The 56,717-nt window shown below is 71.2% G+C and carries 52 protein-coding genes (1 of these 52 running past the window's edge); 17 read left to right on the top strand and 35 right to left on the bottom strand.

The genetic code is table 11. The annotated features are described in order from the left end of the window. From IE257_RS34705 to IE257_RS34675, 7 genes are all read right to left on the bottom strand, one after another. Positions 1 to 70 carry the beginning of a DsbA family oxidoreductase gene (locus IE257_RS34705; protein WP_189973823.1) on the bottom strand. The gene continues 638 nt to the left of window position 1, outside the view, so the window shows 70 of its 708 coding nt (coding positions 1-70); the start codon lies at positions 68 to 70; its stop codon lies off the left edge, out of view. Between the two features lie 68 nt (positions 71 to 138). Continuing rightward, positions 139 to 639, bottom strand: a complete 501-nt coding sequence (locus IE257_RS34700) for a GNAT family N-acetyltransferase (protein WP_189973822.1) — start codon at positions 637 to 639, stop codon at positions 139 to 141. Between the two features lie 63 nt (positions 640 to 702). Beyond that, entirely contained in the window at positions 703 to 2,151 is a 1,449-nt protein-coding gene (locus tag IE257_RS34695) for a peptidoglycan D,D-transpeptidase FtsI family protein (RefSeq protein WP_189973821.1), read from the bottom strand. A 62-nt stretch (positions 2,152 to 2,213) separates the two neighbouring features. Next, positions 2,214 to 2,834: a response regulator gene (locus tag IE257_RS34690; protein ID WP_229920845.1), complete on the bottom strand. Its 621-nt coding sequence runs from the start codon at positions 2,832 to 2,834 to the stop codon at positions 2,214 to 2,216. Positions 2,835 to 2,941: 107 nt separating this feature from the next. Continuing rightward, a complete protein-coding gene (locus IE257_RS34685; RefSeq protein ID WP_189973820.1) occupies positions 2,942 to 4,261 on the bottom strand; it encodes a sensor histidine kinase in 1,320 nt (439 codons plus the stop codon). Beyond that, on the bottom strand, positions 4,258 to 5,247 hold the full coding sequence (locus IE257_RS34680; RefSeq protein ID WP_229920840.1) for a hypothetical protein: 990 nt from the start codon (positions 5,245 to 5,247) through the stop codon (positions 4,258 to 4,260). The genes IE257_RS34685 and IE257_RS34680 overlap by 4 nt, the downstream gene beginning before the upstream one ends. A gap of 153 nt (positions 5,248 to 5,400) precedes the next feature. Beyond that, positions 5,401 to 6,183, bottom strand: coding sequence for an IclR family transcriptional regulator (locus IE257_RS34675; protein ID WP_189973819.1), 783 nt, complete (start codon positions 6,181 to 6,183; stop codon positions 5,401 to 5,403). A 127-nt stretch (positions 6,184 to 6,310) separates the two neighbouring features. Between IE257_RS34675 and IE257_RS34670 the strand changes: the two genes are divergently transcribed. From IE257_RS34670 to IE257_RS34660, 3 genes are all read left to right on the top strand, one after another. Next, positions 6,311 to 7,834: an aldehyde dehydrogenase (NADP(+)) gene (locus IE257_RS34670; protein ID WP_189973818.1), complete on the top strand. Its 1,524-nt coding sequence runs from the start codon at positions 6,311 to 6,313 to the stop codon at positions 7,832 to 7,834. A 267-nt stretch (positions 7,835 to 8,101) separates the two neighbouring features. Then, on the top strand, positions 8,102 to 9,364 hold the full coding sequence (locus IE257_RS34665; protein ID WP_189973817.1) for a TerD family protein: 1,263 nt from the start codon (positions 8,102 to 8,104) through the stop codon (positions 9,362 to 9,364). A 102-nt stretch (positions 9,365 to 9,466) separates the two neighbouring features. Beyond that, on the top strand, positions 9,467 to 9,643 hold the full coding sequence (locus IE257_RS34660; protein ID WP_189973816.1) for a hypothetical protein: 177 nt from the start codon (positions 9,467 to 9,469) through the stop codon (positions 9,641 to 9,643). An 82-nt stretch (positions 9,644 to 9,725) separates the two neighbouring features. Here the strand turns inward: IE257_RS34660 and IE257_RS34655 are convergent, their stop codons facing one another. Further along, a complete protein-coding gene (locus IE257_RS34655; protein ID WP_189973815.1) occupies positions 9,726 to 11,165 on the bottom strand; it encodes an alkaline phosphatase PhoX in 1,440 nt (479 codons plus the stop codon). Between the two features lie 215 nt (positions 11,166 to 11,380). Next, positions 11,381 to 12,937 (bottom strand): hypothetical protein, encoded by a 1,557-nt coding sequence (locus IE257_RS34650; RefSeq protein WP_189973814.1) that lies wholly within the window; start codon positions 12,935 to 12,937, stop codon positions 11,381 to 11,383. Positions 12,938 to 13,327: 390 nt separating this feature from the next. Between IE257_RS34650 and IE257_RS34645 the strand changes: the two genes are divergently transcribed. From IE257_RS34645 to IE257_RS34635, 3 genes are all read left to right on the top strand, one after another. Further along, positions 13,328 to 15,169 (top strand): DUF8508 domain-containing protein, encoded by a 1,842-nt coding sequence (locus tag IE257_RS34645; RefSeq protein WP_189973813.1) that lies wholly within the window; start codon positions 13,328 to 13,330, stop codon positions 15,167 to 15,169. Between the two features lie 69 nt (positions 15,170 to 15,238). Continuing rightward, the gene (locus IE257_RS34640) at positions 15,239 to 15,730 is read left to right on the top strand and encodes a GNAT family N-acetyltransferase (protein WP_189973812.1); all 492 of its coding nucleotides are present in this window, start codon (positions 15,239 to 15,241) and stop codon (positions 15,728 to 15,730) included. Positions 15,731 to 15,874: 144 nt separating this feature from the next. Further along, complete coding sequence (locus tag IE257_RS34635; RefSeq protein ID WP_189973811.1) at positions 15,875 to 16,129, top strand: hypothetical protein; 255 nt, start codon at positions 15,875 to 15,877, stop codon at positions 16,127 to 16,129. Between the two features lie 108 nt (positions 16,130 to 16,237). Here IE257_RS34635 and dapD read toward each other — a convergent pair whose 3' ends face one another. Further along, positions 16,238 to 17,218 carry a 2,3,4,5-tetrahydropyridine-2,6-dicarboxylate N-succinyltransferase gene (dapD, locus tag IE257_RS34630; protein WP_189973810.1) on the bottom strand — a complete coding sequence of 327 codons (981 nt, stop codon included), beginning with the start codon at positions 17,216 to 17,218 and terminating at the stop codon, positions 16,238 to 16,240. 9 nt (positions 17,219 to 17,227) lie between these two features. Then, on the bottom strand, positions 17,228 to 18,499 hold the full coding sequence (locus IE257_RS34625; protein WP_189973809.1) for an MFS transporter: 1,272 nt from the start codon (positions 18,497 to 18,499) through the stop codon (positions 17,228 to 17,230). A gap of 70 nt (positions 18,500 to 18,569) precedes the next feature. On the opposite strand from IE257_RS34625, the gene IE257_RS34620 reads away from it, so the two are divergent. Then, complete coding sequence (locus tag IE257_RS34620; protein WP_189973808.1) at positions 18,570 to 19,514, top strand: winged helix-turn-helix transcriptional regulator; 945 nt, start codon at positions 18,570 to 18,572, stop codon at positions 19,512 to 19,514. On the opposite strand, the gene IE257_RS34615 is transcribed toward IE257_RS34620, so the two are convergent. Next, positions 19,505 to 20,056, bottom strand: a complete 552-nt coding sequence (locus IE257_RS34615; protein ID WP_189973807.1) for a TetR/AcrR family transcriptional regulator — start codon at positions 20,054 to 20,056, stop codon at positions 19,505 to 19,507. The genes IE257_RS34620 and IE257_RS34615 overlap by 10 nt on opposite strands. Further along, positions 20,056 to 20,376, bottom strand: coding sequence for a DMT family transporter (locus IE257_RS34610; protein WP_189973806.1), 321 nt, complete (start codon positions 20,374 to 20,376; stop codon positions 20,056 to 20,058). Before IE257_RS34610 ends, IE257_RS34615 begins: the two co-directional genes overlap by 1 nt. Before the next feature lie 122 nt (positions 20,377 to 20,498). Here IE257_RS34610 and IE257_RS34605 point away from each other — a divergent pair, with 122 nt between their 5' ends. Further along, on the top strand, positions 20,499 to 21,755 hold the full coding sequence (locus IE257_RS34605; protein ID WP_189973805.1) for a DUF8558 domain-containing protein: 1,257 nt from the start codon (positions 20,499 to 20,501) through the stop codon (positions 21,753 to 21,755). Positions 21,756 to 21,834: 79 nt separating this feature from the next. Here IE257_RS34605 and IE257_RS34600 read toward each other — a convergent pair whose 3' ends face one another. The 8 genes from IE257_RS34600 to IE257_RS34565 all read right to left on the bottom strand — a co-directional run bounded on the left by IE257_RS34600 (position 21,835) and on the right by IE257_RS34565 (position 28,415). Next, on the bottom strand, positions 21,835 to 22,179 hold the full coding sequence (locus tag IE257_RS34600; RefSeq protein WP_030009139.1) for a metal-sulfur cluster assembly factor: 345 nt from the start codon (positions 22,177 to 22,179) through the stop codon (positions 21,835 to 21,837). Next, on the bottom strand, positions 22,176 to 22,637 hold the full coding sequence (gene sufU, locus IE257_RS34595; protein ID WP_030009138.1) for a Fe-S cluster assembly sulfur transfer protein SufU: 462 nt from the start codon (positions 22,635 to 22,637) through the stop codon (positions 22,176 to 22,178). The genes IE257_RS34600 and sufU overlap by 4 nt, the downstream gene beginning before the upstream one ends. 22 nt (positions 22,638 to 22,659) lie before the next feature. Further along, positions 22,660 to 23,916, bottom strand: coding sequence for a cysteine desulfurase (locus tag IE257_RS34590; protein WP_189973804.1), 1,257 nt, complete (start codon positions 23,914 to 23,916; stop codon positions 22,660 to 22,662). Continuing rightward, positions 23,913 to 24,677 (bottom strand): Fe-S cluster assembly ATPase SufC, encoded by a 765-nt coding sequence (gene sufC, locus IE257_RS34585; protein WP_189973803.1) that lies wholly within the window; start codon positions 24,675 to 24,677, stop codon positions 23,913 to 23,915. The genes IE257_RS34590 and sufC overlap by 4 nt, the downstream gene beginning before the upstream one ends. Before the next feature lie 7 nt (positions 24,678 to 24,684). Continuing rightward, positions 24,685 to 25,002, bottom strand: a complete 318-nt coding sequence (locus tag IE257_RS34580; RefSeq protein ID WP_030009135.1) for a bifunctional 3-phenylpropionate/cinnamic acid dioxygenase ferredoxin subunit — start codon at positions 25,000 to 25,002, stop codon at positions 24,685 to 24,687. Then, positions 25,002 to 26,180 (bottom strand): Fe-S cluster assembly protein SufD, encoded by a 1,179-nt coding sequence (gene sufD, locus IE257_RS34575; protein ID WP_189973802.1) that lies wholly within the window; start codon positions 26,178 to 26,180, stop codon positions 25,002 to 25,004. The genes IE257_RS34580 and sufD overlap by 1 nt, the downstream gene beginning before the upstream one ends. A 61-nt stretch (positions 26,181 to 26,241) precedes the next feature. Beyond that, positions 26,242 to 27,657: a Fe-S cluster assembly protein SufB gene (gene sufB, locus IE257_RS34570; protein WP_189973801.1), complete on the bottom strand. Its 1,416-nt coding sequence runs from the start codon at positions 27,655 to 27,657 to the stop codon at positions 26,242 to 26,244. Next, positions 27,654 to 28,415: a helix-turn-helix transcriptional regulator gene (locus IE257_RS34565; RefSeq protein WP_189973800.1), complete on the bottom strand. Its 762-nt coding sequence runs from the start codon at positions 28,413 to 28,415 to the stop codon at positions 27,654 to 27,656. The genes sufB and IE257_RS34565 overlap by 4 nt, the downstream gene beginning before the upstream one ends. Positions 28,416 to 28,804: 389 nt before the next feature. Here IE257_RS34565 and IE257_RS34560 point away from each other — a divergent pair, with 389 nt between their 5' ends. From IE257_RS34560 to IE257_RS34545, 4 genes are all read left to right on the top strand, one after another. Further along, entirely contained in the window at positions 28,805 to 29,731 is a 927-nt protein-coding gene (locus tag IE257_RS34560) for an ABC transporter ATP-binding protein (protein ID WP_189973799.1), read from the top strand. After that, on the top strand, positions 29,728 to 30,510 hold the full coding sequence (locus tag IE257_RS34555) for an ABC transporter permease (protein ID WP_189973798.1): 783 nt from the start codon (positions 29,728 to 29,730) through the stop codon (positions 30,508 to 30,510). The genes IE257_RS34560 and IE257_RS34555 overlap by 4 nt, the downstream gene beginning before the upstream one ends. Positions 30,511 to 30,577: 67 nt before the next feature. Continuing rightward, positions 30,578 to 31,711: a hypothetical protein gene (locus tag IE257_RS34550; RefSeq protein ID WP_189973797.1), complete on the top strand. Its 1,134-nt coding sequence runs from the start codon at positions 30,578 to 30,580 to the stop codon at positions 31,709 to 31,711. A gap of 4 nt (positions 31,712 to 31,715) precedes the next feature. Continuing rightward, positions 31,716 to 32,705, top strand: coding sequence for a COX15/CtaA family protein (locus IE257_RS34545; RefSeq protein WP_189973796.1), 990 nt, complete (start codon positions 31,716 to 31,718; stop codon positions 32,703 to 32,705). Between the two features lie 34 nt (positions 32,706 to 32,739). On the opposite strand, the gene IE257_RS34540 is transcribed toward IE257_RS34545, so the two are convergent. The 3 genes from IE257_RS34540 to IE257_RS34530 form a co-directional block, all read right to left on the bottom strand. Continuing rightward, entirely contained in the window at positions 32,740 to 33,831 is a 1,092-nt protein-coding gene (locus IE257_RS34540) for an amidohydrolase family protein (RefSeq protein ID WP_189973795.1), read from the bottom strand. Positions 33,832 to 33,958: 127 nt separating this feature from the next. Then, positions 33,959 to 34,336 carry a hypothetical protein gene (locus IE257_RS34535; RefSeq protein WP_372453160.1) on the bottom strand — a complete coding sequence of 126 codons (378 nt, stop codon included), beginning with the start codon at positions 34,334 to 34,336 and terminating at the stop codon, positions 33,959 to 33,961. Positions 34,337 to 34,351: 15 nt separating this feature from the next. After that, entirely contained in the window at positions 34,352 to 35,299 is a 948-nt protein-coding gene (locus IE257_RS34530; RefSeq protein ID WP_189973885.1) for a heme o synthase, read from the bottom strand. A gap of 327 nt (positions 35,300 to 35,626) precedes the next feature. On the opposite strand from IE257_RS34530, the gene tkt reads away from it, so the two are divergent. From tkt to pgl, 5 genes are all read left to right on the top strand, one after another. After that, the gene (gene tkt / locus IE257_RS34525) at positions 35,627 to 37,714 is read left to right on the top strand and encodes a transketolase (protein ID WP_189973793.1); all 2,088 of its coding nucleotides are present in this window, start codon (positions 35,627 to 35,629) and stop codon (positions 37,712 to 37,714) included. Between the two features lie 34 nt (positions 37,715 to 37,748). Beyond that, positions 37,749 to 38,867, top strand: a complete 1,119-nt coding sequence (tal, locus tag IE257_RS34520; RefSeq protein WP_189973792.1) for a transaldolase — start codon at positions 37,749 to 37,751, stop codon at positions 38,865 to 38,867. 5 nt (positions 38,868 to 38,872) lie between these two features. Next, positions 38,873 to 40,399, top strand: a complete 1,527-nt coding sequence (gene zwf, locus IE257_RS34515) for a glucose-6-phosphate dehydrogenase (protein ID WP_189973791.1) — start codon at positions 38,873 to 38,875, stop codon at positions 40,397 to 40,399. After that, positions 40,396 to 41,412: a glucose-6-phosphate dehydrogenase assembly protein OpcA gene (opcA, locus tag IE257_RS34510; protein WP_189973790.1), complete on the top strand. Its 1,017-nt coding sequence runs from the start codon at positions 40,396 to 40,398 to the stop codon at positions 41,410 to 41,412. The genes zwf and opcA overlap by 4 nt, the downstream gene beginning before the upstream one ends. Positions 41,413 to 41,560: 148 nt before the next feature. Continuing rightward, positions 41,561 to 42,343 (top strand): 6-phosphogluconolactonase, encoded by a 783-nt coding sequence (pgl, locus tag IE257_RS34505; protein WP_052874934.1) that lies wholly within the window; start codon positions 41,561 to 41,563, stop codon positions 42,341 to 42,343. Positions 42,344 to 42,412: 69 nt separating this feature from the next. Here pgl and pgi read toward each other — a convergent pair whose 3' ends face one another. From pgi to uvrC, 11 genes are all read right to left on the bottom strand, one after another. Further along, positions 42,413 to 44,119 (bottom strand): glucose-6-phosphate isomerase, encoded by a 1,707-nt coding sequence (gene pgi, locus IE257_RS34500; RefSeq protein WP_189973884.1) that lies wholly within the window; start codon positions 44,117 to 44,119, stop codon positions 42,413 to 42,415. 163 nt (positions 44,120 to 44,282) lie between these two features. Continuing rightward, on the bottom strand, positions 44,283 to 44,618 hold the full coding sequence (locus IE257_RS34495) for an RNA polymerase-binding protein RbpA (protein WP_010352468.1): 336 nt from the start codon (positions 44,616 to 44,618) through the stop codon (positions 44,283 to 44,285). A gap of 181 nt (positions 44,619 to 44,799) precedes the next feature. After that, positions 44,800 to 45,030, bottom strand: a complete 231-nt coding sequence (secG, locus tag IE257_RS34490) for a preprotein translocase subunit SecG (protein WP_189973883.1) — start codon at positions 45,028 to 45,030, stop codon at positions 44,800 to 44,802. 129 nt (positions 45,031 to 45,159) lie between these two features. Then, positions 45,160 to 45,936 (bottom strand): triose-phosphate isomerase, encoded by a 777-nt coding sequence (tpiA, locus tag IE257_RS34485; protein WP_189973789.1) that lies wholly within the window; start codon positions 45,934 to 45,936, stop codon positions 45,160 to 45,162. A 6-nt stretch (positions 45,937 to 45,942) separates the two neighbouring features. Next, a complete protein-coding gene (locus IE257_RS34480) occupies positions 45,943 to 47,157 on the bottom strand; it encodes a phosphoglycerate kinase (protein WP_189973788.1) in 1,215 nt (404 codons plus the stop codon). Between the two features lie 131 nt (positions 47,158 to 47,288). After that, positions 47,289 to 48,296 (bottom strand): type I glyceraldehyde-3-phosphate dehydrogenase, encoded by a 1,008-nt coding sequence (gene gap / locus IE257_RS34475; protein ID WP_189973787.1) that lies wholly within the window; start codon positions 48,294 to 48,296, stop codon positions 47,289 to 47,291. 207 nt (positions 48,297 to 48,503) lie between these two features. Further along, on the bottom strand, positions 48,504 to 51,464 hold the full coding sequence (locus tag IE257_RS34470; protein WP_189973786.1) for a M14 family metallopeptidase: 2,961 nt from the start codon (positions 51,462 to 51,464) through the stop codon (positions 48,504 to 48,506). A gap of 152 nt (positions 51,465 to 51,616) precedes the next feature. After that, a complete protein-coding gene (whiA, locus tag IE257_RS34465; RefSeq protein WP_030009075.1) occupies positions 51,617 to 52,612 on the bottom strand; it encodes a DNA-binding protein WhiA in 996 nt (331 codons plus the stop codon). Continuing rightward, complete coding sequence (locus tag IE257_RS34460) at positions 52,603 to 53,667, bottom strand: gluconeogenesis factor YvcK family protein (RefSeq protein ID WP_189973785.1); 1,065 nt, start codon at positions 53,665 to 53,667, stop codon at positions 52,603 to 52,605. The genes whiA and IE257_RS34460 overlap by 10 nt, the downstream gene beginning before the upstream one ends. After that, positions 53,664 to 54,611: an RNase adapter RapZ gene (gene rapZ, locus IE257_RS34455; protein ID WP_030009073.1), complete on the bottom strand. Its 948-nt coding sequence runs from the start codon at positions 54,609 to 54,611 to the stop codon at positions 53,664 to 53,666. Before rapZ ends, IE257_RS34460 begins: the two co-directional genes overlap by 4 nt. Further along, positions 54,608 to 56,626, bottom strand: coding sequence for an excinuclease ABC subunit UvrC (uvrC, locus tag IE257_RS34450; RefSeq protein ID WP_189973784.1), 2,019 nt, complete (start codon positions 56,624 to 56,626; stop codon positions 54,608 to 54,610). Before uvrC ends, rapZ begins: the two co-directional genes overlap by 4 nt. Positions 56,627 to 56,717 lie beyond the last annotated feature (91 nt).

Here is a 56,717-nt window from a genome sequence, read left to right as displayed (position 1 = left end):
CCTTGGTGAAGCGGGCCTTTCCGATGTAGCACCAGGGGCAGGCGATGTCGCTCCAGATCTCGACGCGCATGATCCTTCTTCTCTCCGGGTTCGCAGGGGGATGAAACGGTTTGTGGTTCAACCACCCATCCGCCCGTCTCATTCCCCGGACGCGGCCGGTACCCGGTCCACCTCCAGCCAGAGGGTGCGGTGGCTGCCAGAGCGGGCGGCAGCGGGATCCGCGAGCCAGCCCTGGGTGGCGTAGAACGCCTGGGCGCGCAGGTTGTGCTCGTAGACCTCGAGGCGGACCTGGCCGATTCCGGCCCGGCGCCAGACCTCCACGCAGGCGGCGTGCAGCGCCGCCCCCGTGCCGCGGCGCCAGTGGACCGGGTCGACGTGGAGCTGGGTGAGGGTGGTCTCGCCGTTCTCCGTGCGGTACGCGGCGACCCCGGTGAGCTCGCCGTCCTGCTCGGCGCAGAGCACTCCGCCCTCGGCGGCGTCCCGGGCTATGGCCCGGGACCAGCCCTCCCGGGTCCGCTGGATCTCGGCGTCCCCCAGATAGGCCTCCTCGGGGATGTGGCCCTCGTAGTAGGTGGCGCGGGCCCTGGTGTGCAGGGCGGCGATCGCGGCGAGGTCGGCGGTGCGCGCTGTTCTGATCATGGGAATGAAAACGCGCCGGGACCCTCGGCGGTTCCCGGCGCGTCGGCCCAGCGGCCCGCGTGGCTACTTCTTCAGCCACGCCTCCATCATCTTCTGGGCGATGGGGGCGGCCAGTTTGCCGCCGCCGATCTCGGAGCGGTCGGTGTCGGAGTTCTCGATCACCACGGCCACCGCGATCTGCTTGCCGTTCAGCTTGCCGTACGAGGTGAACCAGGCCAGCGGCGCGAGGCTGTTGTTGACACCGCGCTGGGCGGTGCCCGTCTTGCCGCCCACCTCGGCGCCCGACACCTGGGCCGGCTTGCCGCCGCCCTCGGTCGCGACCGTACGCATGGCGTCGCGGATCATGGAGGCCGTCCTCTCGTCCATGACCTTCTGGGACTTCGGGTCCTTGAAGCTCTCCAGCACGTTGCCGCCCGCGTCGGTGACCTCGGAGACCATGTGCGGGGCGACGAGCTTGCCGCCGTTCTCGACGGCGGCCGTCACCATCGCCATCTGGAGCGGGGTGGCCTGGACGTCGAACTGGCCGATGCCGGTCTGCGCGACCTGGTCGATCGACATCTTCTTCGAGGGGTACTTGCTCGACGGGTTGGTGCGCACCGGAGTGTCGATCTGCACGTTGAAGCCGAGCTTCTCGGCCGTCGCCCGCATCTTGTCCTGGCCCAGCTTGGAGGCGAGCTCGGCGAAGACGTTGTTGCAGGACAGCCGCAGGGCGGTGCGCACCGAGACGTTGTTGCAGGCCGCGGAGCCCGCCTCGCTGGGCAGCAGGGTGCGGGTGCCGGGGATCGTGTACGGGTCGGCGATGCCGGTCTGCCGGTCGATGTCGGTGACGAGGCCGTTCTCGATCGCCGCGGCGAGGGTGACCAGCTTGAAGGTGGAGCCGGGGGCCTGGGGCTTGCGCAGCGCCACGTTCTCCAGGGCCTTGCCCTTGTCCGCGGAGAGCTCGGTCCAGGCCTTCTCGTCGTTGGCGCCGGCGATGGTGCCCGGGTCGAAGGAGGGGTTGTTGACCACGGCGAGGATCTCGCCGCTCTTCGGGTCCATCGCGACGGCCGCGCCCTGCTTGCCCTGGAGCGCGTCGTAGGCGGCTTTCTGGACGTCCTTGTCGATGGTGGTCAGGACGTTGCCGGGGGCGGCCCGCTTGTTGGTGAGCATGTCCATCACGGTCTTCAGCCGGCTGTCGGAGCCGTTGAGGACGTTCTTGTAGATGCCCTCCAGCATGGTGGTGCCGTAGGCCTGGGAGCTGTAGCCCGTGATGGGCGCGTAGAGGGGACCGTCGACGTACGTCCGCTTGTAGCCGAAGTCCTTTCCGCCCGTCTTCACCGAGCCGGTGATCGCCTCCCCACCCACGATGATGTTGCCCAGCGGGTTCTCGTACTGCCCGATGAGATTCCGGCGGTTGTGCTTGTCGTCTGCGAGGGCCTGGCCTTGGTATGCCTGCACCCAGGTGACGCGGACCAGCAGGGCCAGCACCAGGAGCAGACAGAAGACCGACGCACGCCTGATCGTCTTGTTCATCCCCCAGAAGGACGTCCCGGCGGTCCCGGCCGTTCCGCTCTGCCCCGATTGTGGCGGGGTTCTCAGCTTTTCTTCATGATGAAGCCTCCCTCGTAGGCCGCGATGACCGCCTGGGTGCGGTCGCGGGAGCCGGTCTTGGCGAGGACCGACGCGACGTGCGTCTTGACGGTCTGCGGCCCGACGCCGAGGCGCTCGCTCATCTCGTGGTTGGACAGCCCGGTGGCCATCAGGCGCAGGACGTCGGCCTCGCGGTCGGTGATCCGGGCCACCCAGGGTGCGTGCGCGGGCGGGGCGCCGGCCGTGAGGGCGGCGGCGAGGGAGCGGACCGCGGCCGGGAAGAGCAGGGAGTCGCCGCGGGCGACGAGCCGGACCGCGCCGATCAGCTCGTCGGGGTCGGCCCGCTTGAGGAGGAAGCCGACGGCTCCCGCGCGCAGCGCGTCATAGACGTAGGCGTCGTTCTCGAAGGTGGTGACGACCACGATCCGGGGCGGCTCGGCCATGGTGGCGAGGACCTGCTCGGTGGCGCGGATGCCATCGATCTCGGGCATCCGGACGTCCATCAGCACCACGTCGGGGGCGAGCGCCCGGACCAGTGCGACCGCCGCGGCCCCGGTGGCCGCTTCGCCCACGACCTCCAGATCGGCTTCGGCCTCCAGGATGACCCGCAGCGCGGTGCGGACCATCCGCTCGTCGTCGCAGAGCACGATGCGCAGCGGCGGCCGGGCCGCGGGGGCTGTCCCGGCCCCGCTCGTGGTCGTGGTCGTGGTCGTGGTCGTGGTCCCGGTCCCGGTCACCGGTCGTCCCCGGTGAGCGGGAGGACGGCCCGCAGGCGCCAACCGTCGCCGTACGGGCCCGCCTCGATGCTGCCGCCGAGCAGCGCGGCCCGTTCCGCGGCGCCGCGCAGTCCGCGGCCCCCACCGGTGCGGGGCTCCCGGTCGTCGTCGGGGGCGGCGGGCGGATTGGTCATGGTGACCTCCAGTCGACGGTACGCGGTGTCGGTATCGGTGTCGGAGCCGGTGTCGGAGCCGACGCCGGGATCGGAGCCGGTCCGTACGCGGATCCGCAGATCCACCGGGCCCGCCCCGTGGCGCAGGGCGTTGCTGAGGCCCTCCTGGACGATCCGGTACGCCTCGCGGGAGGCGATCGCCGGGAGGGCGGCCCAGTCCCCGGTGGGGCCGGGGTCCTGGTGCGCGGTGACGGTGGTGCCGCCGGCCCGGGTACGGGCCAGCAGCCCGTCGAGGTCGGTGGCGAGGGTGGGGGCGTGCGCGGCGTCCGGCCGGTCCGGGTCCCCGTCCCGGAGCAGGCCCAGTACGGCGTCCAGCTCGCCCACCGTCCGCCGGGTGGTGTCCTCGATCGCGGCGAGCGCCTCCCGTACGAACTCGGGATCGCGCTCCAGCATCCGCCGGGCGGCGGCGGCCTGGAGGGTGACCGCGCTCAGCGCGTGCCCGACCGCGTCGTGCAGTTCCCGGGCCAGCCGGTTGCGCACGGCCAGGTCTGCGGCCCGCTCCTCGGCCGCGGCCAGCCGGTCCGCCGGCGTCGGCCCGAGCAGAACGGGCGCCGTCCGGGCCAGCAGCTGCCCGGCCCCGGCGGCGCACAGGGCCAGCCCGGCCAGCAGACCGATCCCGACCAGGGGGGCGGCGTACGGGTTGGTGTCCGTGGCGAACCAGCCGTACCCCAACCGGACGTCCCCCAGCCGGCCCACGACCGGCACCGCGATCAGCACGACCGCCATGGGCGGCACCGCGAGGGTCATACCGCTGATCAGCGCTCCTGTCCCCAGGTGCAGGGTCCACCAGGCCGACGCCCGCACCCGCGCGGCCCAGGACCTCGCCGGCCCGTCGGCCAAACCCTCCCCCGGCACCCCGCACATGGCCCGGACAGCGACCACCGACATCGGACGGACCGGCCCGAACAGCGCCGTGGCGGCGACGAGGGGCAGGGAGAGGGCATACGCGAGGAGGCTGAGCGGGGCGGAGTCGAGGGCGTTGACCCCGCCCGCGACGACACCGACCACCACCTGCGCGAGCAGGAAGTACGGCATCAGCAGGGCGCCGCCGAGTATCAGGTGCACCCAGCGCCACCCGGCCCGCGCCCCCAGCAGCCGGTTCATGCCGGGCGGCGGGCCGTGAGGAAGCGCAGGAGGACGGTGCCGGCGAGCAAGCCCGTGATCATCTGGCCAGCGTAGATCAACAGCGTTGCGGCGGAAGGTCCTTCGCCTCCGTCCAACTGCGGTCCCAGCGCGGCGATCGTCATCCAGGCCCCCCAGCTCAGCGTGGCCGCCCCGCCGATCCAGGCGAGGCCGAGCGGCCACCGCGCCGGGATCGTCCCGCCACGGGCCAGGAGCAGGGCCCCCGCTCCGGCGACGAGCGCGCACATCGCGTCGACCGCGGTCACCACGGCCCTGTCCACGGACTGATCTGCCGTCCCGGCACCGAGACCGGCGGTACCGCCGAAGGTCCAGTACCCGTACACCACCGCGACCGCCAGGCCGACGGCCGCCGCGGCTGCCGCCACCACCCCCGTGGACGGCGGCAGCCGCTTCCCCGTCACGCCCTGCCACCGCTGTCCCCAGCGCTCCCGCGCATAGGGCACGAACAGCCCGGCCAGGGCGAGTCCTTGGACCATGAATCCGGTGTAGACGACCATGAACACCCAGGAGTCCAGGAAGGGCTCGCGCGCCGCCTCCACCACGGGATCCGACCCGAACCCGACGGCTCGTACGAGCAGTTGGCCGGGGAACGCGAAGAAGATCGGGGTCAGCAGACCGGTGGCCACGAAGACCGGGACGGTCAGCAGCCAGCCGGGCACCCGAATGCCCCAGGGCCTGGTGAGCAGCAGCGCGAGCAGGATCACGCAGGCGTCCATGGCCAGCGTGATCGAATTGGCCGCCAAGAAGAACGGGCCCGGCTCCCGCAGCACACTTCCTTCGGGTATCCCGAGGTGACTCCCGGCCAGCCAGGCCGTTTTGAGCCCCACGTACGGCACGGTGGCGACCACGGCCACCGCCCGCAGGATCCGCCGCCCGGCCCCCGGGCGGGAGGGCGACGGCCGTTTCGCGTCCGCCACCCCACTCGTCTGCACCTCTCGCGTGTTCATGACTCGACGGTCGCGGCTGCGCAGCCCCGCCGCCTCCCCCTTGATGGGGAACCGCCTCCCCCACGCGGGGGAGGCCCAACCCGCCTCACCCCCGGCGCCCCGCCCGAGGCCCCGCACCCGAAGCCCCGCACCCGCACCCGCACCCGCACCACCTCACATGCGGCGCGTGACCACCGACAGCCGGTCCCGCGCCTCGAACAGTGCCGCCTTGATGACCTGCTCGTGCTCCCCCGTCAGCCGGGCCACCGGCACCGAGCAGCTCACCGCGTCCCGCGCCGGCGTCCGGTACGGCACGGCCACCCCGAAGCAGCGCAGCCCGAGCGTGTTCTCCTCCCGGTCCACCGCGTACCCCTGCTCGCGCACCAGCGCCAGCTCCTCGATGAGCCGCTCCCGGTCGGTGACGGTGTGTTCGGTGACCGCCTCCAACCGCGGCGGCAGCAGCCCCCGCACCTCCGCGTCCGTGTGCGTCGCCAGCAGCGCCTTGCCCAGCGCCGTCGAGTGCACGGGCAGTCGCCTTCCGACCCGGGTGAAGGGCCGCAGGTAGTGCTGGGACTGCCGGGTGGCGAGGTAGACCACGCTCGTCCCGTCCAGCCTGGCCAGGTGGATGGTCTCCGTCGTGTCGTCGGAGAGCCGGTCCAGGGTGGGCCGGGCGGCCGCGACGACCTCGTCGCCGTCGATGTACGAGCTGCCGACGAGCAGGGCCCGTACGCCGATGCCGTACCGCGTGCCGGTCGCGTCCGTCTCCACCCACCCCAGATTCACCAGCGTGCGCAGCAGCATGTAGAGGCTGGACTTGGGCAGGGACAGGTCGCTCTGGATGTCGGCCAGGCTGTGCAGCCCCGGACGCGCCGCGAAGTGCTCCAGCAGGAGAACGGTCCGCACCGCCGATTTGACCGGCGCCGCCTGGACCGGAATCCCCGACTCGGCCGTCGTCATACGCCTGCTCCCCCTCTGATCGCCTCTTGTCACGCCGAGGACGCGGAAATAGAGTCCACAGCAGATGTGATCATTCATCCACCGGAACAGCGTTCAGAATACTGAACGATCCAGGAGGCAGCGGGCCATGACAACGACACCAGTCTGGAGTGTGGACCCCCGCACCGGGAAGCAGCGCGAACAGGTTGCGGTGGAGGCCACACCCCAAGAGGTGGACGAAGCCGTACGGGCCGCACACGCCGCCCGTGGCCCGCTCGCCGACGCCACCGTCCGCGCCGCCTTCCTGCGCGCCGCCGCCGCACTGCTCGACGAGGCTGCCGCCCACGTCATCGAGGCCGCCGACGCCGAGACCGCACTCGGCCCGGGCCGGCTCACCGGCGAACTGGCCCGCACCACCGGCCAGCTGCGCGCCTTCGCCGACGCCGTGGACGCCGGAGCCTACCTCGACATCCGGATCGACCGCGCCGACCCCGCCCTCAGCCCGCCGCGCCCCGAACTGCGCCGCTACAAGGTCCCCCTCGGCGTGGTAGCGGTCTACGCCGCGTCCAACTTCCCGCTCGCCTTCTCCGTCCCCGGCGGCGACACCGCGAGCGCGCTGGCCGCCGGCTGCCCCGTGGTCGTCAAGGCGCACCCCGACCACCCCGCCACCTCCGAGCTGTGCGCCTCGCTGCTGCGCCGGGCCGCGGTCGCCACCGGGCTGCCGGCCGAAGTGGTGAGCGTGGTCCACGGGTTCGACGCCGGCCTGGAGCTGATTCGCCATCCGCTGGTGGCCGCCGCCGGATTCACCGGTTCCATCCGGGGCGGGCGGGCCCTGTTCGACGCGGCCGCCGCGCGGCCCGTGCCCATCCCCTTCCACGGCGAACTGGGCTCCCTCAACCCCGTCGTGGTCACCCCGGCCGCCGCCGCCGAACGTGCCGAGGAGATCGGGTCCGGGCTGGCCGGCTCGGTCACCCTCGGCGTCGGCCAGTTCTGCGTGAAGCCCGGCCTGGTGCTGGTCCCCGAGGGCCCGGACGGCGACCGGGTCACCGGCGAGCTCACCAAGGCGCTCGGGGAGACCGAGCCGGGGGTGCTGCTCGACCACCGGATGCGGGAGAACTTCGTCGCCGGCGTGCGCGAGCGGGCCGCACTGCCCGGCGTCGACGCCCCCGTCACCCCCGGATCCGGCGGAGAACACACGGTCGGGGCGGGCTACCTGACCGTAGGGGCCGGGAACCTCCTGGAGGGCGGCGCGTACGACCTCCTCCTGGAGGAGTGCTTCGGTCCGGTCACCGTCGTCGTGCGGTACGCCGACCAGGGCGAGGCGGGCGCGGTCCTCGGGCGCCTCGGCGGGAACCTGAGCGCCACCCTCCAGCTGTCGGCCGCCGAGACCGAGGGCGCGCCGGGTCCGGCCACCGAGCTGATCGGGCAGGTCACGGGGCTGGCGGGCCGGATCGTCGTGAACGGCTGGCCGACCGGGGTCGCGGTGGCCCCGGCCCAGCACCACGGCGGCCCCTACCCGGCGGCCACCTCGCACTCCACCTCGGTCGGCGGCGCCGCGATCGAGCGCTGGCTGCGGCCGGTGGCCTACCAGTCCGTACCGGACGCCCTCCTGCCTGCGGAGCTGCGCGAGGCCAACCCGCTGGGGCTGCCGCGCCAGGTCACCGGGGGCTGAACGGTCCCGGTGCCCCGGCGCCGCGGTGTCCCGGGTGCCGGTGTCCCGGCAGGCGACGCCGCCCGCCGGGGCACCGGAAATCCCGTTGCCCGTCCCGCCCCCGTCGCGGCGTTTTTTCAAGTTCGGCAACGAGCGCCTCGCCCGCAGCCACCCGCGCAACCAGGGGCGCGCACAGGGGCGCGGCCAACCGCGTGATCGGCACTGAAATATCCCGAATATCCCGCGAGGGTAAGGGAACGGCAAAGCCCCTCCGGTCGTTCTCCGGGCATGACCGCTATGACCCCTGGATCCAACCTGCCGCTCAATGCCGTCCGCGTGACGGTCGACGTGGCTGCGCCGGTACGGCTCGACGTATCGGCCCTGCTCCTCGCGGCGGACGGCAAGGTGCGCTCCGACGCCGACTTCATCTTCTTCAACCAGCCCACCGGGCCCGGTGTCGGCTACCGGTCCGGCGGCGGTTCGACGCCGGACTCGATCACCGTGGACACCGGTGCGGTGCCCCCGGGCATCGAGCGGATCGTGGTCACGGCCAGCCCGGACGCCGCCGGGCAGACCTTCCAGGGCATCGAGCCCACCGCCACCGTGCGCAACGCCGACGGCGGCGCGGTGATCGCCGGCTTCACCCCGCCGCAGCTGGGCACGGAGACCGCGCTCGTCGTCGTCGAGATCTACCTGCGCGGCGGCGTGTGGAAGGTCCGCGCGGTCGGCCAGGGGTACGCGAACGGCCTCGCGGGCATCGCCACCGACTTCGGGGTCTCCGTGGACGAGGAGCCCGCGCCGCCCCAGGCCGTGACCCCGCCCGCGGCCCCGGTGGCCCCGGCGCCGGCCGCGCCCCCGGCCGCGCCGGCCTCCTACCCGGCCTCCCCCTGGCTCGGCGGCCCCACCACGCCCGCGGCTCCCGCGCCCGCCCCGGCCGCGCCCGCCGCACCCCCGGCCGCCGCTCCCGGCGCCGGGAAGATCAACCTCGACAAGGGCCGGGTCAGCCTCCAGAAGAACCAGACCGTCTCCCTGGTCAAGGGCGGCCGCCCGCTGCTCTCCCAGGTCAAGATGGGCCTCGGCTGGGAGCCCGCGTTCCGCGGCAAGGACATCGACCTCGACGCCTCCGTCATCGCGTACGGTCCGCAGCGCAACCACATCGACAGCTGCTACTTCGGCAAGCTGTCCATCCTCGGCGGCGCCGTCAAGCACTCCGGTGACAACCTGACCGGTGAGGGCGCGGGCGACGACGAGGTGATCGTCGTGGACCTCGGCCGGATCCCCGCCGACGCCACGGGCCTGGTCTTCACGGTCAACTCCTTCTCCGGCCAGAAGTTCACCGAGGTCGCCAAGGCCTACTGCCGGCTGATCGACGCGGCGAGCGGCGAGGAGCTGGTGCGCTTCGACCTGACGGGCGCCGAGCCCCAGACCGGGGTGATGATGGCGAAGCTGATCAAGCAGTTCTCCGGCGAGTGGGAGATGACTGCCATGGGCGACTTTGTGAAGTCGCGCACAGTGCGCGGCATGGTGAAGCCCGCCGCGCAGGCACTCTGAGCAGGTGGGCGGGCACATACGGCTGCCGCCACGGATTGCGGGTGATGGATGCCACGCGTAATCCGTGGGTGGCTGTCAGTGCCCGCCCGTAGCCTTGGAAGCATGCACGAGACCTTCACACCCGCGGGGCCCGCCCGCCCGTCCGCCGCCGAGGCGAACGAGGCGATACGGCACCTTGTGGAGACCCGGGTGGACGGCGAGTGGCCCTCGGAGGCGTACGAGTTCCTGCTCGCCGAGTGGGCCGAGGCCTCCCGCGCGGAGGTTTCCCCGGCCCAGTGAGGCGCGGGCGCAGTAAGTAGGCCCGGGCGCAGGACCCGGGCCCACGCTCAGGGCGAAGGCCCGGGGCAAAGGTGCAGAGCCGTCAGTGCGCGCGCCGCCACGGCCCGGTGATGGCCAGCATGATGCCCGGATCCTGGATGTTGGCGTACAGCGTGCGCCCGTCCGGGGAGAAGCAGACGCCGGTGAATTCGGAGTATTCGGGCTCCTCGGCGGACCCGTTGTTCAGCTCGTTGCGCGCCAGCGGGTAGGTACGGCCCGACGCCGTCGCGCCGAACAGGTGCTGCAGTCCCGAGCCGTCCTCCGCGATGATCAGGCCGCCGTACGGGGACACGGTGATGTTGTCGGGGCCGTCGTAGCCCCCGTCCGCGGACGGGTCGGCGTTGACCCCGATGAGGACGGTGAGCCGGACCGTGCGCCGCTTGGGGTCGTAGAACCAGACCTGGCCGTCGTGCGCCGTGCCCGGGCTCTCCTCACGGGCGTAGGAAGAGACGAAGTACGCGCCGCCGTCCGCCCACCACATGCCCTCCAGCTTCCGCCCGCGCGTCACCACTCCGTCCGCGAACTGCTTGCGCACCGGCACGGTCCGGGCGTCGCGGTCGCTCACGTCCACCCAGTCGACCCCGTACACGGTGCCGATCCTCGTGGCGCGCGACAAGTCGTCGACGAACCGGCCCGAGCTGTCGATGCACTTGGCCGCCTGGAGCACACCGGCGTCGGCCGCGAGCGTACGGAGCCTGCCGCGCCCGTGGCGGAAGCCGCGGGGCGGGGTCCAGCGGTAGAGCAGCCCGTTGGGGCCGGAGGCGTCCTCGGTCAGGTAGGCGTGGCCCTGGCGCGGGTCGATGACCACGGCCTCGTGGTCGTAGCGCCCGAAGGCCTTGATCGGCTGCGGGTCGCGGTTGGCGCGACGGTCGTGCGGGTCGACCTCGAAGACGTAGCCGTGGTCCTTGGTCATGCCGTTCTTGCCCGCGAGGTCCGAGTTCTCCTCGCAGGTCAGCCAGGTGTCCCAGGGGGTGGCGCCGCCCGCGCAGTTGGTCGACGTACCGGCGATGCCCACCCATTCGGCGACCTCGCCGCCGCGGCGGACCTCGACGACCGTGCAGCCGCCGGCCGCGGCCGGGTCGTAGACCAGGCCCTCGGTGAGCGGGACGGGGTGGGCCCAGCCCTCGCGCTTGCCCTTGAGCTCGTGGTTGTTGACGAGGAGGGTGACTCCGCGGTGCCCCTCGAAGGCAGCGGTCCCGTCGTGGTTGGACGGGGTGCTCTCGCCGGAGTCCAGCTCGGTGACGCCGCTGTGCGTGATCACGCGGTACGTGAACCCGGCGGGGAGGGCCAGGATGTTGTTCGGGTCGGGGACGAGGGGGCCGTAGCCGGGCTCGCAGGGCCGACCGTGCTCGTCCCGGGCCGTGCCGTCCTCGGCGGCGAGGGCCCCGGGGGCGGTGGCGAGGGCTCCGACCGTTCCGGTGAGCGCGACTCCCGCGCCGGCGATGACGGTGCGGGCGGTGAAGTCTCTGCGGCTGAGCGGCATCGGGGCTCCAGGGGTGGGGAGGTGGTGCGCCTGTCGTGCGGTCGTCGGCGCACACGCTCTCGCCCGCACGTGAACGGCGGCTGAACTACCCACCAAGCGCAACCGACCGCTTGCCCCGTCCCGGAATGGCCAACTCCGGCCCCAGGAACGGCGCATTGCCGCCGCCCGCCCCGGATTCCCGGGTTCTGCGGGTCCTCCGGACGAGGGTCTGCGGGTCAGTGCCGTTCGTGGGCCGGCCCCGGCTGGGCCGGGCGGCGGGAGCGGGCCTTGAACGCGGCCTTGCGGGCCTCCTTCGCCGCCTTCCGGTCCGGGTGCAGCCGGCCCATCGCCTCCAGGACGTACGCCGTCGCCGGGTGCTCCACCCGCCACACCTGCTCGAAGAACCCCGCGTGATGGGCGGTCAGGGCCTGCATCAGGAGCGGCAGCTCCTCCGTCTCCCCGTCCGCGGCGAGCTGCGCCGCGATCGTGTCGACGGTCAGCCAGAACACCATCTCCGGGTCCGGCGCCGGTACGTCGCGCACCCCGCGCTCCGCCAGCCAGACCCGGGCCAGCCCGCCCAGCTCCGGGTCGTCCAGCACCGAGCGCACCGCGGGCTCCGCCTCCGGTCCGGCCGGTGCCAGGGCCTGCTGGCACCGGAGCCGGCGCAGCGGGCCGCCCTCGTCGTCCCCGCGGGCGGCGGCCAGCAGTTCGGCGGCCGCGGCGGGCTGTTCCCGGCCCGCCAGCCACTGCTCGATCTCCGCCTGGGCGGCGTTCTCGGAGTAGAGGGAGACGGCGTCGAGCAGTACGTCAGCGCCCTTCTCGGCCAGTTCGCCGACAGCGGGGGCATCCACTCCGGCCTCCAGCATCCGGGCCCTGATCCCGTACAGGCCGAGCGGGGTCAGGCGGACCATCCCGTAGCGGGAGACGTCCTCGTCGTCCCCTTCGCCCGCACCACCCGCAGCGCCCGCGCCGCCGCCGGCCTCCTGGTCGAGGGGGCCGTCGGCCTCCGCCATCAGCTCCTCGTCCACGGGCCGGAACTGCACCAGCCCGATCGGCTCCAGCTGCCGGAACTGGTCGTCGAGGCGCATCATCGCGTCCGAGACCTGCTCCAGCACGGCGTCGGTCGGCTCGCCCATGTCGTCGGGCACGACCATCGAGGCGGCGAGCACCGGCAGCGGAACCGGCCCGTCCGCGGCTCGGCCCTCGGTGACGGTGAGCAGGTAGAGGTTGGCGAGGACCCCGTCGAGGAAGTCCGCCTCGCGCCCAGGGTTCCAGTCCAGCCGGTCGAGGTCGATCTCGCCGCCCGCGTCCAGCGCGTCGACGAGGTCGTCCAGGTCGGGCACGGCCGCGTCGGCGAGCACGGTGTCCAGGGCCGCCAGCCAGAGGTCGAGTACGTCGCCGGGCGCACCGCTCGTCACGAGCGCGAGGTCCTCACCGGGCGCGGCCGTCCCGAACCGCTCCTCACCGCCGTCCGCACCACCGGCATCGCTCTCGGTGCCGTCGTCCTCCGGCTCGGTGACGTCCACCAGTCCGGTGTCCACGGCCACCCGCCAGGCCTGGCTCGCGTACCCGACGGAGTCCGCGTCGGCGGTGTCCAGGCCGAGCACCGCTGCGGCCTCGGGCAGCTGGTCGCCGGCGAGCTCTCCGCCGACACCGACGCGGGTGTCGGGTCCGGCCCAGCGGGCGAGCCGTACGGCGCGCGCGAACAACGGGGCGCCGAGGGCGTCGCGGGCCAGCTCCGCATCGGAGTGCAGCCGAACCGGCGGCAGCGTGGGGTGCGAGTCTGCGGACATGGGGCGGTTTCTCCTCGCGGACACGGTGGGACGGGGTCGATCGGGGGGTGTGGCGTTGGTGACACGGGCCGTACGGCGGCCGGACCGTCAGGTGCGCCCGGATTTCGATGACATGGCCGACATGACGGGCGGTGCGGGCATGGCGGATGTGGCGCAGATGACAGATGTGCCTCCGTACGGCGCTCCAGCGTAGACGCATTTCGGGCGCGTCCGGCGGGTCATCGCCTTTGGTTCATCCCACAGTCAGCTGTCGTATTCCCTGGAGGGCTTGACAACTTTGCTGGCCACACAGGAAATTGACGCGCGTAGATGTATCGGGAGCGGTAAGTCACCCGCAGATCTCACTGCCGCGCCCCCTCCTTCCCCTCTCCCACACCGGAGTTCCTGCCCATGCGCTCCTCGCATCCCCGTTCCGCCGCCGTCGCGGCCCTCGTCGCCACCGCACTGGCCACCGGCCTGCTCGCGGGCTCCGCCGACGCGGCCGAAGGCGCCGTGTCCGCCGATCCGATACGCATCCACGACATTCAGGGCACCACCCGGATATCCCCGCTGAACGGCAAGCAGGTCACCGACGTCGAGGGCATCGTGACGGGCGTCCGTACGTACGGCTCGCGCGGCTTCTGGATCCAGGACCCGGACGCCGACGACAACGACGCCACCAGCGAGGGCGTCTTCGTCTTCACCAACTCGGTCCCGACCGTCGCCGTGGGCGACGCGGTCAAGGTCTCCGGCACCGTCGGTGAGTACATCCCCGGCGGTCTGACCTCCGGCAACCAGTCGGTCACCCAGATCTCCAAGCCGACAGTGACCGTGGTCTCCTCCGGCAACGCGCTGCCCGAGGCCACCGCGGTCAACGAGTACACGGTGCCCGCCGAGTACACCCCGGCCGGTGACCCGGCCGCCGGCGGCAGCATCAACGGCCTGACCCTGGAGCCCTCGCGCTACGCCCTGGACCACTACGAGTCGCTGGAGGGCATGAACGTCAAGATCGGCACCTCCCGCGTGGTCGGCGCCACCGACCCGTACTCGGAGCTGTGGGTCACGGTGAAGGGCTGGGAGAACACCGCCAAGCGCGGCGGCACCATCTACGGCTCCTACGAGTCCCAGAACACCGGCCGCCTCCAGATCCAGCAGCTCGCGCCCGTCGCGCAGCAGCCCTTCCCGGTGGCCAACGTCGGCGACAAGCTGACCGGCACCACCGAAGGCCCGCTGGACTTCAACCAGTTCGGCGGCTACACCCTGGTGGCCCGTACCCTCGGCACCGTCAAGGCGGGCACCCTCGCCCCCGAGAAGACCAAGCCGCAGGTCGAGCAGGAGCTCGCGGTGGCCACGTACAACGTCGAGAACCTGGACCCGACCGACCCGCAGGAGAAGTTCGACGCGCTGGCGAAGGCCGTCGTCGAGAACCTGGCCGCCCCCGACATCCTCGCCCTGGAGGAGATCCAGGACGACAACGGCGCCAAGAACGACGGCACCGTCTCGGCCGAGCAGACCCTCACCAAGTTCACCGCGGCCATCACGGCCGCCGGCGGCCCGGCCTACCAGTGGCGGACCGTGAACCCGGAGGACAAGAAGGACGGCGGAGAGCCCGGCGGCAACATCCGCCAGGTGTTCCTCTTCAACCCGGCCCGGGTCTCCTTCACCGAGCGCGCCCCGGGTGACGCGGCGACCGCGACCGCCGTGACCAAGGTGAACGGCAAGGCCGCCCTGACCCACTCCCCCGGCCGCATCGACCCCGCCAACCCGGCGTGGGCGGACAGCCGCAAGCCCCTCGCCGGTGAGTTCGTCTTCCGCGGCAAGACGGTCTTCGTGATCGCCAACCACTTCGGCTCCAAGGGCGGCGACGAGGGCCTGACCTCGCACCACCAGCCGCCGGTCCGTTCCTCGGAGGCCAAGCGACTGCAGCAGGCGCAGGCCGTGAACGGCTTCGTGAAGCAGCTCCTGGCGGAGGAGAAGAACGCCAACGTCCTGGTCCTCGGTGACATCAACGACTTCGAGTTCTCGGCGACGACGGACGCGCTGGCGGACGGCGGCGCGCTGTACCCGGCGATCAAGTCGCTGCCGAAGGCGGAGCGGTACTCGTACGTCTACCAGGGCAACGCGCAGGTTCTGGACCAGATCCTGACCAGCCCGGCGATCAAGAAGTTCACGTACGACAGCGTGCACATCAACGCGGAGTTCGCGGCGCAGAACAGCGACCACGACCCGCAGGTGATCCGCTTCCGCCCGTAACACCCAGGGGCTCGAAGCTGCAGGGGGTCCGGCCGCCGTCCGGGCCGACCCCCTGCCACAATTTTGGCCATGATCTTCCGTGAGGCCACGCGCCAGGACCTGCCCGCCGTACTCGCCCTGCTCGCGGACGAGGAGTCGGTCGTCGACCCGGCCTCGATCGTGGTCGGCGAGGCGCACGAGCGCGCCTTCGCCGCGATCGGGGCGGACCCGCGCAACGAGATGCTGATCCTCACGGACGGGGCGGACGGGGCGGCCGCCGAAGGCACCGACGGCGTCGGCGGCGGCGTCGTCCTCGGCTGCCTCCAGCTGACGTACATCCCGGGCCTGGGCCGGAACGGGCAGGAGCGGGCGCTGGTGGAAGCCGTACGGATCCGGGCGGACCGGCGGGGCTCGGGGCTCGGCGCCGAGCTGATGCGACTGGCCGCCGAGCGGGCCCGCGAGCGCGGCTGCGGCCTGATCCAGCTGACCAGCAGCAAGCGACGGACGGCGGCGCACCGGTTCTACGAGCGGCTGGGCTTCGCCCGCAGCCACGAGGGCTTCAAGCTGCACCTGGCGCCGTAGTGGGCTCTTCTCGGGCAAGGTGGGGCCTTTCGGCCCTGGCGTGACGCTCGACACATCCCTACCGGAATCGACCGGTTCTGGTGTTGAGTATTTCCACGCCCGATCTTGTGCCGGCTCGTACCGACCGTACTTCGGAGGATGCTCGTGTTCCCCTCCATCTCCCTCGCTCAGGAAATCGGCCTCGCCGTCCTGCTCGTGGCCGCGATCGTCTGGGTCACCGGGCTCGGCCACATGCGGCGGGACGGTCGCTTCCACCGGCCGGAGCCCGCAGCCGCCGAGGGCCTGCCGATGATCCCGGCCCAGCGCGGCTTCGCCGCGCACCCGCTGGAGTCGGTGGAGCTGACGGAGGCGGAGAAGCAGGCCTTCGCGGGCCTGGTCCGCACGATCCCCCTGAACTGACCCCGTCGAGGGGGCCTCGACACCCGGCGAGCCGTCGGCCCGCTGCCCGGAAACCGCCACGAGCGCCCTCCCGGGCTGCGGGAGTGCGCTCGTCGACGTGGTGCGGCGTCAGTTGTGGCTGTGCAGAACCTCGTTCAGGCCGCCCCAGGCCGCCTTGTACGGGCGGGCCTCGACGGCGCCGGTGACCGAGTTGCGGCGGAAGAGGATGTTGTTGGCGCCGGACAGCTCCAGCGCCTTGACGATCTGGCCGTCCGGAAGGGTCACTCGGGTGCCCGCGGTCACGTAGAGGCCGGCCTCGACGACGCACTCGTCGCCCAGTGCGATGCCCACGCCCGCCTCGGCGCCGATCAGGGTGCGCGCGCCGATCGAGATGATCTGCTTGCCGCCGCCCGAGAGGGTGCCCATGGTGGAGGCGCCGCCGCCGATGTCGGAGCCGTCGCCGACCACGACGCCCGCGGAGATGCGGCCCTCGACCATGGAGGTGCCGAGGGTGCCGGCGTTGAAGTTGACGAAGCCCTCGTGCATGACGGTGGTGCCCTCGGCGAGGTGCGCGCCGAGCCGGACGCGGTCCGCGTCTGCGATGCGCACGCCCTTGGGGGCGACGTAGTCCGTCATCCGCGGGAACTTGTCGATCGAGGTGACCTGGAGGTGCAGGCCCTCGGCGCGCGCGTTGAGGCGGACGGTCTCGACCTGGTCGACCGCGACCGGGCCCAGCGAGGTCCAGGCGACGTTGGTGAGCAGGCCGAAGACACCGTCGAGGTTCTGGCCGTGCGGCTTGACCAGGCGGTGGCTCAGCAGGTGCAGGCGCAGGTACGCGTCGTGCGCGTCCAGCGGCTTGTCCTCCAGGGAGGAGATCACCGTGCGGACGGCTACGACCTCGACGCCGCGGACCGCGTCCGTGCGGATCGCCTTGGCCGCGGCGGCGCCGAGCAGCTCCACGGCCTGGTCGGCGGTGAGGCGCTCGGTGCCGGCCGGGCCGGGCTCGGCGACCAGCTCGGGGGCGGGGAACCAGGTGTCGAGGACGGTGCCGTCGGCGGTGATGGTGGCAAGTCCGGCGGCGACGGCGCCGGTGGTACGCGTAGCAGTCATATCCGAAACCTAACCGGCGACGGCCTTCGGTCGCGAACCGGTCTCATGTGCCGGTCGTGCGGGTCGCGCCGCCCGCCGGGCCTGCCGCGCGTGCGCCCCCAGCAGGGCGGCGCCCGCGCCCGCCGCCAGCACCGCGCACAGCGGCCACAGCAAACCGGGCGCGGCGGAGTACACGGCTCCGCCGATCGGCGGCCCGAGGACGACCCCGCTGACCGACACGCCCGCGTACAGGCTCTGGAACCGTCCGATGGCATGCTCGGGTGCCTGGTCGGCCATGTAGGCCGTGGCGGTGGTCTTGTAGAGGATCTCGCCGAGGCTCAGCAGGATCATCATCGCCACGGCGCTCCCGATCCCGGCTCCGAGCAACAGCGCCGCGTACCCGGCCCCGACGAGCACCATCCCGGTGCCGATGACCGGCAGGGCCGGCCGCTCGCGCAGGGCTACGGCGGCGGGCAGTTCCAGCAGCAGGATCACCCCTCCGTTCAGGGCGATGACGAGCCCGAAGACGCGCGCGTCCAGGCCGTGGTCGGCGAGGAAGGCCGGGAAGGTGGAGTACTGCTGGCGGTAGACGACGTCGGTCACCAGGATCGCGCCGAGCAGCACCAGCACGGCGGGGCGGGCCCGCAGTTCGCGCCAAAGGCTCTGTTCGCCGTGGCCCGGACCCCCGTCCCGGGCCACGGCGGGTAGGTGGGAAACGCCGCGGTCCGGAACGACCCGCGCGGTCCAGACGGCGAAGAGGAGCGTGCCGATGCCGTCGCCGACGAAGAGCCAGTCGTAGGAGAGGCCGGTGGCGACCAGGGCGCCCAGCGGCGGCCCTAGGGTGAATCCACCGTTGGAAACGCAGCGTACGAGGGCGAAGGCCTGGCGGCGGGCCCCCTCCGGGACGGCGACCGCGACCAGCGCGGAGTTGGCGGCCCGGATCACGCCGGAGGCGTACTGGGCCACCGGCAGGGCCGCATACAGCAGCGGGGTGGGCAGCAGCGGGAGCGCTACCAGGGCGATGCCGCCGAGGGTGGCGGCGGTGAGCAGCACCCGGCGGTGTCCGAAGCGGTCGCCGTACCAGCCGCCGGTGAAGTTGCCGGCGATCAACCCGACGCCGCCGATGCCGACGACCAGGCCCGCCCGGGCGGCGCCGAGGCCGCGCGGGCCGGTCAGGTAGAGGAAGACGAAGACGAAGGTGAAGCTGACGACGGCGTTGACGAAGACCCCCGCAGCCAGCAGCCACACAACCCTCGGTATGTCCTTGAACCCCTGCAGCACACCCGTGTCCCCCTGCACCATCGAGTAAGTTCCCTTTAGGAACTGACTATGTCAGCATGGCAGCCTTGGGGTCAACGGACAAAGGAGTGCCATGGCCCAGCGCACACACCTCGGCGACGCGGACTGCGCCATCGCCCAGGCCCTCGACGTGGTGGGCGACTGGTGGACGCTGCTGATCGTGCGCGACGCCGCGCGCGGCGTGAGCCGCTTCGACGAGTTCCAGCACGAGCTGGGGATGTCCCGCAAGGTGCTCGCGGAGCGGCTGAAGCTGCTCGTGGAGGCCGGGGTGCTGTCGCGCGAGCCGTACCAGGAGCGCCCGGTGCGGCACGAGTACCGGCTGACCCCGCGCGGACGGGGGCTGCTGCCCGTCCTGGTGGCCCTCCAGGACTGGGGAGACACCTGGGTCCTGGGAGACGGAGAAATGACGGCGACGACCGACGAGGCCTCGCGCGAGGCGGCGCGGGTGCACGCGCTGCGCGGAACAGGGGTGCCCCCGCTGCTGATGCCGGACCGCTTCGGCGAGCTGCGCGACCCGGTGGCGCAGACCCCGTTCACGGTCCTGTACTGCTTCCCGGGCGCGTACGCACGCGCGGAGTCCTACCCGCCCGGCTGGGCCGGGATCCCGGGCGCCAAGGGCTGTACGTTCGAGTCGTGCACGTACCGCGACCAGCTCGCGGAGTTCACCGCGGCCGGCGCGACCGTGCACGGGGTGTCGGCCCAGCGCCCGGACGAGCAGCGGGAGTTCGCGGAGCAGGAGCGGCTGCGGTTCCCGCTGCTGTCCGACGCGGACCTGGCACTGACGACCGCGCTGCGCCTGCCGACCTTCCGCACGGCGGGCACGAGCCGGATCAAGCGGCTGACACTGGTGATCGACCGCGAACGCACGGTACGCGAGGTGATCTACCCGATCCAGGACATCGAGGCGAGCGTGCAGACGGCTCTCGCGGCCGTCCGGACCGCCGCCGCGGGCGCCGGGGACAGCGCGGACGCCGCGGACGCCGCGAACGCCGCCGCCCCAGGGCCCGTTCAGTCCTGACGCAGGATCCGCCGCAGCACCTCGCGGGCGTACCCCTCGTCGTACGCGGTGTCCGTCAGCAGGACCTGCAGGCCGATCCCGTCCATGGCCGCCACCAGCGCCCGCGCCGTCAGCGGGTCGGTCCGCGGGGTCAGCGCCGCCGCGACCGCCTCGCACCAGGCCGCCGCCACCGGCCGCAGCGCCGGGCGGCGCAGAGCCGCCAGATAGAGCTCGTACTCCAGCTCCACCCGGCCCCGGTCCGCCGCCAGGAGCTCTCCGAGCAGGTGGGCCAGGGCCGCCGCGAGGTCCGCGTCCGGGTCGGCCAGCGCGGCCGAGCGGGCCACCGCCTGCGCGAAGCCCTCATTGGCCTGCTGCAGCGCGGCGACCAGCAGGTCGTCCAGCGTCTTGAAGTGGTACGTCGTCGACCCGAGCGGTACGTCGGCCTCCGCGGCCGCGCTGCGGTGGCTCAGCCCTGCGATGCCCCGGTCGCCCACCACCCGGATCGCCGCGTCGATGATCCGCTGGCGCCGGTCCGGGTCGTAGCGCCGCGCGCCGGAGGGCATCAGTGGGCCCCGCCCAGGTTCAGCAGGACCACTCCTGCGATCACCAGGACGATCCCGGCGATCTTGGCGGCGGTGGCCGCCTCCCCCAGGAACACCATGCCTATGGCGGCGATCGCGGCGGTGCCGACGCCCGCCCATATCGCGTACGCCGTGCCGACCGACATCGACTTCAGCGTCTGCGCGAGCAGGGTGAAGGCGATGGCATAGCCGAGCAGGGTGCCCAGCGACGGCCACAGCTTCGTGAAGCCGTCGCTGTACTTCATGGCGGTGGTTCCGGCGACCTCGGCGGCGATGGCCGCGGCAAGCATGACGTAGGGCATGCGTACAACTGTACACATCGATGCGTACGGGCGTACACATCCGGGACAATCCACTGCCATGCTCCTGACATGCTGATATACGGTGTGCCTTCGTCGGGGGAACGAGAACACGGAGCACACGCATGACGCAGAACACAGGGTGGGGATCCACGGGGGCACACGGGCCGGGCGGCCCGGGTGGCGCGGCGCAGTGGGGAGGATGGGCCCCGCCGCCACCACCGCAGCCCGGAGTGGTGCCGCTCAAGCCGCTGGGCCTCGGGGAGGTCGTGAGCGCCTCCTTCGCCACGTTCGGCCGCTACCGGAAGCAGCTCGCCGGTGTGATGCTCGCCGTGCTGGGCCTGTGCCTGCTGGTCATGGCCCTGTTGGCCGGCGTCGCCGTCGCCGCGGTGCACGACCACATCGAGCCGGTCTTCGACCCGCCCTACGGGCAGGACCCGGCGGCCGAGCACCTCACCCCGGTCGTCGTCGCGGGCGTCACGCTGTTCGTGCTGCTGTTCGCCGTGGGGCTGCTGAGCATGGCCATGCTCACCGCCGTGTGCCCGGCGGTCCTCCAGCAGGGGGTCCTCGGCCGGCCCACCACCTTCCGCGCGATGTGGCGCACGACCCTGCGGCGGACTCCCTCCGTCCTGAGCACGCTGCTGCTCACGGGGCTGATCGCGGGCGCTCCCGTGCTCGCCGCCATGGCGGTGTGGATTCCGGTGATGGTCGTCTCCGTCGCCGGCGACGACCCGTCACCTGCGGCCCTGATCCTCCTGCCCGTGCTCCTGCTGCCCGCCATCGGGGTGTCCGTCTGGCTCGGCACCCGGCTCAGCCTGGCCCCCGCCGTGGCGGTCATGGAGAAGGCCGCCCCCGTCACCGCGCTGCGCCGCTCGGCCGCGCTGGTCAAGGGCGACTGGTGGCGGGTCTTCGGCATCACCCTGGTCGGCAGCATGATCGCGATGAGCATCGCCTACATGATCCAGATGCCCTTCCAGCTCGTCGGCACGTTCGGGATGATCCCGCTCATGGCCGAGGCGGGCGAGGGGGCCGAGGGGGCCGGCCCGTCGACGGGCATGATCGTCGCCCTCGTGTTCGGCATCCTGTGCATCATGATCGGCGGCGGCCTGAGCCAGATGTTCCAGATCGGGTACACCCAGCTGTTCAGCAATCTGCTGTACGTGGACCAGCGGATCCGGCGCGAGAACCTCGCCCAGGCCCTCCTCGCCGAACTCGCCGCGCAGGCCCCCGGCACCGGCCCCGGCCCCGCGCCCACGCCCGCGGAACCGCCCGCGGACACGTTCTCGGACGCCGACGCACCCGCCCCCGCGCACCCGGACCGGCCGCAGCCGCGACCCGAACCGGAGCCGGACACGCCGCCCGACAGGCCGACGGACGACTGAGCGGCCCGACGGGCCGCCCTGCGGACACGAGGAAGGGCCCCCGGCGCGATGCCGGGGGCCCTTCCTCGTTCGGAACCGCTCAGACGTTGAAGCCGAGTGCGCGGAGCTGCTCGCGGCCGTCGTCCGTGATCTTGTCCGGGCCCCACGGCGGCATCCAGACCCAGTTGATCCGGAGCTCGCTCACGATGCCGTCCGTCGCCGACTTCGCCTGGTCCTCGATGACGTCCGTCAGCGGGCACGCCGCAGACGTCAGCGTCATGTCGAGGGTGGCGATGTTCGCGTCGTCGATGTGGATGCCGTAGATCAGGCCCAGGTTGACAACGTCGATGCCCAGCTCGGGGTCGACCACGTCGTAGAGGGCCTCGCGGACCTCTTCCTCGGTGGCCGGCTTGATCGACGCCTCGGGCGTCGCGTTCTCGGTCATGCCGTCTTCCTCTCCGCGCCGCCCAGAGCCTGGGCCGTCGCGTCCTTCCACGCCATCCAGCTCAGCAGAGCACACTTCACGCGAGCCGGGTACTTGGAGACGCCGACGAACGCGACCGCGTCCTCCAGCACCTCCTCCATGGCCTCGTCGGGCTCGATCTTGCCCTTGGACTGCATCATCTCCAGGAAGACTGCCTGGATCTTCTGCGCCTCGGCCAGTTCCTTGCCCACGAGCAGCTCGTTCAGTACGGACGCGCTGGCCTGGCTGATCGAGCAGCCCTGGCCCTCGTAGGAGACGTCGGTCAGCGTCTCGCCGTCGTACTTCACGCGCAGCGTGATCTCGTCACCGCACGTCGGATTGACGTGGTGCACCTCGGCGTCGCCGTCGCGCAGGCCACGCCCGTGCGGGTGCTTGTAGTGGTCCAGGATCAGTTCCTGGTACATCGAATCCAGCTTCACTGCGTCCTCGTCGCCTCGTCCGTCAGCCGAAGAAGTTCCGTACGTGCTCCAGCCCGTCGATCAGCGCGTCGACCTCGGCCGGAGAGGAGTACAGGTAGAAAGACGCTCGCGTCGTCGCAGGAATTCCGTAGCGCAGGCAGACGGGGCGCGCGCAGTGGTGTCCCACGCGGACCGCGATGCCCTGCTCGTCCAGCACCTGGCCGACGTCGTGCGGGTGGATGTCGCCCAGGACGAAGGAGATCGCGGCGCCGCGGTCCTCGGCCGTGGTGGGGCCGATGATCCGCAGGTCGGGCACCTCTGCGAGGCGCTTGATCGCGTACTCCGTGATCGCGTGCTCGTGCGCGGCGATCTTGTCCATGCCGATCGCGGACAGGTAGTCCACGGCCGCGCCGAGGCCGACGGCCTGGGCGATCGGGGGCGTACCCGCCTCGAACTTGTGGGGCGCCGGGGCGTAGGTCGAGGCGTGCATCGACACGGTCTCGATCATCTCGCCGCCGCCGAGGAACGGGGGCAGGTCCTCCAGGAGCTCCTGGCGGCCCCAGAGGACACCGATGCCGGTCGGACCGCACATCTTGTGGCCGGTGAAGGCCACGAAGTCGGCGCCGAGCGCCTGCACGTCCAGCGGCATGTGCGGGGCGGCCTGGGAGGCGTCGATCAGCACGAGGGCGCCGACGTCCTGGGCGCGCCGGACGATCGCCTCGACCGGGTTGACGGTGCCCATGATGTTGGAGACCAGCGTGAAGGAGACGATCTTCGTCTTCTCCGTGATGACCTCTTCGATGTTGGACAGGTCGAGCCGGCCGTCGTCGGTGAGGCCGAACCACTTCAGCTTGGCGCCGGTGCGCTGCGAGAGCAGCTGCCACGGCACGATGTTGGAGTGGTGCTCCATCTCCGTGATGGCGATCTCGGTCTCGCGGTCGACCCGGTAGGGCTCGTCCGCCCAGCCGAGCATGTTCGCGACCAGGTTGAGCGACTCCGAGGCGTTCTTGGTGAAGATCACCTCGTCGCGGCTCGGCGCGTTGATGAAGGCGGCGACCTTGTCGCGGGCGCCCTCGTACAGCGCCGTGGCCTCCTCGGCGAGCACGTGCACGCCACGGTGGACGTTGGCGTTGTGCTGCTCGTAGTACTCGTTCAGCGCGTCGAGCACCTGGCGCGGCTTCTGGGAGGTCGCCGCGTTGTCCAGGTAAACGATCTTCTTCCCGTCGTGGACCACACGATCCAGCAGGGGGAAGTCCTTGCGGATCGCCTCGATGTCGAGGAGGCCAGGCAGCTGTGTCACGCGGTCGCGCCACCCTTCACGTACTTGTCGTAGCCCTCGGCCTCCAGCTGGTCGGCGAGCTCGGCGCCACCGGACTCGGCGATACGGCCGTTCGCGAACACGTGCACGAAGTCGGGCTTGATGTAGCGCAGGATGCGCGTGTAGTGCGTGATCAGCAGCGTGCCGACCTCGCCGGTCTCGCGGACGCGGTTGACGCCCTCGGAGACGATGCGCAGCGCGTCGACGTCCAGGCCGGAGTCGGTCTCGTCGAGGATCGCGATCTTCGGCTTCAGGAGCTCCAGCTGCAGGATCTCGTGGCGCTTCTTCTCACCGCCGGAGAAGCCCTCGTTGACGTTGCGCTCGGCGAAGGCCGGGTCCATCTGGAGCTGCTCCATCGCGGACTTGACCTCCTTCACCCAGGTACGCAGCTTCGGCGCCTCGCCGCGGATGGCGGTGGCCGACGTACGCAGGAAGTTGGAGACCGAGACACCGGGGACCTCGACCGGGTACTGCATCGCGAGGAAGACGCCGGCGCGGGCGCGCTCGTCGACGGACATCTCCAGGACGTCCTCGCCGTCGAGGGCCACGGTGCCACCGGTGATGGTGTACTTCGGGTGACCGGCGAGCGAGTACGCCAGGGTGGACTTGCCGGAGCCGTTCGGACCCATGATGGCGTGCGTCTCACCCTGCTTGACGGTGAGGTCGACGCCCTTGAGGATCTCGCGGGCGCCGTTCTCGGCCTCGACGGAGACGTGCAGGTCGTGGATTTCAAGCGTTGCCATGGATACCTCAGGACTCCTGGGTGAGGGAGACGAGCACGTCGTCCCCTTCGATCTTTACGGGGTATACGGGTACGGGGCGCGTCGCGGGCAGACCCGAGGGCTTGCCGGTGCGCAGGTCGAAGGCCGACCCGTGCAGCCAGCACTCGATCATGCAGTCTTCGACCTCGCCCTCCGAGAGCGAGACGTTCGCGTGCGAGCAGATGTCGTTGATCGCGAACACCTCCCCCTCGGTGGAGACGATGGACACCGGCGTGCCGTCGAGTTCCACCCGCTTGGGGGTGTTCTCCTCGAGCTCGCTGAGCGCACAGGCCTTGACGTAATTCATCAGACGGAACCCTGGAGCTCGGTCTCGATCTTGGCGAGCAGGCGCTCCTCGATGTCGTCGACACCGATCTGCTGCACGAGCTCCGCGAAGAAGCCGCGGACGACCAGGCGGCGGGCCTCATCGGCCGGGATGCCACGGGCCTGCAGGTAGAAGAGCTGCTCGTCGTCGAAGCGGCCGGTCGCGGAGGCGTGCCCGGCGCCGACGATCTCGCCGGTCTCGATCTCCAGGTTCGGCACCGAGTCGACCCGCGCGCCGTCCGTGAGGACGAGGTTGCGGTTCATCTCGTAGGTGTCGGTGCCCTCGGCGGTCTTCTGGATGAGCACGTCACCGATCCAGACGGCGTGGGCGTCCTGGCCCTGGAGCGCACCCTTGTAGACCACGTGCGACTTGCAGTGCGGGGCGGCGTGGTCGACCAGGAGGCGGTGCTCCTGGTGCTGGCCGGCGTCGGTGAAGTACAGGCCGAAGAGCTCGGCCTCGCCGCCGGGGCCCGCGTAGCTCACGCGCGGGTGGAGGCGGACGAGGTCGCCGCCGAAGGTGATCACGATCGACTTGAAGGTCGCGTCGCGGCCGACGAGCGTGTTGTGCTGCGAGCAGTGGACGGCGGTGTCGTCCCAGTCCTGCACGGACACGACGGTGAGCTTGGCACCGTCGCCGACCAGGAAGTCGACGTTGGCGGCGCGCACGCCGTCACCGGTGTGGTCGATGACGATGACGGCCTCGGCGAAGGCCTGTACGTCGAAGACGGTGTGACCGAAGGTGGTACCGCCCTCGCCGTGCAGCGCCACGCGCACCGGCTCGGTGAGGACCGTCTCCTTGGGCACGGTGACGACCGTGGCCTTGGCGAAGGAGGAGTACGCCTGGGCGGCGATCCGGTCCACCGGGGTGCCGGCCTTGCCGATGCGCGCGTCACCGCGGTCCACCGACTCGACCGTGACGCCCTCGGGCGCGTCGATCTGGGCCTTCATGCTGCCGTTGGCGACCGCGGTGCCGTCGTGCAGGCCCTTGAGGCGGGCGAGCGGGGTGAACCGCCACTCCTCCTCGCGGCCGTTCGGAACCGGGAAGTCCGCCACGTCGAAGGACGGGGGCGCACTCATCCGGGTGGCAACGGTGGACTCGGCGGCCACCGCGATCGCACCGGCGGTGGTCGAACCCGCCGGAATGTTCTGAGCCTCAGCCATGGCTGTCTTCGTGCTCTCTTCCTACGTCAAAGAATGTCTGCGGGGACTCGGGCGGCCGGAACTAGCCGACCGAACCCTCCATCTGCAGCTCGATCAGCCGGTTCAGCTCGAGGGCGTACTCCATGGGCAGCTCGCGCGCGATGGGCTCGACGAAGCCGCGCACGATCATGGCCATCGCCTCGAACTCCGTCAGGCCGCGGCTCATCAGGTAGAAGAGCTGGTCGTCGGAGACCTTGGAGACCGTGGCCTCGTGGCCCATGGAGACGTCGTCCTCGCGCACGTCCACGTAGGGGTACGTGTCCGAGCGGGAGATGGTGTCGACCAGGAGCGCATCGCACAGCACGTTGGACTTCGAGCCGTGGGCGCCCTCGCCGATCTCGACCAGGCCTCGGTAGGAGGTCCGGCCGCCGCCTCGGGCCACCGACTTGGAGACGATGTTCGAGGAGGTGTGCGGCGCCATGTGCACCATCTTGGAACCGGCGTCCTGGTGCTGGCCCTCGCCCGCGAAGGCGATCGACAGGGTCTCGCCCTTGGCGTGCTCGCCCATCAGGTAGACGGCCGGGTACTTCATGGTGACCTTGGAACCGATGTTGCCGTCGATCCACTCCATGGTCGCGCCCTCGTACGCCACGGCGCGCTTGGTGACCAGGTTGTAGACGTTGTTCGACCAGTTCTGGATCGTCGTGTAGCGGCAGCGGCCGCCCTTCTTGACGATGATCTCGACCACGGCGCTGTGCAGCGAGTCCGAGGAGTAGATGGGGGCGGTGCAGCCCTCGACGTAGTGGACGTAGGCGTCCTCGTCGACGATGATCAGCGTCCGCTCGAACTGGCCCATGTTCTCCGTGTTGATACGGAAGTAGGCCTGGAGCGGGATGTCGACCTTCACGCCCTTGGGGACGTAGATGAAGGAGCCGCCGGACCACACCGCGGTGTTCAGCGACGCGAACTTGTTGTCGCCGACCGGGATGACCGTGCCGAAGTACTCCTGGAAGAGCTCCGGGTGCTCCTTGAGCGCGGTGTCCGTGTCGAGGAAGATGACGCCCTGCTCCTCCAGGTCTTCGCGGATCTGGTGGTAGACGACCTCGGACTCGTACTGGGCCGCGACACCGGCGACGAGGCGCTGCTTCTCCGCCTCGGGGATGCCGAGCTTGTCGTACGTGTTCTTGATGTCCTCGGGCAGGTCCTCCCACGAAGCGGCCTGCTTCTCGGTGGAACGCACGAAGTACTTGATGTTGTTGAAGTCGATGCCCGAGAGGTCGGAACCCCAGTTCGGCATGGGCTTCTTGTCGAACAGCTTCAGGCCCTTGAGGCGGAGCTTGAGCATCCACTCCGGCTCGGACTTCTTCGCCGAGATGTCGCGGACGACATCTTCGGACAGACCCCGCTTGGCAGCGGCACCGGCCGCGTCGGAGTCGGCCCAGCCGTATTCGTAAGTGCCCAGGCCATCGAGCTCAGGGTGAGCGATCTCCGTGGTCATGCGGGGTTCCTCCCGGCCGTACTTGCAGATACTGATGTGTCGGTCTGTGTGGTGCTCGCGCTACGCGGAATGAACGTCGTGCACACCCCGTCGCCGTGGGCGATCGTGGCGAGGCGCTGCACATGGGTCCCGAGCAGGCGGGAGAAGACCTCGGTCTCCGCCTCGCAGAGCTGCGGGAACTGCTCGGCGACGTGCGCGACCGGGCAGTGGTGCTGGCAGAGCTGTTCACCGCTGTGCGGACCGGGAGCGCTCTTCGCCGTAGCAGCGTACCCGTCCGCGGTCAACGCCTTGGCAAGGGCCTCCGCGCGCTCCCGCGTGGGGGCTGCTTCGACGGCCTCCCGGTAGGTCTGCGCCTGCGCTTCCATCCGCGCCCTGGCGAAGGCGGCGACGGCCGCCTCGCCCTGCTCGCCGCCGCCGACGGACTGCGCGATCCACCGCAGGGCGTCCGCGGCGAGCGTGTCGTAGGACTGGTCGAAGGAGTCGCGGCCGCAGTCGGTGAGCGCGAAGACCTTGGCGGGCCGACCCCGGGTCCGCGCGCCGTACACACGCTGCTCACGGGGTTCGACCACGTCGTCGGTGACGAGCGTGTCGAGGTGGCGGCGGACGGCGGCCTGGGTGAGGCCGAGGCGCTGGGCGAGGTCGGCGACGGTGGACGGACCGTGGTCCAGGATCGAGCGCGCCACCCGGTTGCGGGTTGACCGCTCCCCGGTGCCGAGCTCCCCCTGAGGGGTGTCGATCTGCCGTTCGCCGTATTTCACAACGCCATTGTTGCGTAATTAACCGAGCAGGGACAAGCCGTGACGGACGCCACCCCTGGTGGCCTCCATCACTAAGGGTTACCTAATTTATCGACGGAGAGTTATTCGGAGGCCAGCATTCCGCATCCTCCCGAACAGTCCCGAGAGCCCCGCACACGCCTCCCACCAGCACTCCTGCACCCTCGACGCACACCGGCACGAGGCACTTCGGGATTCGGAGGAGATCACCGAAAGATGCCGGTGCACCCAGGGCCGGAAGACTGAAAAAGACGCGCATTCGCGAGGCCGTGTTCGAAGCCCGCGGAGAGGAAGGGGAGTGGAAGAGGAGGAGAAGGGGCCCCGACCCCGGGACCCACGACCCCTCCCGCGGCTCCGTAGACTCACCCCTCATGAGCAACGACCCCGCCGTGGAGATCCGCGGACTGGTGAAGCGGTACGGCACCAAGACCGCGGTGGACGGCCTGGACCTCACCGTCCGGAGCGGCTCCGTCACCGCGGTCCTCGGTCCCAACGGCGCGGGCAAGACGACCACGGTGGAGACCTGCGAGGGCTACCACCGCCCCGACGCCGGCACCGTCCGCGTCCTCGGCCTCGACCCGGTCGCCCGGGCCGAGGCCCTGCGCCCGCGGATCGGCGTGATGCTGCAGTCCGGAGGCGTCTACTCCGGAGCCCGCGCCGTCGAGATGCTGCGCCACATGGCCAAGCTGTACGCCGCCCCCCTCGACGTCGACACCCTGGTGGAGCGCCTCGGACTCGGCGGCTGCGGTCGCACCCCCTACCGCCGGCTCTCCGGCGGGCAGCAGCAGCGCCTCGCCCTGGCCATGGCCGTCGTGGGCCGCCCCGAGCTGGTCTTCCTGGACGAGCCCACCGCCGGCCTGGACCCGCAGGCCCGCCGCGCGACCTGGGACCTCGTACGGGAGCTGCGCACCGACGGGGTCACCGTCGTCCTCACCACCCACCACATGGACGAGGCCGAGCAGCTCGCGGACGAGGTCGCCATCGTGGACGCGGGCCGGGTCGTCGTCCACGGCAGTCCCGAGCAGCTGTGCCGGGGCGGCGCCGAGAACACCCTGCGCTTCACCGGCCGCCCCTCCCTCGACCTCGCCTCGCTGCTGAAGGCGCTGCCCGACGGCACCGAGGCCGCCGAGCTCACCCCCGGCGTCTACCGGGTCACCGGCGACGTCCACCCCCAGCTGCTGGCCACCGTCGCCTCCTGGTGCGCGCAGCACGGCGTGATGCCGAGCAGCCTCACGGTCGAGCGGCACACCCTCGAGGACGTCTTCCTCGAACTGACAGGCAAGGAGCTGCGCGCATGAGCGCCGGTACGTTCGCCCCCCGGCCGGGGGCCGCGCCCGTGTCCCGCATGATCCTCGCGCAGACGGCCCTGGAGACCCGGATGCTGCTGCGCAACGGGGAGCAGCTGCTGCTGACCGTGATCATCCCGGCGCTGCTGCTGACCCTCTTCTCCACCGTGGACATCGTCACCGTGCCCCTTCAGGAAGGGGGCAGCGGGAAGTCCGTGGACTTCCTCGCGCCCGGGATCCTGGCGCTCGCCGTAATGTCCACCGCCTTCACCGGCCAGGCCATCGCCACCGGCTTCGACCGCCGCTACGGGGTCCTGAAGCGGCTCGGGGCCTCCCCCCTGCCGCGCTGGGCCCTGATGGCTGCCAAGACCCTCTCGGTGCTGGTCACCGAGGTGCTGCAGATCGCCCTGCTGACGGTGATCGCCCTCGCGCTGGGCTGGTCCCCGCAGGGCGACCCGCTGTCGGTCGCCGCGCTGATCCTGCTGGGCACCGCCGCCTTCTCCGGGCTCGGGCTGCTGATGGCGGGCACCCTCAAGGCCGAGGCGACCCTGGCCGCCGCCAACCTGGTCTTCCTGCTGCTGCTGGTCGGCGGCGGGGTGATCGTGCCGCTGGACAAGTTCCCGGACGCCGTGCGGTCCGTCCTGGGGCTGCTGCCCATTTCGGCCCTGTCCGACGGGCTGCGCGAGGTCCTCCAGCACGGCGGCGCCCTCCCGTGGGGCGACGCGGCCGTACTGGCGGGCTGGGCCGTACTCGGTCTGGGCGCCGCAGCGCGGCTCTTCCGCTGGGAATGAAATCCCTCCCCCCGCGGGGGCGATCCCGCGAGGATGGGCCCCTCACACATGAAGCCGGGGGGCGGACATGGTGCAGCGGGAGGCCGTTCTACGGCTGGACGATCAATGGGCACGGGTGCGGTCGGGGGCGGAGCACACGGAACCCGGGGAACGCGATCGGCTCCTCGACGAGCTGATCGGCGCCCTGCGCCCGTTCGACGGCGACCCGCAGTGCACCGCGCTGCTCGGGCTGCGCCTCGCCGACCGGGCCGCCCTCCGTTTCGCCGCGGGCGACCGCGCCGGCGCCCTCGCCACGATCGAGGAGGGGCTGCACAGCTCCGAGCGCGCCGCCGGGCACTCCCCCGAGTTCGCCCGCTGGTACGCCCGCGGGCTGATCAACCACGGGGTCTGGCTGGCCTGGCCGCTGAGCGACGGGGCCCGGCTGCCGAAGCACCCGCTGGGGCCGGCCGCCGGGGAGGGGCCGACCGCCATGGAACGGTCGGCCGGTGAACGCGCCCGCGACCTGACCCGGACCGCCGTGGAGGTGTGGGCGGGGCTGGACCAGCAGGATCCGGTCAACCGGCGCGGTCTGGCCCAGGCCAAGGTGTTCCTCGGGGACCGCCTCGCCGAGCTGGGCCTCGCCGAGGAGGCCGTGGCCTGGGCCGTGGCCGCCGAGGCCGACTTCCGGCAGCTGCTGCTCGCGGGCCCGGCCGCGGAGGAGGCCGGGGAGGCCGAGGAGGCCCTCGACCACATCGGCCGCCAGCTGGAACTGCGCCTGCGCTTCCTGGCCTTCGACTCCCTGATCGGCCTGCGCGCGCGGGGGCTGTTGCCCGAACGGCTGCTGCCCCGGGCCGTGGTGGCCGCCCGGATCCAGGGGACGCCGGAGTCCGCGATCGCGGCCGGCCTGGGGCTCGACGCCGAGCAGGTGCGCACCATGCTGGAGGTCACGCCCTGGCTCGCGGTGTGGCGCTTCGAGGTGCGCGTGCCTGACGGCCTGTGGACCGTACTCGAACATCCCTGGCACAGCGCCACAGAAGTAAGGAATCGGACGGCCGAGGAGGTAGCGGGCGAATTACTCCACGGGTTCGTCGGCTCGGCGGACTACCCCGGCGACGGCGTCCCGTGGCGCGTCCTGCTGTGGTGGCACGAGGAGGGCGAGCCCGCGGGGGCGAAGTACCGCTTGGTCGTCGGCCCCGACACCGCCTCGGGCACCCCCTCGTGAAACTTTGCACAAGGGGTCGCCTACGATATGGGGCGTGTTGAACCCCCTCGCCCACATCGCCAGCCGCTGGACCCCGTCACCCCGGACCCTCCAGCGGGCCGCACTCGCCGCGCTCGTCATGAGCGTGGTCATCGTCGTCACCGGCGGCGCGGTACGGCTGACCGGATCCGGCCTCGGCTGCGACACCTGGCCCAAGTGCACCGACGACAGCCTGATCGTGACGCAGGAGCAGGGCTTCCACGGTGCCATCGAGTTCGGCAACCGCATGCTGACCTACGTGCTCAGCGCGGCCGTCGGCTGGGCGATCATCACCGCCCGCTCGGCCAAGCCCTGGCGGCACTCCCTGACCAAGCTCGGCTGGGTGCAGTTCGTGATCGTGATGGCGAACGCCGTACTGGGCGGCATCACCGTCCTGACCGGGCTCAACCCGTACAGCGTGGCCGGGCACTTCCTGCTCGCCACCGCGCTGATCACCGTGACGACGGTCACCTGGCAGCGCACCCGCGAGGGCGACGGCGCCCCCAGGCCGCGCGTGCCCGGCCCGGTGCGCAAGCTGTCGTGGGCGCTGCTCGCGACCACCCTCGTACTGATCGCGGCGGGCACCGTCGTGACCGGCTCCGGTCCGCACGCCGGTGACAGCAGCGAGATCAGGCGCATGCCCTTCGACTGGGACACCACCGCCCACACGCATGCCGTCGCCGCCTGGCTGGTGTGCGCGCTCGCCGTCGCGATGTGGCTGGTCCTGCGGGTCGTGGACGCTCCCGCCGACACCCGGGCGCGCGCCCGCGACCTGCTGGTCGTGCTGCTCGCCCAGGGCGCCATCGGCTACGTGCAGTACGCCACCCAGGTCCCCGAGGCCCTGGTCGCCGCCCACATGCTGGGCTCCTGCCTGGTGTGGATCGCCGTGGTCCGGGTCGCGCTGAGCCTGCGCGAGCGGCCGGCCGAGCAGGCGGAGGTCCCCTCCCAGGGCGACCCGCAGCTCTCCGCCGTCTGATCACCCGAGGCCGATCAGGCCTGGACGGGCCCTGTCAGGGCCCGTCCAGGCGGTAGACGCGGCGGGCGTTGCCCGCCGCGACCATGGCGGCCACCCGCTCCGCGTCCCGCCAGGACCAGGAGCCCTCGGCGGCCCAGCCGCCCAGCACCCGGCCCAGCGCCTCGCGGAACACCAGCGCGCCGACCGCGTGCAGTTCGGGCAGGTGCCGGCCGCCGCTGGAGAACAGCACCTTCCCGAACGGCGCGACCTCCAGCAGCTCCGCCAGGACCGCCGCGGCCCTCGCCCCGGTCTGCCCGAGGGCCGCGCCCGCATCCGCGTAGACGTGCGGGAAGGCCGCGGCCAGCTGCGCCGTACGGCGGTGGTGCGGGTATCCGCCGAGCAGCACCAGCCGCGTACCCAGGCCCGCGGTGGCCCGTACGAACCCGGTCAGCGCGGCGGCATCGGCCGCTCCCGTGTGCAACTGGAGCGGCAGCCCCGACGCCACCGCGCTCCACAGCAGGTGGGCCAGGAGTACGGGGTCCCGTACGGCCCCGCCCCGCGGCCGCCCGGCGAGCCACCGCCCGGCCGCCCCGCGCACCGCCCCGGGACCGGGCGGCTCGGGTGCGGGGGCCGGGGTGTCCGCGCGGGCGAAGGCCGTGGCGCAGGTGAAGGCCGCGGCCCCGGCGGCGGCGTGGTGGACGGCCTCGGCGAGATTGGCGAGGAAGGCGCCCACCGTTCCCGAGGTGTCGGCGACCTGCTCGGCCAGTAACTCCAGCCGGACGGCCTCGTAGGCCTCGGCGTCCCCGGCGAGCGCCAGTTCCTTGGGCCCGGTGAGGTCCCCGGCCACCCCGGTGTCGACCAGGTAGGCGGCGACTCCGGATCCCCTCAGCAACCGCCGGGCGGTCTCGGCCACGCCCAGCTCGCGCCGCCGCGCCAGATAGCGGGCGGGGGTGGCGTGCGGTTCCAGCCCCAGCAGCGGCGGGCACCAGCGGCGCACGGCGAAGCCGGTCTGCGTGTCGAAGAAGGTGGTGCCCGCGGCGGGCGGGCCGGCCGAGCGCATCAGCTGGGCCTCGAAGGTGCCCAGGCCCAGCTCCGTACGGAGTACTCCGTGGCAGTACTGGTCCACCAGGGGCGGCGTTTCGATCATCCGGGCATCCCGTTGCGGACGTGAGGAAGGGGCTTCCACACGTCCTAACGGGTGAGCGGGGTGTGAGGTGTTGCTCGGGCTGTTGACCGAGACGGCACTCCCGTGTCCCCGGGGGGCGGTCCGGGCCTCAGGCCGCGGGGTTCTCGGGTCCGCCGATCTGGATGCCGGCCATCCGCGACCACTCGTACGGACCCGTGCGCACGCGCGCGGCGAACTCCCCGTCGAACTCGTCGTGCAGGGTCAGCCCGGCCTTCTCGGCGGCCAGCTGCGCCACCGTGAGGGTGGGGGCCACCAGGTCGCCCCAGCCGCCGTCCGTGCCCACGAGCACGATCCGGGTGCCGGCCTGGCCGATGTGGGCGAGCTGGCCCTCGGCGCCGCCGTGCTGCTTGGCGAACGCGCCGATCTGCTTGGCCAGCTTCGCGGCCCTGCGGTCCTGCTTCTTCTCCGCGGCGCCTGCGGCGGCAGGGGCGGCTGCGGTGTCTTCGGTGTCTCCCATGGAAGCCATGCTACCGGCGAGTAATCAGCGGAGGAAGGGATCCACGGCCACCGCCACGAACAGCAGCGACACATAGGTGATCGACCAGTGGAACAGCCGCATCTCCTTGAGCTTCGCGCCCACGAGCCCCGCCTTGGCGCGGGCGTGCAGCGCGTGCGCCTCCCACAGCCACCAGCCGCCCGAAGCCAGCGCGACCGCGGTGTAGAACCATCCGGTGTACCCCAGCGGGGTCAGCAGCAGCGAGACCGCCACCATCACCCAGCTGTAGAGGACGATCTGGCGCGCCACGGCCCTGTTGCCCGCGACGACCGGCAGCATCGGCACGCCGGCCCGCGCGTAGTCGTCCTTGACCTTCATCGACAGCGGCCAGTAGTGCGGCGGCGTCCAGAAGAAGATGACGAGGAAGAGGATGACCGCGGCCCAGGAGACCTCGTTCGTGACGGCCGACCAGCCGATGAGCACCGGCATGCAGCCCGCGATGCCGCCCCAGACGATGTTCTGCGCGGTGCGCCGCTTCAGCAGCATCGTGTAGACCACGACGTAGAAGAGGAGCGCACCGAGCGACAGCGCCGCCGACAGCCAGTTGACGAGCAGGCCGAAGAAGAGGGTGGAGACGACCGCGAGGGTGAGCCCGAAGGCCAGGCACTCCCGCGGGCTGACCATGCCGGTCACCAGCGGGCGCTGCGACGTCCGGTCCATCAGCGCGTCGATGTCGCGGTCGATGTACATGTTCAGCGCGTTGGCGCCGCCCGCGGACAAGTAGCCGCCGAGGCAGGTCACAAGGACCAGCCGCAGCGACGGAACACCCTGCTCCGCGAGGAACATCACCGGCACTGTGGTGATCAGCAGAAGTTCGATGATCCGCGGCTTGGTCAATGCCACGAAAGCCATGACGCGGGTCCCGAGCGGCCGCTGACCGGGGCTCGTCCCGAGCACCCCCGCTGGACGGGATTCGACGGCCGTCACGCACACCCCTGAGAGAGAATCCAGCAAGCTCCGACTCGGGCCACCCAAGAGATGAAGGCCCGGTTAAGGCTTGCGCGTACCACGCCACTGTAGACGTTGCACTTACGTCGCCCTGCGCCGGGGTCGCTTCGTGTTGGGCCGATCGGACCGTGCATATATACGGGGCACGCGCCGTACCGGGCACCCGTGGGCGGGTGAACGAGGGTCGGCGGCACGGTGACGGACTGCCTGCACTCGAATAGCTGCACGCCGTTGCGGGGGTAGGCTCGGAATCGCGCCGGTGCACCGTTCGTCACCGGGATTCATACATGTGGAGAGGAGCCCTGACCCACGGTGAGCACCAAGCCGACCACCACAGAGCTCGAGTGGACCGAACTGGACCAGCGGGCCGTCGACACCGCCCGCATCCTGGCCGCTGACGCGGTCCAGAAGGTCGGAAACGGCCACCCCGGTACGGCGATGAGCCTGGCCCCCGCCGCGTACACCCTCTTCCAGAAGGTGATGCGGCACGACCCGGCGGACCCCGAGTGGGTGGGCCGCGACCGCTTCGTGCTCTCCGCGGGGCACTCGTCCCTCACGCTCTACACCCAGCTCTACCTCGGCGGGTTCGGGCTGGAGCTGGACGACCTGAAGGCCTTCCGCACCTGGGGCTCGAAGACCCCCGGGCACCCGGAGTACGGCCACACGACGGGCGTCGAGACCACCACCGGCCCCCTCGGCCAGGGCATCGCCAACGCGGTGGGCATGGCCATGGCCGCCCGCTACGAGCGCGGCCTGTTCGACCCGGAGGCCCCCCAGGGCGCCTCTCCGTTCGACCACATGATCTACGCGGTCGCGGGTGACGGCTGCCTCCAGGAGGGCATCTCCCACGAGGCGTCCGCGCTGGCCGGCCACCAGAAGCTCGGCAACCTCGTCCTGCTGTGGGACGACAACCACATCTCCATCGAGGGCGACACGGAGACGGCCGTCTCCGAGGACACCCTGAAGCGCTACGAGGCCTACGGCTGGCACGTCCAGCGCGTCGCGCAGCAGGAGAACGGCGACCTCGACCCGAAGGCGCTGTTCGCGGCCCTCCAGGCCGCCAAGGCCGAGACCGGCCGCCCGTCCTTCATCGCGGCCCGCTCGATCATCGCCTGGCCCGCCCCGCACGCCCAGAACACCGAGGCCGCCCACGGCTCGGCGCTCGGCGACGACGAGGTCGCGGCCACCAAGCGCGTGCTCGGCTTCGACCCGGAGCAGACCTTCGAGGTCGCCGACGAGGTCATCGCGCACACCCGCTCGCTGGGGGACCGCGGCCGCGAGGCAAAGGCCGCCTGGGAGAAGGACTTCTCCGCCTGGCGCACCGCCAACCCGGAGCGCGCCGCCGAGTTCGACCGCATCAACGCCAACGAGCTGCCCGCGGGCTGGGAGGACAAGCTCCCCGTCTTCGAGCCCGGCAAGGGCGTCGCCACCCGCGCCGCCTCCGGCAAGGTCCTCGGCGCGCTCGGCGCGATCATCCCGGAGCTGTGGGGCGGCTCGGCCGACCTGGCCGGCTCCAACAACACCACCATCGACAAGGACTCCTCGTTCCTGCCGGTGGGCAACCCGCTGCCGGAGGCCGACCCGTACGGCCGCACCATCCACTTCGGCATCCGTGAGCACGCCATGGCCGCGGCCATGAACGGCATCACCCTGCACGGCCACACCCGCATCTACGGCGGCACCTTCCTGGTGTTCTCCGACTACATGCGCAACGCCGTCCGCCTGTCCGCGCTGATGCACCTGCCGGTGACGTACGTGTGGACGCACGACTCCATCGGTCTCGGCGAGGACGGCCCGACCCACCAGCCGGTCGAGCACCTCGCCTCGCTGCGCGCCATCCCGGGCCTGAACATCGTCCGCCCGGCCGACGCCAACGAGACCGCCATCGCCTGGCGCGAGATCCTGCGCCGCCACACCAAGGTCTTCGGCAAGGGTGCCCCGCACGGCCTCGCGCTGACCCGCCAGGGTGTGCCGACCTACGAGCGCAACGAGGCCGCCGCCAAGGGCGGGTACGTCCTGTTCGAGGCCGAGGGCGGTCCGGCGCAGGTCCTCCTCATCGCCACCGGCTCCGAGGTGCACGTGGCCGTCGAGGCCCGCGAGCAGCTCCAGGCCCAGGGCGTTCCCACCCGGGTCGTCTCGATGCCGTCCGTCGAGTGGTTCGAGGAGCAGGACCAGGACTACAAGGACAGCGTCCTGACGCCGTCGGTGAAGGCCCGCGTCGCGGTCGAGGCGGGCATCGGCCTGACCTGGCACCGCTACGTCGGCGACGCCGGCCGGATCGTCTCGCTGGAGCACTTCGGTGCCTCGGCCGACGCGAAGGTGCTCTTCCGCGAGTTCGGCTTCACCCCCGAGAACGTGGTGGCCGCCGCCCAAGAGTCCCTCGCCGCCGCCGCGCGCTGACGCCGATACGCAACCAAGTAGGAGATGTAAACCCATGACAGACGCACTCAAGCGCCTCTCCGACGAAGGCGTCGCGATCTGGCTGGACGACCTGTCCCGCAAGCGCATCACGTCCGGCAACCTGGCCGAGCTCATCGACCAGTCGCACGTGGTCGGTGTCACCACCAACCCGGCGATCTTCCAGAAGGCGATCAGCGGCGGCGAGGGCTACGAGCAGCAGCTCACCGACCTCGCGACCCGCAAGGTCACCGTCGAGGAGGCCCTGCGCATGATCACGACGGCGGACGTCAGGGACGCCGCCGACATCCTGCGCCCGGTCTTCGACCGCACCGACGGCCAGGACGGCCGCGTGTCGATCGAGGTCGACCCGCGCCTGGCGCACAACACCCCGGCGACCGTCGCCGAGGCCAAGCAGCTCGCCTGGCTGGTGGACCGTCCGAACACGCTCATCAAGATCCCGGCGACCAAGGCCGGTCTCCCGGCGATCACCGAGGTCATCGGCAAGGGCATCAGCGTCAACGTCACGCTGATCTTCTCGCTGGAGCGCTACCGCGAGGTCATGGACGCGTACCTGGCGGGTCTGGAGAAGGCCAAGGCCGCCGGCCTGGACCTCTCCCTGATCCACTCGGTCGCCTCCTTCTTCGTGTCCCGCGTGGACTCGGAGATCGACAAGCGTCTGGACGCGGTCGGCACCGACGAGGCCAAGGCCCTCAAGGGCAAGGCGGCGCTCGCCAACGCCCGTCTGGCCTACGAGGCCTACGAGGAGGTCTTCTCCTCGGACCGCTGGACCGCCCTGGAGCGCGTCGGAGCCAACAAGCAGCGCGCGCTGTGGGCCTCGACGGGCGTCAAGGACCCGGCGTACAAGGACACCCTGTACGTGGACGACCTGGTCGCCCCGAACACGGTGAACACCATGCCGGAGGCCACCCTGGAGGCCACCGCCGACCACGGCCAGATCACGGGCGACACCGTGCGCGGCACCTACGAGCAGGCGCGCGCCGAGCTCGACGCGGTCGCGAAGCTGGGCATCTCGTACGACGATGTGGTGCAGCTGCTCGAGGACGAGGGCGTCGAGAAGTTCGCGGCGTCCTGGAACGACCTGCTGAAGTCGACCGAGGCGGAGCTTGAGCGCCTCGCCCCCACGGAGGCCTGAACACCTTGTCTGTAAACGGAGCGAACCCGCTTCGTGACGCACAGGACCGGCGGCTCCCGCGTATCGCGGGGCCGTCCGGCCTGGTCATTTTCGGCGTTACGGGTGACCTGTCGCGCAAGAAGCTGATGCCTGCCGTCTACGACCTGGCCAACCGTGGCCTGCTCCCGCCGGGCTTCTCCCTGATCGGGTTCGCCCGTCGCGAGTGGCAGGACGAGGACTTCGCGCAGGAGGTCCACGACGCGGTCAAGGAGCACTCCCGGACGCCCTTCCGCGAGGAAGTGTGGCAGCAGCTCGTGCAGGGCTGCCGTTTCGTCTCGGGCGACTTCGACGACGACGCCGCCTTCGAGACGCTGAAGGCGACCATAGAGGAGCTGGACAAGGCACAGGGCACGGGCGGCAACTTCGCCTTCTACCTGTCCGTCCCGCCCAAGTTCTTCCCCAAGGTGGTGCAGCAGCTCAAGGACCACGGGCTGGCGCAGAAGGAGGGCTCCTGGCGGCGTGCCGTCATCGAGAAGCCCTTCGGCCACAACCTGAAGAGCGCCGAGGAACTCAACAAGGTCGTCCACGAGGTCTTCCCGCGTGACGAGGTCTTCCGGATCGACCACTACCTCGGCAAGGAGACCGTCCAGAACATCCTGGCGCTCCGCTTCGCCAACACGATGTTCGAGCCGATCTGGAACCGGTCGTACGTCGACCACGTGCAGATCACCATGGCCGAGGACATCGGCATCGGCGGCCGGGCCGGGTACTACGACGGTATCGGCGCCGCCCGGGACGTCATCCAGAACCACCTGCTCCAGCTGCTCGCGCTGACCGCGATGGAGGAGCCCGGCTCCTTCCACCCCAAGGCGCTGGTGGCCGAGAAGCTCAAGGTGCTGACGGCGGTCCAGCTGCCCGAGGACCTGGGCAAGCACACGGTGCGCGGCCAGTACGCGGCTGCCTGGCAGGGCGGCGAGAAGGTCAAGGGCTACCTCGAAGAGGACGGCATCGACCCCAAGTCCAAGACCGACACCTACGCGGCCATCCGGCTGGAGATCAACAACCGCCGCTGGGCGGGCGTCCCGTTCTACCTGCGGACGGGCAAGCGCCTGGGCCGCCGGGTGACCGAGATCGCGGTCGTCTTCAAGCGGGCCCCGTACCTGCCGTTCGAGTCGGGCGCGACCGAGGAGCTGGGGCAGAACGCCCTGGTCATCCGGGTCCAGCCGGACGAGGGCGTGACGGTCCGCTTCGGCTCCAAGGTTCCGGGCACCTCCATGGAGGTCCGGGACGTCACGATGGACTTCGCCTACGGCGAGTCCTTCACGGAGTCGAGCCCCGAGGCGTACGAGCGACTCATCCTCGACGTGCTCCTCGGCGACGCGAACCTCTTCCCGCGTCACCAGGAGGTCGAACTGTCCTGGAACATCCTCGACCCGATCGAGGAGTACTGGGACAAGCACGGCAAGCCCGCACAGTACCCGTCGGGCACCTGGGGGCCGGTCGAGGCGGACGAGATGCTCGCACGAGACGGACGGAGCTGGCGCCGGCCATGAAGATCGACCTCACGGAGACCAACTCCAGCAAGATCAATGCCGCGATGGTGCAGGCACGCCGGGACATCGGCACGCCGGCCATCGGCATGGTCCTCACGCTGGTGATCGTGACCGACGAGGAGAACGCGTACGACGCGCTCAAGTCGGCGAACGACGCGTCCCACGAACACCCCTCGCGGATCGTCGTCGTGGTCAAGCGGGCCAGCCGCTCCCCCCGCAGTCGCCGTGACGCCCGGCTCGACGCGGAGATCCGCGTCGGGGCGGACGCCGGCAGCGGGGAAACGGTGGTTCTCCGTCTGCACGGCGAACTGGTCAACCATGCCCAGTCGGTCGTGCTGCCGCTCCTGCTGCCCGACGCCCCCGTGGTCGTCTGGTGGCCGGGAGGGGCTCCGGCAGACCTGGCGGGCGACCCGCTGGGCGCGCTGGGACAGCGCCGGATCACGGACACGTACTCCTGCGAGCACCCGGTCGAGGCGCTCGGCGCCCGGGCGGAGGCGTACGCGCCCGGGGACACGGACCTGTCGTGGACCCGGATCACCCCGTGGCGCTCCATGCTGGCGGCGGCACTGGACCAGCAGGCCCTGTCGGTCGCCTCGGCGACCGTCGAGGGCGAGGACGAGAACCCGAGCTGCGAACTGCTGGCCATGTGGCTGGCGGACCGGCTCCAGGTCCCCGTCCGGCGCACGCTGTCGTCGGGCCCGGGCCTGACCTCCGTACGGCTGTCCACCAAGGACGGCGACATCGTCCTGGACCGGGCGGACGGCTCGCTGGCCACGCTGTGCATGCCGGGGCAGCCCGACCGTGCGGTGGCGCTCAAGCGCCGTGACACGGCCGAGCTCCTGGCGGAGGAGCTGCGCAGGCTGGACCCGGACAACACGTACGAGGCCTCGCTGAGGTTCGGCGTGGCGAGGCTGGAGGCCTCCACGCCTGCGGCGGCGCCCGACCCCGCCGAAGCCCCGGCGGACCCGGCCCCCGCCCCGGCTCCGAAGCCGAAGAAGGCCAGGGCCAAGTAGCGGAACCCTGCGGGGCTTTCGCCGCCCCGCCCTTTCGCCGTTTCCCGGAGCTCCGCCCCGGTTTCGGGAAGGGGCGGGGCGGGGACGGCTCCGCGCAGCGGTAACCGCATCCGCATCAGACCTACCGACAAGGCGGCAGCACATGGGTATGACGACTCCCCAGGTCGTCGTCCACCGGGACAAGGAACTGATGGCCCAGGCCACCGCGGCCCGGCTCATCACGAAGATCGTGGACGCGCAGGCGGCCCGCGGCTCCGCGTCCGTCGTCCTCACCGGCGGACGCAACGGCAACGGCCTGCTCGCCGCACTGGCAGCCGCCCCGGCGCGGGACGCCGTCGACTGGGCCCGGCTGGACCTGTGGTGGGGCGACGAGCGGTACGTCCCCGCCGACGACCCCGAGCGCAACCACACCCAGGCCCGTGAGGCCCTCCTGGACGCGGTCCCCGTGGACCCCGCCCGCGTGCACGTGATGCCCGCCTCGGACGGCCCGTACGGGGCGGACGTGGACGCCGCGGCAGCCTCCTACGCGGCCGAGCTCGCCAAGGCGGCAGGCCCCGAGGACCACGGCCCGGTCCCCACCTTCGACGTGCTGATGCTGGGCGTCGGCCCGGACACGCACGTGGCCTCGCTGTTCCCGGAGCACCCGGCGGCCCGCGAGACCGAGCGCACGGTGGTCGGCGTCCACGGCGCCCCGAAGCCCCCGCCCACCCGGATCTCGCTCACCCTCCCGGCGATCCGGGCCGCGCGTGAGGTCTGGCTGCTGGCCGCGGGCGAGGACAAGGCCGGGGCGGTGTCCCTGGCCCTGGGCGGCGCGGGCCAGGTCCAGGCCCCGGCCGCGGCGGCGTACGGCCGCTCCCGCACCCTGTGGCTCCTGGACCGCGCGGCCGCGGCCAAGCTCCCGACGGGGATGTACCCCCCGGCCTCCTCCTGACGGCGGCCCGTGCGAAAGGGCCCGCCTCCCGGTAGCGGGAGGCGGGCCCTTCACGTATCCGCGCCCGGGTCAGCCGCGCCCGCGCAGCTTCCGGTACGTGGCCACCAGGGCCTTCGTCGAGGCGTCCAGACCGGGCACGTCCGCACCCTCGCTCAGCGCGGGCTCGACGCGCTTGGCGAGCACCTTGCCGAGCTCGACGCCCCACTGGTCGAAGGAGTCGATGTTCCACACCGCGCCCTGGACGAACACCTTGTGCTCGTAGAGCGCGATCAGCTGGCCCAGCACCGCCGGGGAGAGCTCGGCGGCCAGGACGGTGGTCGTCGGGTGGTTCCCGTGGAAGGTCTTGTGCGGGACCAGTGACTCGGGGGCTCCCTCGGCGCGCACCTCGTCCGCCGTCTTGCCGAAGGCCAGCGCCTGGGTCTGCGCGAAGAAGTTCGCCATCAGCAGGTCGTGCTGGGCCGCCGTGGCCGCCTCCAGCTCCGCCACCGGCCGGGCGAAGCCGATGAAGTCCGCCGGGATCACCCGCGTGCCCTGGTGAATGAGCTGGTAGTAGGCGTGCTGACCGTTGGTGCCGGGCGTGCCCCAGACCACCGGGCCCGTCTGCCAGTCCACCGGATTGCCGTCGCGGTCCACGGACTTGCCGTTGGACTCCATGTCGAGCTGCTGCAAGTACGCGGTGAAGCGCGAGAGGTAGTGGCTGTACGGGAGCACCGCGTGCGACTGGGCGTCGAAGAAGGCGATGTACCAGATCCCCAACAGGCCCATCAGCAGCGGGGCGTTCTCGTGCGCGGGCGCCGTGCGGAAGTGCTCGTCCATGGTGTGGAAGCCGGCGAGCATCTCCCGGAAGGCGGCCGGGCCGATCGCGATCATCAGGGAGAGGCCGATGGCCGAGTCGAAGGAGTAGCGTCCGCCGACCCAGTCCCAGAACTCGAACATGTTGGCCGGATCGATGCCGAAGTCGGTGACCTTCTCGGCGTTGGTCGACAGGGCCACGAAGTGCCGTGCCACGGCGGCCTGGTCGCCGCCCAGCCCCGCGAGCAGCCAGCCGCGCGCCGAGGTGGCGTTGGTGATGGTCTCGATGGTGGTGAAGGTCTTGGAGGCGATGATGAACAGCGTCTCGGCCGGGTCCAGGTCCCGCACGGCCTCGTGCAGGTCCGCGCCGTCGACGTTGGAGACGAAGCGCACCGTCAGATCCCGGTCGGCGAAGGCACGCAGGGCCTCGTACGCCATGGCCGGGCCCAGGTCGGAGCCGCCGATACCGATGTTGACGACGTTCTTGATGCGCTTGCCGGTGAAGCCGGTCCACGCCCCCGACCTGACCCGGTCGGAGAAGGCCGCCATCTTGTCGAGGACGGCGTGCACGGCGGGGACGACGTTCTCGCCGTCGACCTCGACGACCGCGTCGGCCGGTGCGCGCAGGGCGGTGTGCAGCACCGCCCTGTCCTCGGTCGTGTTGATCTTCTCGCCGCGGAACATCGCCTCGCGCAGCTCGGCCACGCCGGTGGCCTCGGCCAGCTCGCGGAGCAGCGCGAGCGTCTCGTCGGTGACGAGGTGCTTCGAGTAGTCGATGTGCAGGTCACCGACCTGCAGGGTGTAGCCGGAGCCGCGGCCGGGGTTCTCCTCGAACAGCTCCCGCAGATGCGTCTGCCCGAACTCCTCCCGGTGCTTGCCGAGTGCCAGCCACTCCGGCATCCGGTTCAGCTTCGTACGTCCCTCCCGTCGACCACCACCACCCTCGCTTGACGCGCTTCGCGCGGCGGCCTGATTTGCATTCATCTCGGACATCAACCCACTTCTTCCGTCCTGTCGTGCCCCGCCGTCCTCCAACTTAAGGGATCACAAGCGGCAGAACGCACACAAAGAGGCCCGGTGCCACAGGAGAAGTTCCTGTGGCACCGGGCCTCGTGTCACGTGCTTCGGGCCGTCGCTCCGGGCCGTCTCAGATCTCGCCGCGGAGCTTGGCGAGCGCCTCGGCGAGGATCGCCTCGCCGTCGGCGTCCGAGCGCCGTTCCCGTACGTACGCCAGGTGCGTCTTGTACGGCTCGGTGCGCGGCGGGGCGGGCGGGTTGTCCCGGTCCTGGCCGGCCGGGAACCCGCAGCGCGGGCAGTCCCAGGTGTCCGGCACCTGCGCGTCGCTGGCGAAGCTCGGCTGCGTCTCGTGCCCGTTCGAGCACCAGAAGGAGATGCGCAGGCGGGGCGCGGACTCGCCGCGCTCTGCCTCACCCATCGGCCCCGCTCCGACCCGGCTACCACGGATCGCGTTGCCACTTGCCACGGTCGTAACTCCCTGCGTGATGGTGCCGCGGAGTGTGAGTGGATTTCCGCCGCGGAGCGCCCAAGTCTACGTAAGGCCCAACGCACGTCCAGTGAGCGGAGTTACTGATTCCACGCCATGAACGCCGACCCTCATAGTAGGCCGGGTGGTGCCGACCGGACTGCCGGAATGGCCAGAACGGTCAGCTGCTCGCCTTCATCAGCAGGCCGAGCGCGACGATGCACGCGAACCACAGCAGACCGACGACCACGGTGATGCGGTCCAGGTTGCGCTCCGCGACGGAGGAACCGCCGACCGACGACTGCATACCGCCGCCGAACATGTCGGAGAGGCCGCCGCCCTTGCCCTTGTGCATCAGCACGAGCAGCATCAGCAGGGCGCTGAAGACGATCAGGGCGATCGAGAACCCCATAATCACGGCTGATTCCTACTTTCTGGCTTTTCGGGCTTTCCGGCTTTGCGAGATGTGCGCGGGGGCCAGCGGCTGGTGGTTCAGCCCCTGGCCCCCGCAAGGGTACGACGGATCCGCCCTACCGCATACTCACTGGTCGCGGAAGCGGACGATCTTGACGAACTCCTCCGCGTCCAGTGCCGCGCCGCCGATCAGGGCGCCGTCGACGTCGGGCTGGGCCATGATCGCCGCGATGTTCCCGGACTTCACGGAGCCGCCGTACTGGATGCGGACCTTGTCGGCCAGCTCCTGCGAGTACAGCTCGGCGAGACGGCCGCGGATCGCCCCGCAGACCTCCTGGGCGTCGTCGGGGGTGGCGACCTCGCCGGTCCCGATGGCCCAGACGGGCTCGTAGGCGATCACGACGGACTCGACCTGCTCGGCCGGGACGCCTTCCAGGCCGCCGTCGAGCTGGCTCAGGGTGTGGGCGACCTGCCGGCCGGCCTTGCGGACGTCCAGGCCCTCTCCGACGCAGAGGATCGGGGTGATCCCGTGCCGGTAGGCGGCCTTGACCTTGGCGTTGCAGATTTCGTCGGTCTCGCCGTGGTACTGGCGGCGCTCGCTGTGGCCGACGGCCACGTACGTGCACTTCAGCTTCGACAGCATCGGGCCGGAGATCTCACCCGTGTAGGCGCCGGAGTCGTGCGCGGAGATGTCCTGGGCGCCGTACTTGATCTTCAGCTTGTCGCCGTCGACCAGGGTCTGGACGGAGCGCAGGTCGACGAAGGGCGGCAGGACCGCGACCTCGACGGCGTCGTAGTCCTTGTCGGCGAGGGCGAAGGCGAGCTTCTGGACGTGGGCGATGGCCTCCAGGTGGTTGAGGTTCATCTTCCAGTTGCCCGCCATGAGCGGGGTGCGCGTGGTCATACGGGTTCAGCCCTCCAGGGCGGCGAGGCCGGGGAGCGTCTTGCCCTCGAGGTATTCGAGGGAGGCGCCGCCACCGGTCGAGATGTGGCCGAAAGCATTCTCGTCGAAGCCCAGGATGCGGACCGCGGCGGCACTGTCGCCACCGCCGACGACGGTGAAGGCACTGCTGTCGAGCAGACCCTGGGCGACGGCCTTGGTGCCGCCGGCGTAGTCGGGGTGCTCGAAGACGCCCACCGGGCCGTTCCAGAAGACGGTCTTCGCGTCGGCGATCTTCGACGCGTACAGCTCGCGCGTCCGGGGGCCGATGTCCAGGCCCTCCTTGTCGGCGGGGATCTTGTCCGCGTCGACGATGTCGGGGTTCGCCGGGGCCTTGGTCTTCAGGTCCGGGAACTCCGAGGAGACCAGCACGTCGACCGGGAGGACCAGCTCGACGCCGGTGTCCTCGGCGCGCTGCATGTACTCCTTGACCTTCTCCACCTGGTCCTTCTGGAGCAGGGAGATGCCGACCTCGTAGCCCTTGGCGTGGAGGAAGGTGTAGGCCATGCCGCCGCCGATGAGGATGCGGTCGGCCTTGCCGAGCAGCTCGTCGATGACGGCGAGCTTGTCGGAGACCTTGGCGCCGCCGAGGACCACCACGTACGGACGCTCGACCTCGGCGGTCAGCTTCTTCAGGACGCCGACCTCGGTGGCGATGAGGTAGCCGGCCGCGTGCGGCAGGCGGGCGGGCAGGTCGAAGACCGAGGCGTGCCCCCGGTGCACCGCTCCGAAGCCGTCGCCCACGTACACGTCGGCGAGCTCGGCGAGCTGGTCCGCGAAGGCGGCGCGCTCGGCGTCGTCCTTGGAGGTCTCACCGGCGTTGAAGCGCAGGTTCTCGATGACGGCGACCTGGCCGTCGGTGAGGGCCGCGACGGTCTCCTTGGCGGAGGCGCCGACGGTGTCGGTGGCGAACGCGACGTCCGCACCGAGGAGTTCGCCGAGGCGGGTGGCGGCCGGGGCGAGCGAGAACGCCGGCTCCACGCCGGTGCCCTTCGGGCGGCCCAGGTGCGAGGCCACGATGACGCGGGCGCCGGCTTCGGCGAGCTTCGCGATCGTGGGCTGGACGGCGCGGATGCGGCCGTCGTCGGTGATGGTGCCCTCGGCCAGCGGGACGTTCAGGTCCGCGCGGACGAAGACCCGCTTGCCCTTGACGCCTTCGGCGAGCAGTTCATCGATCGTCTTCATGTATTTCTACTCCTTTAGCCTTCACTCGAAGGGCGAGGAAGGAAATAACGAGGCAAGCAACAGGGCCCGTGCGGCGCTTCGTTGCGCTGCTCGGACCCTGTGCTCACATCGTGGTGCCTTGCCCTACGTTCTTAGAGCTGACCGCCGACGAAGACGGTGAGGTCGACGAGACGGTTGGAGTAGCCCCACTCGTTGTCGTACCAGCCGACGACCTTGACCTGCGTGCCGTCCTGAACCATGGTCAGGGAGGAGTCGAAGGTGCAGGACGCGGGCCAGTTCACGATGTCGGAGGAGACGATCGCGTCCTCGGTGTAGTCGAGGATGCCCTTGAGCTGCCCCTCCGAGGCCTTCTGGAAGGCCGCGTTGATCTCTTCCACCGTGGTCTCGCGGGAGAGCTCCAGGACCAGGTCGGTGACCGATCCGGTCGGGACCGGCACGCGCATGGCGATGCCGTCCAGCTTGCCCTTGAGCTGCGGGAGGACCAGCGCGGTGGCCTTGGCGGCACCGGTGGAGGTCGGGATGATGTTCTCGGCGGCGGCGCGGGCGCGACGCAGGTCCGAGTGCGGGAAGTCCAGGATGCGCTGGTCGTTCGTGTACGCGTGGACCGTCGTCATCATGCCCTTGACGATGCCGAAGTTCTCGTCGAGGACCTTGGCCATCGGCGCCACGCAGTTGGTGGTGCAGGAGGCGTTGGAGATGACGTGGTGGTTGGCCGCGTCGTACTTGTCGTGGTTGACGCCCATCACGATGGTGATGTCCTCGTCCTTGGCCGGAGCCGAGATGAGGACCTTCTTCGCGCCCGCGGCGATGTGCTTGGCGGCGTCGGCCTTCTTGGTGAAGATGCCGGTCGACTCGATGACGATGTCGGCGCCCAGCTCACCCCAGGGGAGGTTCGCGGGGTCGCGCTCGGCGAAGGTCTTGAAGGTCTGGCCACCGACGGTGATGCTGTCGTCGGTGTGGGAGACGTCGGCCTTGAGTCGGCCCAGGATGGTGTCGTACTTGAGCAGATGCACCAGGGTCGCGTTGTCAGTCAGGTCGTTGACACCGACGATCTCGATGTCCGCTCCCTGCTCCAGGAGCGCCCGGAAATAGTTACGGCCAATTCGACCAAAACCGTTGATGCCTACGCGGATCGTCACGAACCGATCTCCTCGTTGGTGCGCCGGTAAGAGCGCCGGCGAGCTGTATGGGATGTCCCCGACCGCTTACGACCCTACCTCTCCGTGAGCTTTTGGGTGACATCGGTCGGGGCCTGACACGCCCGGGGTCCCGTTCCGGACGCGGTGGAACGGGGCCTCGGGACCTGGGCCCCGGTCACTCAGGGTGAATGAGGCCCGGGGCTCTGATCAGCGGTGCAGCGAACGAAGTGCCTTACCGACGAGTAGCGCTCGGTCCGCCGCGGTCGGCATGTGCTCCAGACCGAAGCCCAACAGCACGGTGTCACGCGTGGTGACCGCCGCATAGGACTTGAACAGTTCGCCGGTCCGGGCCCAGTCGCCCGGGACTTCGGGACTTCCGGCCGGGGCGGCCTGCGCCGTCCACGCGCCGAGGGAGGTCTCGAATCCCTCGACGGCCCGGTCCGCGCCGCCCACGGACAGGCGCGCGTCGTCCGCGAAGACGCCGCGGCCGCCCGAGCCCGGGTCGGTGATGTAGGAGAGCGAGAGCTCGACGGTCCGGCCCGCGTAGGCGCTCAGGTCGAAGGAGACCTGCTTCCAGCCGCCGGAGGAACCGGTGAAGCTGTTCCACTGGCCGCTGGTGCCCTGCGGGGTGCAGCCGCCCGCGTCGAGCGTGAGGTAGTGGCGCAGGAACGGGTGGCCGTTCATGAAGAACCCGGCCGCGCACTCCTCCGGGACGGTGTTGCCGGTCAGGCCGCCCGCCTCCGGCAGGGTGGTCCAGTCGTCTCCGCCGGCGCTCCGGGCCTCCAGAGCTGCGTGGTCGTAGCCCTCCTCGGTGTTCCAGTTGAGGGCCAGCTCGAGCTTCGGCTGGTCGGCCGCGGTGACCCCGGTGAGGTCGATCGTCCGGACGAGGCGCTTCCAGTCGTCGTCGGCGTGCAGGGCCGAGGCCATGCCGGAGCCGGCGTAGGGGGCGTACGGGTTCACGACCCCGGTGAAGGCTCCGGCCTGGGCGCTCCTGAACTGCGGGAACGCGGCGGGCGCCAGGGTGTCGGAGGTGACGGTGTACCCGCCGGGGGCATTGAGCGGATTGCCCGCGGCGTCGCCCACGTTGCCCCGTGCCCCGTTCAGGGCGCCGGCGCCGGCGAAGCCGGTGGCTCCGGGGGTGCTCGTACGGCCGTAGGCGCCGAGCCAGTACTGGCTGAAGTCGTTGGTCACGGCGCGGCCGACCTGGGCGTTGCCGCCGGCGAGCTCACCGGCCTCGATCAGCTTGCCGCCCTCGTTCAGGAAGTCGCGCACGGCCAACTGGGTTTCGCCGCCGGGGGTCTTGGCCCCGGTGTAGTGGACGACCGTACCGAAGTGGGAGAGGACGCCGAGGTGGTCGGGGACCCCCTGGACGGCGACGTCCCAGACCGCCGCGGACCGGCCGGCCGCGCGCAGGGCGTCGACGTAGGTCTGGGCGTGCTGGGCCTTGGCCCCCTCCTCCGCGATCACCAGGACGTCCGCGCGCGGCCGCTCGGCCACCGTGTACGTGAAGTGCTCGCTGGAGACCTGCTTGCCGGAGCGGTCGCGGCCGGTGAACCAGGCCTCGACCTTGTCCCCGGGCTTCGCGCCGTCGACCTCGGCCCGGTACTCGTCGAACCAGTTGTTGTCGTCGCCGCCGTAGACCTCGCCGCCCTTCCAGGGCTTCAGATCCTCGTCGTGCGTGCGGCCGCCGTTGATGCGGAAGTTGAGTTCCTTGTCCTTCAGCGCCTTGCGGGCCGTGACGGAGACCGGCTGGTCCTCGCCGCGGGCGACGTAGGAGGTGGCGAAGGCGTCCACCGTGAAGTCCGCGGCGCTCAGGCCCACCGAGGACGCCGGACGGTCCGGGTTCGCGGCGCTCTCGCCGACCGACAGCGCGAAGGGGACGTTCTTGGCGAACTCGGCCTGGACGAGCTTCTCGTCGTCCGGGAAGTTGAAGCCGGAGGCGCAGTCCTCGGGCTTCCACCGGTCGTTCGGGTCGCTCGCCGAGGCGGTCTGGCAGGTGGTCATCTCCGGCGTGAACATCATGATGCCGTTGACGTTGGAGGCGTGGCCGTCGGCCTCGCCGTTGGTGGTGTAGAGCTCGGAGGAGACCTGCGGGTAGTAGCCGGGGACGGCCGGGTTCTCCGGGGTGCCGGCGAGCGCCTTGTAGGCGACGTCGTCGGGGGTGGGGGTGGCGACCTGCCAGCCCACGCCGTAGAGGAGCAGCTCGGCCGCGGAGTGGTAGTTGATGGCGTACTCGAAGCCGATGCGCTTCTGGAAGCGGTCGAGGGCGACGGTCTCGGGCTCGGAGGAGGCGCTCGGGCCGCGATAGGTCTCGCTCGCCTGGTTCGGCGAGGAGCCCTCGTTGTCGTAGCCCCACTTGAAGGCGAAGTTCCGGTTGAGGTCGACCCCGTCGCCGGGGCCGGTCTTCCCATTGCCGTCGTTGTCGCGCAGGTTCTTGCGCCACAGCCGCTGGCCGTCGGCCGCGTGGGTGTAGTCGTACCCGTCGGGATTGGCGGAAAGCAGGAACCACAGCTCGCTGGAGTCCACCAGCTTCGTGACCCGCTGGTCCTTGCCGTAGTTGTCGAGCGTGTGGTGCATCAGCCGCCGGGTCATCTCGGGGGTGATCCACTCACGGGCGTGCTGGTTGGACATGTAGAGCACGGCCGGCTTGTCGCCGTCCTTGGTCTTCCTGGCGTTCTTGCTGACCTTGAGGGCGAGGATGTCCTTGCCCTGGACGGTCTTGCCGATGGAGACGACCTTGGTGAGTCCCGGGTTCTCCTGCGCGGTCCGCAGGATCTCCTCCTGGAGGCCGCCCTTGCCGCTGTACGGGCGGAACACCCCGTCGCCGGCCGCCCTGCCGCGGGCCAGGCCCTGTGCGGACACCTTGCGCTCGGCCAGCTTGACGCCCTGGGCGGCGAGTTCCTCGGCCTGGGCGCCGCTGAGGAACAGCTCGACGCGGGCCGTCCCGGTCTCCGGGGCCCGCTCGGAGAGCTCGTGCGCGTCCTGTCCCGCGGCAAGGACGAGCGGGACCTGTTCCCGCGTGATGTCGGCGTCGTAGACCCGTACCTCGTCGGCGCCGGATGCGGCGCCGGGTCCCGGCTGGGCCTGTGCCGCGGCGGGCAGCACGGCGAGTGTGGTTCCGAAGACGAGTGCGCTTGCGGCGAGGATCGATCTCGCGCGGTGACTCATGTGCCCCCCTGGGCGTCGTCTGCCACGAAAGCGTTCGGACGCCAGACTCAAGACCGGCCCATGCTCATGTCAATGGGGCGTGCGGCAAAGGGGCCCGCACGAGTGATCGCGCGGGCCCCTTCGGCCGAATCCGCAAACCGCTGCCGGTTCGGCTATCCGGCCATGTTGTCGGCCATCTCCTCGCTGAGGTCGAGATTCGACTCGGTGCCCGGGATGCCGAGGTCCTGGGCCCGCTTGTCGGCCATCGCCAGCAGGCGGCGGATCCGGCCGGCCACCGCGTCCTTGGTCAGCGGCGGGTCGGCGAGCGCGCCCAGCTCCTCCAGGGAGGCCTGCTTGTGCTCCATGCGCAGTCGGCCGGCCGCCGCCAGGTGCTCGGGGACCTCCTCGCCGAGGATCTCCAGCGCGCGCTGGACGCGGGCTCCGGCGGCCACCGCGGCGCGCGCCGAGCGGCGCAGGTTGGCGTCGTCGAAGTTGGCCAGGCGGTTGGCGGTGGCGCGCACCTCGCGCCGCATCCGCCGCTCCTCCCAGGCCAGCACCGACTCGTGCGCGCCGAGCCGGGTCAGCAGGGCTCCGATCGCGTCACCGTCGCGGACGACGACCCGGTCCACTCCGCGCACCTCGCGCGCCTTGGCGGCGATGGACAGCCTGCGGGCGGCGCCCACCAGGGCCAGGGCGGCCTCCGGGCCGGGGCAGGTGACCTCCAGGGAGGAGGACCGGCCCGGCTCGGTGAGCGAGCCGTGGGCCAGGAAGGCGCCGCGCCAGGCCGCCTCGGCGTCACAGGTGGCCCCGGAGACCACCTGCGGCGGAAGACCCCGGATGGGGCGCCCGCGGCCGTCCACGAGGCCCGTCTGGCGCGCCAGCTGGTCACCGCCGGCCACGACGCGGACCACGTAGCGGCTGCCTCGTCGCAGTCCGCCGGGCGCCATCACCACCAGGTCCGAGGAATGGCCGAAGATCTCCAGGATGTCCTTGCGCAGGCGTCTGGCGGCGATCCCGGTGTCCAGCTCCGCCTCGATGACGATGCGGCCGCTCACCAGGTGCAGCCCGCCCGCGAACCGAAGGATCGCCGAGACCTCCGCCTTCCTGCAGCAGGTCCGGGTGACGGGCAGGCGGGAGATCTCATCCTTCACCGCAGGCGTCATCGCCATGGGCCGATCCTTCCATGCATCCGAAAAATACGGTCGTACGCGGCGGCCAGCAGCTCCGGATCGTGCTTCGGAGAACCGTCCTGCCTGGCCACGGGAGCCAGCTCGACCGCGGCACCGAAGCGTTTCGCGGCATCGGAGAGGGACTCGCGGTCGGGCACGGCGGCCTCGTCGGCCAGCACCACGTCCAGGGCGAGTTTAGGGGCGTGTCGGGCCAAAACCTCCAAATGACGCTGCGGAGAGAAGCCCTCTGTTTCGCCGGGTTGCGGCGCGAGGTTCAGCGAGAGGACCCGCCGGGCCTTCGTCTCCATCAGCGCTTCCAGCAGTTCCGGCACCAGCAGGTGCGGAATCACGGAGGAGAACCACGACCCCGGACCGAGCACCACCCAGTCGGCGTCCAGGACCGCGGCGACGGCCTCCGGCACCGCCGGCGGGTCGCTCGGCACCACCTGTACGGAGAGCACCTCGCCCGGGGTCAGCGCCACCGTGGCCTGCCCGCGGACGGTGTCCACGTCCTCGGGACGGGCCGGGTCGTGCCCCCTGACCAGGGCCTGGAGCTCCAGCGGCACCGCCGACATCGGCAGGACGCGTCCCTGGGCCCCGAGCAGCTTGCCGACCAGGTCGAGGGCCTGGACGGGGTCGCCGAGCTGTTCCCACAGGGCGACGATCAGCAGGTTCCCGACCGCGTGCCCGTGCAGATCGCCCTCGGACTGGAAGCGGTGCTGGATGACCCGGGCCCAGGTCTGGCCCCAGTCATCGTCCCCGCACAGCGCGGCCAGCGCCTTGCGCAGGTCGCCGGGCGGGAGCACGCCGAGCTCCTCGCGGAGCCGGCCGCTGGATCCGCCGTCGTCGGCGACGGTGACCACCGCGGTGAGGTCACCGGTGATGCGCCGCAGGGCGGCGAGGGAGGCCGACAGGCCCTGGCCGCCGCCGAGCGCCACCACCTTGGGCGTGGCGCCGCGCCGGCGGCCGGAACGGCCGGAGCGGCCCACGCCGTCCTCGCCCCGTCCCGGGGTGAGGCGGCGCAGGCGGCTCAGCCGCGGGGTCCGTGGTGTCACTCGCGCCCCATGTCCCGGTGGACTACGACGGTCTCGACTCCCTCGGAGGCGAGGCGGGCGGCGAGCTTCTCGGACATGGCCACACTGCGGTGCTTGCCGCCCGTGCAGCCGACCGCGATGGTCACGTACCGCTTGCCCTCGCGGCGGTAGCCGGTGGCGATGAGCTGGAGCAGCTCGGTGTAGCGGTCGAGGAACTCCTTGGCGCCGGGCTGGCTGAAGACGTACCCCGACACCTCCTCGTTGAGCCCGGTGAAGGGGCGCAGCTCCGGGACCCAGTGCGGGTTGGGGATGAAGCGGCAGTCGACGACCAGGTCGGCGTCGACGGGGAGGCCGTACTTGTACCCGAAGGACATGACGGTGGCCCGCAGCTCGGGCTCCTCGTCCCCGGCGAACTGGGCGTCCATCTTGGCGCGCAGTTCGTGCACGTTCAGGCTGGAGGTGTCGATCACCAGGTCGGCGTCGCCGCGCAGCTCGCGCAGCAGGTCGCGCTCGGCGGCGATGCCGTCGGTGATGCGCCCGTCGCCCTGGAGCGGGTGCGGGCGGCGGACCGACTCGAAGCGGCGGACCAGCGCGTCGTCGGAGGATTCCAGGAAGACGATGCGGCGGGTGACGCCCTTGCTGTCGAGGTCGGCGAGCGACTCGCGCAGGGCGTCGAAGAACTGGCGGCCGCGGACGTCCACGACGACGGCGATGCGCGCCACGTTGCCCTGGGAGCGGGCACCGAGCTCCACCATGGTCGGGATCAGGGCCGGCGGCAGGTTGTCGACGACGAACCAGCCGAGGTCCTCCAGACACTTGGCCGCCGTACTGCGGCCGGCCCCGGACATGCCGGAGATGATCACCAGCTCGGGGATGGCCGCCTCGGCGGTCTCGCCGGGCTCCACTGTCGTGCCCGTACTCACCTGTGCTCCGTCTCGGTCGTGCGCGGTCTCGTGCTCGGTCATTGCTCGGTCCCCCGTTCGGACGATGCTCCCGCTGGCGCGGGGGTCTCATCCTCAATGATCTCTCCTGTGGCCGTGTTGACGGCAGGACCAGCGGGAACCGCCCGGGCGAGGGCCGCGACCACGGTCTCGGCCGTCTTCCGGCCTATGCCCGGGACCTCGCAGATCTGGTCGATTGTCGCCTGTCTCAGCTTCTTCACCGAACCGAAGTGCTTGACCAGGGCCTGCTTGCGGCTCTCGCCGAGGCCGGGCACCTCGTCCAGCGGCCCTGATTTCAGGCGCTTGCCGCGCTTGTTGCGCTGGTACTGGATGGCGAACCGGTGGGCTTCGTCACGGACCCGCTGGAGCAGGTAGAGGCCCTCGCTGGTGCGCGGCAGTACGACCGGGTCGTCCTCGCCGGGCAGCCAGACCTCCTCCAGCCGCTTGGCCAGACCGCACACGGCGACGTCGTCGATCCCGAGCTCTTCCAGGGCCCGCTTGGCGGCGGCGACCTGCGGTTGGCCGCCGTCGACCACGACGAGCTGCGGCGGGTACGCGAACCGCTTGGGCCTCCCGTCGTCCTCGGGGACCGCCCCGGCGACGTCCTCGCCCTCCTCGGGGGACCACTCCCCCGTCTTCAGCTTCTCCTGCAGGTAGCGGCGGAAGCGCCGGGACACCACCTCGTGCATGGAGCGGACGTCGTCCTGCCCCTCGAAGGACTTGATCTGGAAGCGCCGGTACTCGCTCTTGCGGGCCAGCCCGTCCTCGAAGACGACCATCGACGCGACGACGTCGTCACCCTGGAGATGGGAGATGTCGAAGCACTCGATGCGCAGCGGGGCACTGTCGAGGTCCAGGGCCTCGGCGATCTCCTCCAGGGCCCGGGAGCGGGTGGTGAGATCGCTGGCGCGCTTGGTCTTGTGCAGCGCGAGGGACTGGAGCGCATTGCGGTGGACGGTCTCCATCAGGTCCTTCTTGTCGCCGCGCTGCGGTATGCGCAGGCTGACCTGGGACCCCCGCCGGTCGGCGAGCCACTGGCTGAGCACCGGCGCGTCCTCGGGGAGCGCCGGGACCAGCACCTCCTTGGGCACGGCCTCGCCCTTCTCCTCGCCGTACAGCTGCTGGAGGGCGTGCTCCACGAGTCCGGCGGTGTCGACGGCCTCGACCTTGTCGGTGACCCAGCCGCGCTGACCGCGGACCCGGCCGCCGCGGACGTGGAAGATCTGCACGGCGGCTTCGAGCTCGTCCTCGGCCACGGCGATCAGGTCGGCGTCGGTGGCGTCGGCGAGCACCACGGCGTTCTTCTCCATCGCCCGGCGCAGCGCCCCGATGTCGTCGCGCAGCCGGGCGGCCTTCTCGTACTCCATCTCCTCGGCCGCCGCGTGCATCTCCTTCTCCAGCCGGGAGAGGTAGGTGCCGGTGCGGCCGGCCATGAAGTCGCAGAAGTCCTCGGCCAGTTCGCGGTGCTCCTCGGGGGTGACCCGGCCGACGCAGGGGGCGGAGCACTTGCCGATGTAGCCGAGCAGGCAGGGCCGGCCGATCTGGGCGGAGCGCTTGAACACGCCCGCGGAGCAGGTCCGGACCGGGAACACCCGGAGCATCAGGTCGACGGTCTCGCGGATCGCCCAGGCGTGTCCGTACGGCCCGAAGTAGCGCACGCCCTTCTTCTTGGGCCCCCGCATGACCTGGACCCGCGGGTACTCCTCATTGAGGGTGACGGCGAGGGAGGGGTAGCTCTTGTCGTCCCGGTACTTGACGTTGAACCGGGGGTCGAACTCCTTGATCCACGAGTACTCCAGCTGGAGCGCCTCGACCTCGGTGGACACCACGGTCCACTCGACGGAGGCGGCCGTGGTCACCATCGTGGCGGTACGGGGATGCAGGCCGGCGAGGTCCTGGAAGTAGCTGGCCAGGCGCTGGCGCAGGCTCTTGGCCTTCCCGACGTAGATCACCCGGCGGTGCTCGTCGCGGAACTTGTAGACCCCCGGGGAGTCAGGGATCTGTCCCGGCTCGGGACGGTAGCTGGAAGGGTCGGCCATGCCAACCACCCTACTTGCGCCCACCGACAACGGACCGTACGCCTCCGGCCCGGTCTGCGGATCCGGGCGGTGGCCCGCGGGCCTTCCGGGA

This window comes from Streptomyces avidinii, assembly GCF_014650695.1.
GTDB classification, from domain to species: Bacteria; Actinomycetota; Actinomycetes; order Streptomycetales; family Streptomycetaceae; genus Streptomyces; species Streptomyces avidinii.
This window is presented reverse-complemented; position numbering and strand designations above follow the sequence as displayed.

Coding starts and splice junctions, on each gene's coding strand:
- IE257_RS34700 (WP_189973822.1), bottom strand. CDS start 639: ATGATCAGAACAGCGCGCACCGCCGACCTCGCCGCGATCGCCGCCCTG.
- IE257_RS34695 (WP_189973821.1), bottom strand. CDS start 2,151: ATGAACAAGACGATCAGGCGTGCGTCGGTCTTCTGTCTGCTCCTGGTG.
- IE257_RS34690 (WP_229920845.1), bottom strand. CDS start 2,834: ATGGTCCGCACCGCGCTGCGGGTCATCCTGGAGGCCGAAGCCGATCTG.
- IE257_RS34685 (WP_189973820.1), bottom strand. CDS start 4,261: ATGAACCGGCTGCTGGGGGCGCGGGCCGGGTGGCGCTGGGTGCACCTG.
- IE257_RS34680 (WP_229920840.1), bottom strand. CDS start 5,247: ATGAACACGCGAGAGGTGCAGACGAGTGGGGTGGCGGACGCGAAACGG.
- IE257_RS34675 (WP_189973819.1), bottom strand. CDS start 6,183: ATGACGACGGCCGAGTCGGGGATTCCGGTCCAGGCGGCGCCGGTCAAA.
- IE257_RS34670 (WP_189973818.1), top strand. CDS start 6,311: ATGACAACGACACCAGTCTGGAGTGTGGACCCCCGCACCGGGAAGCAG.
- IE257_RS34665 (WP_189973817.1), top strand. CDS start 8,102: ATGACCGCTATGACCCCTGGATCCAACCTGCCGCTCAATGCCGTCCGC.
- IE257_RS34660 (WP_189973816.1), top strand. CDS start 9,467: ATGCACGAGACCTTCACACCCGCGGGGCCCGCCCGCCCGTCCGCCGCC.
- IE257_RS34655 (WP_189973815.1), bottom strand. CDS start 11,165: ATGCCGCTCAGCCGCAGAGACTTCACCGCCCGCACCGTCATCGCCGGC.
- IE257_RS34650 (WP_189973814.1), bottom strand. CDS start 12,937: ATGTCCGCAGACTCGCACCCCACGCTGCCGCCGGTTCGGCTGCACTCC.
- IE257_RS34645 (WP_189973813.1), top strand. CDS start 13,328: ATGCGCTCCTCGCATCCCCGTTCCGCCGCCGTCGCGGCCCTCGTCGCC.
- IE257_RS34640 (WP_189973812.1), top strand. CDS start 15,239: ATGATCTTCCGTGAGGCCACGCGCCAGGACCTGCCCGCCGTACTCGCC.
- dapD (WP_189973810.1), bottom strand. CDS start 17,218: ATGACTGCTACGCGTACCACCGGCGCCGTCGCCGCCGGACTTGCCACC.
- IE257_RS34625 (WP_189973809.1), bottom strand. CDS start 18,499: ATGGTGCAGGGGGACACGGGTGTGCTGCAGGGGTTCAAGGACATACCG.
- IE257_RS34620 (WP_189973808.1), top strand. CDS start 18,570: ATGGCCCAGCGCACACACCTCGGCGACGCGGACTGCGCCATCGCCCAG.
- IE257_RS34615 (WP_189973807.1), bottom strand. CDS start 20,056: ATGCCCTCCGGCGCGCGGCGCTACGACCCGGACCGGCGCCAGCGGATC.
- IE257_RS34610 (WP_189973806.1), bottom strand. CDS start 20,376: ATGCCCTACGTCATGCTTGCCGCGGCCATCGCCGCCGAGGTCGCCGGA.
- IE257_RS34605 (WP_189973805.1), top strand. CDS start 20,499: ATGACGCAGAACACAGGGTGGGGATCCACGGGGGCACACGGGCCGGGC.
- IE257_RS34600 (WP_030009139.1), bottom strand. CDS start 22,179: ATGACCGAGAACGCGACGCCCGAGGCGTCGATCAAGCCGGCCACCGAG.
- sufC (WP_189973803.1), bottom strand. CDS start 24,677: ATGGCAACGCTTGAAATCCACGACCTGCACGTCTCCGTCGAGGCCGAG.
- IE257_RS34580 (WP_030009135.1), bottom strand. CDS start 25,002: ATGAATTACGTCAAGGCCTGTGCGCTCAGCGAGCTCGAGGAGAACACC.
- sufD (WP_189973802.1), bottom strand. CDS start 26,180: ATGGCTGAGGCTCAGAACATTCCGGCGGGTTCGACCACCGCCGGTGCG.
- sufB (WP_189973801.1), bottom strand. CDS start 27,657: ATGACCACGGAGATCGCTCACCCTGAGCTCGATGGCCTGGGCACTTAC.
- IE257_RS34560 (WP_189973799.1), top strand. CDS start 28,805: ATGAGCAACGACCCCGCCGTGGAGATCCGCGGACTGGTGAAGCGGTAC.
- IE257_RS34555 (WP_189973798.1), top strand. CDS start 29,728: ATGAGCGCCGGTACGTTCGCCCCCCGGCCGGGGGCCGCGCCCGTGTCC.
- IE257_RS34550 (WP_189973797.1), top strand. CDS start 30,578: ATGGTGCAGCGGGAGGCCGTTCTACGGCTGGACGATCAATGGGCACGG.
- IE257_RS34540 (WP_189973795.1), bottom strand. CDS start 33,831: ATGATCGAAACGCCGCCCCTGGTGGACCAGTACTGCCACGGAGTACTC.
- IE257_RS34535 (WP_372453160.1), bottom strand. CDS start 34,336: ATGGCTTCCATGGGAGACACCGAAGACACCGCAGCCGCCCCTGCCGCC.
- tal (WP_189973792.1), top strand. CDS start 37,749: ATGACAGACGCACTCAAGCGCCTCTCCGACGAAGGCGTCGCGATCTGG.
- opcA (WP_189973790.1), top strand. CDS start 40,396: ATGAAGATCGACCTCACGGAGACCAACTCCAGCAAGATCAATGCCGCG.
- pgl (WP_052874934.1), top strand. CDS start 41,561: ATGACGACTCCCCAGGTCGTCGTCCACCGGGACAAGGAACTGATGGCC.
- pgi (WP_189973884.1), bottom strand. CDS start 44,119: ATGAATGCAAATCAGGCCGCCGCGCGAAGCGCGTCAAGCGAGGGTGGT.
- secG (WP_189973883.1), bottom strand. CDS start 45,030: ATGGGGTTCTCGATCGCCCTGATCGTCTTCAGCGCCCTGCTGATGCTG.
- tpiA (WP_189973789.1), bottom strand. CDS start 45,936: ATGACCACGCGCACCCCGCTCATGGCGGGCAACTGGAAGATGAACCTC.
- IE257_RS34480 (WP_189973788.1), bottom strand. CDS start 47,157: ATGAAGACGATCGATGAACTGCTCGCCGAAGGCGTCAAGGGCAAGCGG.
- IE257_RS34470 (WP_189973786.1), bottom strand. CDS start 51,464: ATGAGTCACCGCGCGAGATCGATCCTCGCCGCAAGCGCACTCGTCTTC.
- whiA (WP_030009075.1), bottom strand. CDS start 52,612: ATGGCGATGACGCCTGCGGTGAAGGATGAGATCTCCCGCCTGCCCGTC.
- rapZ (WP_030009073.1), bottom strand. CDS start 54,611: ATGACCGAGCACGAGACCGCGCACGACCGAGACGGAGCACAGGTGAGT.
- uvrC (WP_189973784.1), bottom strand. CDS start 56,626: ATGGCCGACCCTTCCAGCTACCGTCCCGAGCCGGGACAGATCCCTGAC.